Source organism: Methylobacterium sp. Leaf465 (assembly GCF_001424705.1).
Lineage (GTDB): Bacteria > Pseudomonadota > Alphaproteobacteria > Rhizobiales > Beijerinckiaceae > Methylobacterium.
In genome coordinates, this window is the sequence record NZ_LMRA01000023.1 from 1 (window position 1) to 56,562 (window position 56,562).

Annotated in this window: 49 protein-coding genes, 1 tRNA gene and 3 pseudogenes (1 of these 53 only partly in view); 34 read left to right on the forward strand and 19 right to left on the reverse strand. The window is 68.4% G+C overall.

Going from position 1 to position 56,562, the window contains the following annotated elements; all coding sequences use genetic code 11:
• From rfbC to rfbA, 4 genes and pseudogenes are all read left to right on the forward strand, one after another.
• Positions 1-469, forward strand: a 469-nt coding sequence (gene rfbC, locus ASG51_RS12230; protein ID WP_056381118.1) for a dTDP-4-dehydrorhamnose 3,5-epimerase, incomplete at its 5' end; no start/stop codon positions are given.
• A 99-nt stretch (positions 470-568) separates the two neighbouring features.
• A pseudogene (locus ASG51_RS12235) lies at positions 569-1,533 on the forward strand (dTDP-glucose 4,6-dehydratase).
• A 13-nt stretch (positions 1,534-1,546) separates the two neighbouring features.
• Positions 1,547-2,458, forward strand: coding sequence for a dTDP-4-dehydrorhamnose reductase (rfbD, locus tag ASG51_RS12240; protein WP_056381564.1), 912 nt, complete (start codon positions 1,547-1,549; stop codon positions 2,456-2,458).
• Positions 2,455-3,315 carry a glucose-1-phosphate thymidylyltransferase RfbA gene (rfbA, locus tag ASG51_RS12245; protein ID WP_056381120.1) on the forward strand — a complete coding sequence of 287 codons (861 nt, stop codon included), beginning with the start codon at positions 2,455-2,457 and terminating at the stop codon, positions 3,313-3,315. Before rfbD ends, rfbA begins: the two co-directional genes overlap by 4 nt.
• A gap of 488 nt (positions 3,316-3,803) precedes the next feature.
• On the opposite strand, the pseudogene ASG51_RS25065 reads toward rfbA, so the two are convergent.
• Positions 3,804-4,096, reverse strand: a pseudogene (locus tag ASG51_RS25065) (transposase); the annotation flags it as partial.
• A 302-nt stretch (positions 4,097-4,398) separates the two neighbouring features.
• Here ASG51_RS25065 and ASG51_RS23465 point away from each other — a divergent pair.
• Positions 4,399-5,691 (forward strand): polysaccharide biosynthesis/export family protein, encoded by a 1,293-nt coding sequence (locus tag ASG51_RS23465; protein WP_082501460.1) that lies wholly within the window; start codon positions 4,399-4,401, stop codon positions 5,689-5,691.
• Between the two features lie 696 nt (positions 5,692-6,387).
• Here the strand turns inward: ASG51_RS23465 and ASG51_RS12255 are convergent.
• The 3 genes from ASG51_RS12255 to htpG form a co-directional block, all read right to left on the reverse strand.
• Positions 6,388-6,463, reverse strand: a tRNA-Thr gene (locus tag ASG51_RS12255).
• Positions 6,464-6,539: 76 nt separating this feature from the next.
• Entirely contained in the window at positions 6,540-8,192 is a 1,653-nt protein-coding gene (locus tag ASG51_RS12260; protein WP_056381121.1) for a DEAD/DEAH box helicase, read from the reverse strand.
• 358 nt (positions 8,193-8,550) lie between these two features.
• Positions 8,551-10,410, reverse strand: a complete 1,860-nt coding sequence (gene htpG, locus ASG51_RS12265; RefSeq protein ID WP_056381123.1) for a molecular chaperone HtpG — start codon at positions 10,408-10,410, stop codon at positions 8,551-8,553.
• Positions 10,411-10,659: 249 nt separating this feature from the next.
• Between htpG and ASG51_RS12270 the strand changes: the two genes are divergently transcribed.
• Complete coding sequence (locus ASG51_RS12270; RefSeq protein WP_056381125.1) at positions 10,660-10,962, forward strand: hypothetical protein; 303 nt, start codon at positions 10,660-10,662, stop codon at positions 10,960-10,962.
• Positions 10,963-11,029: 67 nt separating this feature from the next.
• On the opposite strand, the gene ASG51_RS12275 is transcribed toward ASG51_RS12270, so the two are convergent.
• A complete protein-coding gene (locus tag ASG51_RS12275; RefSeq protein ID WP_056381127.1) occupies positions 11,030-13,918 on the reverse strand; it encodes an EAL domain-containing protein in 2,889 nt (962 codons plus the stop codon).
• 213 nt (positions 13,919-14,131) lie between these two features.
• Between ASG51_RS12275 and ASG51_RS12280 the strand changes: the two genes are divergently transcribed.
• On the forward strand, positions 14,132-14,479 hold the full coding sequence (locus ASG51_RS12280) for a cupredoxin domain-containing protein (protein WP_082513998.1): 348 nt from the start codon (positions 14,132-14,134) through the stop codon (positions 14,477-14,479).
• Positions 14,480-14,581: 102 nt separating this feature from the next.
• Here the strand turns inward: ASG51_RS12280 and ASG51_RS12285 are convergent, their stop codons facing one another.
• Positions 14,582-15,583, reverse strand: a complete 1,002-nt coding sequence (locus ASG51_RS12285) for a hypothetical protein (protein WP_056277148.1) — start codon at positions 15,581-15,583, stop codon at positions 14,582-14,584.
• Positions 15,584-15,902: 319 nt separating this feature from the next.
• Here ASG51_RS12285 and ASG51_RS24640 point away from each other — a divergent pair, with 319 nt between their 5' ends.
• Positions 15,903-16,064, forward strand: a complete 162-nt coding sequence (locus ASG51_RS24640) for a hypothetical protein (RefSeq protein WP_200927249.1) — start codon at positions 15,903-15,905, stop codon at positions 16,062-16,064.
• A 36-nt stretch (positions 16,065-16,100) separates the two neighbouring features.
• Here the strand turns inward: ASG51_RS24640 and ASG51_RS12290 are convergent, their stop codons facing one another.
• Positions 16,101-17,078, reverse strand: a complete 978-nt coding sequence (locus tag ASG51_RS12290; protein WP_156389718.1) for a cytochrome c peroxidase — start codon at positions 17,076-17,078, stop codon at positions 16,101-16,103.
• Positions 17,079-17,389: 311 nt separating this feature from the next.
• On the opposite strand from ASG51_RS12290, the gene ASG51_RS12295 reads away from it, so the two are divergent.
• On the forward strand, positions 17,390-18,430 hold the full coding sequence (locus ASG51_RS12295) for a glutamine synthetase beta-grasp domain-containing protein (protein WP_056216051.1): 1,041 nt from the start codon (positions 17,390-17,392) through the stop codon (positions 18,428-18,430).
• Between the two features lie 126 nt (positions 18,431-18,556).
• Here the strand turns inward: ASG51_RS12295 and ASG51_RS12300 are convergent, their stop codons facing one another.
• A complete protein-coding gene (locus ASG51_RS12300) occupies positions 18,557-19,498 on the reverse strand; it encodes a glutaminase (RefSeq protein ID WP_200927248.1) in 942 nt (313 codons plus the stop codon).
• A gap of 368 nt (positions 19,499-19,866) precedes the next feature.
• On the opposite strand from ASG51_RS12300, the gene ASG51_RS12305 reads away from it, so the two are divergent.
• Both ASG51_RS12305 and ASG51_RS12310 read left to right on the forward strand, forming a co-directional pair.
• Positions 19,867-20,214: a NepR family anti-sigma factor gene (locus tag ASG51_RS12305; RefSeq protein WP_056216049.1), complete on the forward strand. Its 348-nt coding sequence runs from the start codon at positions 19,867-19,869 to the stop codon at positions 20,212-20,214.
• Complete coding sequence (locus ASG51_RS12310; RefSeq protein ID WP_056216046.1) at positions 20,214-20,798, forward strand: sigma-70 family RNA polymerase sigma factor; 585 nt, start codon at positions 20,214-20,216, stop codon at positions 20,796-20,798. The genes ASG51_RS12305 and ASG51_RS12310 overlap by 1 nt, the downstream gene beginning before the upstream one ends.
• 60 nt (positions 20,799-20,858) lie before the next feature.
• Here the strand turns inward: ASG51_RS12310 and ASG51_RS12315 are convergent, their stop codons facing one another.
• Entirely contained in the window at positions 20,859-21,125 is a 267-nt protein-coding gene (locus ASG51_RS12315) for a hypothetical protein (protein WP_056216044.1), read from the reverse strand.
• 431 nt (positions 21,126-21,556) lie between these two features.
• On the opposite strand from ASG51_RS12315, the pseudogene ASG51_RS12320 reads away from it, so the two are divergent.
• Positions 21,557-22,098 (forward strand): annotated as a pseudogene (locus tag ASG51_RS12320) (DUF892 family protein).
• Positions 22,099-22,191: 93 nt separating this feature from the next.
• Entirely contained in the window at positions 22,192-24,336 is a 2,145-nt protein-coding gene (locus ASG51_RS12325; protein WP_056381132.1) for a helicase-related protein, read from the forward strand.
• 94 nt (positions 24,337-24,430) lie between these two features.
• Here the strand turns inward: ASG51_RS12325 and ASG51_RS12330 are convergent, their stop codons facing one another.
• Positions 24,431-24,796: an SWIB/MDM2 domain-containing protein gene (locus ASG51_RS12330; protein WP_055947098.1), complete on the reverse strand. Its 366-nt coding sequence runs from the start codon at positions 24,794-24,796 to the stop codon at positions 24,431-24,433.
• A 595-nt stretch (positions 24,797-25,391) separates the two neighbouring features.
• On the opposite strand from ASG51_RS12330, the gene ASG51_RS25360 reads away from it, so the two are divergent.
• The 3 genes from ASG51_RS25360 to ASG51_RS12340 all read left to right on the forward strand — a co-directional run bounded on the left by ASG51_RS25360 (position 25,392) and on the right by ASG51_RS12340 (position 26,623).
• Positions 25,392-25,517, forward strand: coding sequence for a hypothetical protein (locus ASG51_RS25360; RefSeq protein WP_277996211.1), 126 nt, complete (start codon positions 25,392-25,394; stop codon positions 25,515-25,517).
• Between the two features lie 72 nt (positions 25,518-25,589).
• Complete coding sequence (locus ASG51_RS12335; RefSeq protein WP_056381134.1) at positions 25,590-26,093, forward strand: DUF2721 domain-containing protein; 504 nt, start codon at positions 25,590-25,592, stop codon at positions 26,091-26,093.
• Positions 26,094-26,185: 92 nt separating this feature from the next.
• On the forward strand, positions 26,186-26,623 hold the full coding sequence (locus ASG51_RS12340; RefSeq protein WP_056277137.1) for a PRC-barrel domain-containing protein: 438 nt from the start codon (positions 26,186-26,188) through the stop codon (positions 26,621-26,623).
• Between the two features lie 31 nt (positions 26,624-26,654).
• On the opposite strand, the gene ASG51_RS12345 is transcribed toward ASG51_RS12340, so the two are convergent.
• The gene (locus ASG51_RS12345) at positions 26,655-27,314 is read right to left on the reverse strand and encodes a response regulator transcription factor (RefSeq protein ID WP_082487530.1); all 660 of its coding nucleotides are present in this window, start codon (positions 27,312-27,314) and stop codon (positions 26,655-26,657) included.
• 143 nt (positions 27,315-27,457) lie between these two features.
• On the opposite strand from ASG51_RS12345, the gene ASG51_RS12350 reads away from it, so the two are divergent.
• From ASG51_RS12350 to ASG51_RS12375, 6 genes are all read left to right on the forward strand, one after another.
• The gene (locus tag ASG51_RS12350; protein ID WP_056216030.1) at positions 27,458-28,645 is read left to right on the forward strand and encodes an FIST N-terminal domain-containing protein; all 1,188 of its coding nucleotides are present in this window, start codon (positions 27,458-27,460) and stop codon (positions 28,643-28,645) included.
• Positions 28,642-29,997: an ATP-binding protein gene (locus tag ASG51_RS12355; RefSeq protein WP_056381136.1), complete on the forward strand. Its 1,356-nt coding sequence runs from the start codon at positions 28,642-28,644 to the stop codon at positions 29,995-29,997. The genes ASG51_RS12350 and ASG51_RS12355 overlap by 4 nt, the downstream gene beginning before the upstream one ends.
• Positions 29,998-30,320: 323 nt before the next feature.
• Positions 30,321-32,294, forward strand: a complete 1,974-nt coding sequence (locus ASG51_RS12360) for a CoA-transferase (RefSeq protein WP_056381139.1) — start codon at positions 30,321-30,323, stop codon at positions 32,292-32,294.
• A gap of 97 nt (positions 32,295-32,391) precedes the next feature.
• On the forward strand, positions 32,392-33,300 hold the full coding sequence (locus ASG51_RS12365; RefSeq protein WP_056381566.1) for a LysR family transcriptional regulator: 909 nt from the start codon (positions 32,392-32,394) through the stop codon (positions 33,298-33,300).
• Between the two features lie 191 nt (positions 33,301-33,491).
• Positions 33,492-34,247, forward strand: coding sequence for a glucose 1-dehydrogenase (locus tag ASG51_RS12370; RefSeq protein ID WP_056381141.1), 756 nt, complete (start codon positions 33,492-33,494; stop codon positions 34,245-34,247).
• An 80-nt stretch (positions 34,248-34,327) separates the two neighbouring features.
• Complete coding sequence (locus ASG51_RS12375; protein ID WP_056216020.1) at positions 34,328-35,248, forward strand: bestrophin family protein; 921 nt, start codon at positions 34,328-34,330, stop codon at positions 35,246-35,248.
• A gap of 121 nt (positions 35,249-35,369) precedes the next feature.
• Here the strand turns inward: ASG51_RS12375 and ASG51_RS12380 are convergent, their stop codons facing one another.
• Together ASG51_RS12380 and ASG51_RS12385 are read right to left on the reverse strand one after the other, a co-directional pair.
• On the reverse strand, positions 35,370-36,251 hold the full coding sequence (locus tag ASG51_RS12380) for an AraC family transcriptional regulator (protein ID WP_056381569.1): 882 nt from the start codon (positions 36,249-36,251) through the stop codon (positions 35,370-35,372).
• Between the two features lie 187 nt (positions 36,252-36,438).
• Positions 36,439-37,551: an asparaginase gene (locus tag ASG51_RS12385; protein WP_056381143.1), complete on the reverse strand. Its 1,113-nt coding sequence runs from the start codon at positions 37,549-37,551 to the stop codon at positions 36,439-36,441.
• 253 nt (positions 37,552-37,804) lie between these two features.
• Between ASG51_RS12385 and ASG51_RS12390 the strand changes: the two genes are divergently transcribed.
• The 3 genes from ASG51_RS12390 to ASG51_RS12400 all read left to right on the forward strand — a co-directional run bounded on the left by ASG51_RS12390 (position 37,805) and on the right by ASG51_RS12400 (position 41,783).
• Complete coding sequence (locus ASG51_RS12390; RefSeq protein ID WP_056216016.1) at positions 37,805-38,737, forward strand: LysR family transcriptional regulator; 933 nt, start codon at positions 37,805-37,807, stop codon at positions 38,735-38,737.
• Positions 38,738-38,927: 190 nt separating this feature from the next.
• The gene (locus ASG51_RS12395; RefSeq protein WP_056216013.1) at positions 38,928-39,227 is read left to right on the forward strand and encodes a hypothetical protein; all 300 of its coding nucleotides are present in this window, start codon (positions 38,928-38,930) and stop codon (positions 39,225-39,227) included.
• A gap of 477 nt (positions 39,228-39,704) precedes the next feature.
• The gene (locus ASG51_RS12400) at positions 39,705-41,783 is read left to right on the forward strand and encodes a TonB-dependent siderophore receptor (RefSeq protein WP_200927247.1); all 2,079 of its coding nucleotides are present in this window, start codon (positions 39,705-39,707) and stop codon (positions 41,781-41,783) included.
• A gap of 43 nt (positions 41,784-41,826) precedes the next feature.
• On the opposite strand, the gene panB is transcribed toward ASG51_RS12400, so the two are convergent.
• The 4 genes from panB to ASG51_RS12420 form a co-directional block, all read right to left on the reverse strand.
• Positions 41,827-42,651, reverse strand: a complete 825-nt coding sequence (panB, locus tag ASG51_RS12405; RefSeq protein WP_056277125.1) for a 3-methyl-2-oxobutanoate hydroxymethyltransferase — start codon at positions 42,649-42,651, stop codon at positions 41,827-41,829.
• A 532-nt stretch (positions 42,652-43,183) separates the two neighbouring features.
• Entirely contained in the window at positions 43,184-43,771 is a 588-nt protein-coding gene (locus ASG51_RS12410) for a rhodanese-like domain-containing protein (protein WP_056381570.1), read from the reverse strand.
• A gap of 16 nt (positions 43,772-43,787) precedes the next feature.
• Positions 43,788-44,645: a quinoprotein dehydrogenase-associated SoxYZ-like carrier gene (locus ASG51_RS12415; RefSeq protein WP_056216007.1), complete on the reverse strand. Its 858-nt coding sequence runs from the start codon at positions 44,643-44,645 to the stop codon at positions 43,788-43,790.
• Between the two features lie 138 nt (positions 44,646-44,783).
• Entirely contained in the window at positions 44,784-45,737 is a 954-nt protein-coding gene (locus ASG51_RS12420) for a quinoprotein relay system zinc metallohydrolase 2 (protein ID WP_056381144.1), read from the reverse strand.
• A gap of 153 nt (positions 45,738-45,890) precedes the next feature.
• Between ASG51_RS12420 and ASG51_RS12425 the strand changes: the two genes are divergently transcribed.
• Positions 45,891-46,493 carry a TetR/AcrR family transcriptional regulator gene (locus tag ASG51_RS12425; protein WP_056277119.1) on the forward strand — a complete coding sequence of 201 codons (603 nt, stop codon included), beginning with the start codon at positions 45,891-45,893 and terminating at the stop codon, positions 46,491-46,493.
• A gap of 53 nt (positions 46,494-46,546) precedes the next feature.
• Positions 46,547-47,533, forward strand: coding sequence for a GTP-binding protein (locus ASG51_RS12430; protein WP_056216000.1), 987 nt, complete (start codon positions 46,547-46,549; stop codon positions 47,531-47,533).
• 39 nt (positions 47,534-47,572) lie between these two features.
• Here ASG51_RS12430 and ASG51_RS12435 read toward each other — a convergent pair whose 3' ends face one another.
• Entirely contained in the window at positions 47,573-49,264 is a 1,692-nt protein-coding gene (locus ASG51_RS12435; RefSeq protein ID WP_056381147.1) for a HAMP domain-containing methyl-accepting chemotaxis protein, read from the reverse strand.
• Positions 49,265-49,792: 528 nt separating this feature from the next.
• On the opposite strand from ASG51_RS12435, the gene ASG51_RS12440 reads away from it, so the two are divergent.
• The 3 genes from ASG51_RS12440 (at position 49,793) to murC (ending at position 53,553) form a co-directional block, all read left to right on the forward strand.
• Positions 49,793-50,959, forward strand: a complete 1,167-nt coding sequence (locus tag ASG51_RS12440; RefSeq protein WP_056215997.1) for a putative peptidoglycan glycosyltransferase FtsW — start codon at positions 49,793-49,795, stop codon at positions 50,957-50,959.
• Complete coding sequence (murG, locus tag ASG51_RS12445) at positions 50,956-52,065, forward strand: undecaprenyldiphospho-muramoylpentapeptide beta-N-acetylglucosaminyltransferase (protein ID WP_056381148.1); 1,110 nt, start codon at positions 50,956-50,958, stop codon at positions 52,063-52,065. The genes ASG51_RS12440 and murG overlap by 4 nt, the downstream gene beginning before the upstream one ends.
• A 72-nt stretch (positions 52,066-52,137) precedes the next feature.
• Positions 52,138-53,553 (forward strand): UDP-N-acetylmuramate--L-alanine ligase, encoded by a 1,416-nt coding sequence (gene murC / locus ASG51_RS12450; RefSeq protein ID WP_056215994.1) that lies wholly within the window; start codon positions 52,138-52,140, stop codon positions 53,551-53,553.
• Here the strand turns inward: murC and ASG51_RS25070 are convergent.
• Positions 53,505-54,161: a hypothetical protein gene (locus ASG51_RS25070; protein ID WP_244480144.1), complete on the reverse strand. Its 657-nt coding sequence runs from the start codon at positions 54,159-54,161 to the stop codon at positions 53,505-53,507. The genes murC and ASG51_RS25070 overlap by 49 nt on opposite strands.
• 112 nt (positions 54,162-54,273) lie before the next feature.
• On the opposite strand from ASG51_RS25070, the gene murB reads away from it, so the two are divergent.
• The 4 genes in view from murB to ASG51_RS12475 are tightly spaced (at most 38 nt apart) and all read left to right on the forward strand, a layout consistent with a single transcriptional unit that may run on beyond the window.
• Positions 54,274-55,206 (forward strand): UDP-N-acetylmuramate dehydrogenase, encoded by a 933-nt coding sequence (murB, locus tag ASG51_RS12460; RefSeq protein ID WP_056381150.1) that lies wholly within the window; start codon positions 54,274-54,276, stop codon positions 55,204-55,206.
• A gap of 37 nt (positions 55,207-55,243) precedes the next feature.
• Positions 55,244-55,477, forward strand: coding sequence for an AbrB/MazE/SpoVT family DNA-binding domain-containing protein (locus ASG51_RS12465; protein ID WP_056277103.1), 234 nt, complete (start codon positions 55,244-55,246; stop codon positions 55,475-55,477).
• A 37-nt stretch (positions 55,478-55,514) separates the two neighbouring features.
• Entirely contained in the window at positions 55,515-55,838 is a 324-nt protein-coding gene (locus ASG51_RS12470) for a type II toxin-antitoxin system PemK/MazF family toxin (protein WP_244479540.1), read from the forward strand.
• Positions 55,839-55,876: 38 nt separating this feature from the next.
• Positions 55,877-56,562 carry the 5' portion of a D-alanine--D-alanine ligase gene (locus ASG51_RS12475; protein ID WP_056215985.1) on the forward strand. 238 nt of this gene lie beyond the right edge of the window, so 686 of the gene's 924 nt are visible here — the first part of the coding sequence; it begins with the start codon at positions 55,877-55,879; the stop codon falls past the right edge of the window.

Below are 56,562 nucleotides of genomic sequence, written 5' to 3' on the forward strand. Positions count from 1 at the left end.
CGCCTGCGCGGAGGACTTCGCCGCGCGGGGCCTCATCGGCGCCTTCGCGCAGTCCAGCATCTCCTACACTGCCCCGCGCGGCACGGTGCGGGGCCTGCACTTCCAGCGCCCTCCCATGGCCCAGGCGAAGCTCATCCGGGTGCTCGCGGGTGCCATCCTGGATGTCGCCGTCGACCTGCGGCGCGCCTCGCCCACCTACGGCCGGCACGTGGCCGTACGCCTCGACGCGCAAGCCGGCGAGCAGCTCTACATCCCGGTCGGCTTCGGGCACGGCTTCTGCACCCTGGAACCCGACACGATGGTGGCCTACAAGGTCGCCGGCGGGGTCTACAGCCCCGAGCACGATGGCGGCCTGCTCTGGAACGATCCGGCGCTCGGCATCGCCTGGCCGGTGAGCGAGGCCGAGGCCCAGCTCTCGGCCAAGGACCGGATCGCCCCGCGCCTGGCCGATCTTCCGCCGCTTTTCTGAAGCTCTTGCGGCGGACGGCCCGGCCGGCGCCGGTCCCGCCGCATCACCCCATCGCCGGATCGTCCACCCGATCCAGCCTCACGAGAGACCTTTCATCCCATGCGCATCTTGGTGACGGGCGGCTGCGGCTTCATTGGATCGGCCCTGGTGCTGCACCTGGTGCAGGAGCTCGGGCACGACGTGGCGACGCTCGACGCGCTGACCTACGCGGCCAACCCGATCTCGCTCCAGCCGCTRGCGGGCAACCCGCGCCACCGGCTCGTCGAGGCCGACATCTGCGACCCGAAAGCCGTGCACGCCCTCTACGCCGACTTCCGGCCCRAGGCGGTGATGCACCTGGCCGCCGAGAGCCATGTCGACCGCTCGATCACCGATCCGGGTGCCTTCATCCGCACCAACGTGGTCGGCACCCAGGTCATGGCTTCTTCACGGAAGCGAGCCGCTACGACCCGCGCTCGCCCTACTCGGCCTCGAAGGCCGCTTCCGACCACCTGGCCCGCGCCTGGCACGAGACCTATGGCCTGCCCGTGCTGGTGACGAACTGCTCGAACAACTACGGCCCGCGCCACTTCCCCGAGAAGCTCATCCCGCTGATGATCCTCAACGCGCTGGAGGGCAGGCCGCTGCCCGTCTACGGCGACGGCCTGAACGAGCGCGACTGGATCCACGTAGAGGATCATGCCCGCGGCCTCGTGGCGGTGCTGGAGCGGGGGCGGGTCGGCGAGACCTACCTGCTGGGCGGGCGCGCGGTGCGCAACAACCTGGCCGTGGTCAGGGCGCTCTGCGCCGCCTTCGACCGCCTGCGCCCGGAGCAGGCCCCCCACGACCGGCTGATCACCTCCGTGGCCGACCGGCCCGGCCACGACCGGCGCTACGCCATCGACCCGTCCAAGGCCGAGGCCGAGCTCGGCTGGCATCCGACCCAGGACTTCGAGCGGGCCCTGGAGGAGACCGTGCGCTGGTACCTCGCCAACGAGGCCTGGTGGCGCCCGATCCGCGAGGGCCGCTACACCGGCGAGCGCCTCGGCCTCGGCCAGGGCGCCGCCCCCGCCCCGAGCGCCTGAGCCGATGCCCGAGATGCGCGACATCCTCATCCTCGGTGGTGCCGGCCAGGTCGGCACCGAGCTGCAGAACCCGGCGCTCTGGGAGGCGGGCACCCGCCTGCACGCCCCGACCCGCACGGCGCTCGACGTCACGGACGCCGCCGCGATCGACGCCGCCCTGAGCGCGCGCCCCTACGCGGCGGTGGTCAACGCGGCCGCCTACACCGCCGTGGACCGGGCCGAGAGCGAGATCGCCGCGGCCTGGGCCCTGAACGCGGTGGCGCCGGCGCTCCTGGCCGCCGCCACCGCCCGGGCCGGCATCCCCCTCGTCCACGTCTCCACCGACTACGTCTTCGACGGTCGCACAGAGGCCCCCTGCACCCCCGACACGCCGGTCGACCCGCGGAGCGTCTACGGCGCCAGCAAGGCGGCCGGCGAGATCGCGGTGCGCAGCGCCAACCCCCGCCACGCCATCCTCCGCACCGCCTGGGTGGTGAGCCCGCACCGGGGCAACTTCGTCAAGACGATGCTGCGCCTGTCGAACGAGCGCGAACGCCTCAGCGTGGTCGACGACCAGCACGGCAACCCGACCAGCGCGGGCGACCTCGCCGCGGGCCTGGCGGCGATCGCCCAGGCGCTGGCGCGCGATCCCACCGCCCCCACCGGCACGCACCACTTCGTCAATGCGGGCGCCACCACCTGGTGCGGCTTTGCCCGCGCCATCGTGGCAGGCGCGGCCCGGCGCGGCGGCCGTTCCGTGCCGGTGGACGCCATTCCCACCAGCGCCTTCCCGACCCCGGCGCGGCGCCCGGCCCATTCGGTGCTGTCGACCGCGAGCCTGACGGCCGCCTACGGCCTGAGGCCGCGCCCCTGGGCCGAGGCCCTCGACGACATCCTCGACCGGCTGGTCGGCCCTGAACGGACAACGACGGAGACACAGGCATGAAGGGGATCGTTCTGGCCGGCGGCACGGGCACGCGCCTGCACCCGGCCACGCTGTCGATCAACAAGCAGCTGCTGCCGGTCTACGACAAGCCGATGATCTACTACCCGGTCTCGGTGCTGATGCTGGCGGGCATCCGCGAGATCCTGATCATCTCCAGCCCCGAGCACCTGGACAACTACCAGCGCCTGTTCGGCACCGGCGAGCAGTTCGGGCTGTCCTTCAGCTACGCGATCCAGCCCCGGCCGGAAGGCCTGGCCCAGGCCTTCCTGATCGGGCGCGAGTTCGTGGGCGCGGACAGCGTGGCCCTGGTGCTGGGCGACAACCTGTTCTTCGGCTCGGGCATGAGCGAGATGCTGCGCAAGGCCCGGGCGCGCGCGAGCGGCGCCACGGTGTTYGCCTACCACGTCGACGATCCCTCGGCCTACGGCGTGGTCACCCTCGGCCCGGACGGGCGGCCCCTGCGCCTCGTCGAGAAGCCAGTCACGCCCGAGAGCCCCTGGGCGGTGACGGGGCTGTACTTCTACGACAACCAGGTCCTCGACATYGCCGCGGCGGTGACGCCCTCGGCCCGGGGCGAGCTCGAGATCACCAGCGTCAACGAGGCCTATCTCGAGCGCGGGCAGCTGCACGTGGAGCGCATGAGCCGGGGCTATGCCTGGCTCGACACGGGCACCCACGACAGCCTGCTGGAGGCGGCCGAGTTCGTGGTGGCCTGCCTGGAAGAGATCGCCTACCTGCAGGGCTTCATCGGCAAGGAGCAACTCATCGCCCGCGGCAAGCTCTTCGCCAAGACCGCCTACGGCCAGAACCTCCTCAAACTCGCACAGGAAGACCAGACCGGCCGCCTCGTACGATAGCCAAGGACAGGGACGGGCTGAATGACGGCCGGCAGGGGACCTCCTGGCAAAGGACCTCGCACGGCCCGAGGCGGTCGGCTATAATTGCGGATATGGAGACTCAATACATGATGTTCCCGAAGATGCTAAGAACGTCCAAGGTCGGGTTGGGTCGCTCGAGCGGGCAAACCGGACGGCTCTTTCGGTCTGCGTTCTGGTGCCGCGCAGTGATGAGGATCGTGCTCTTCCTGTCGATGCCATCGATAGTCCAAGGGGTTGCCAATGCTGAAGGGCGGCGCCCTTTGGGCGGCAGCTCTCCCTGTATCGCCGGAGATCCCGTGCGGGCAGGCTGTCAATCGAGCCCGATCTACAATGCCCCGCCAGGGGCACCAAATCTCATTCAACAGGCACCTGATACCTCGGCGCGCCGCACGTTCGGAACCTCTCAGCGTCCGAGGATCGAGACTCGCGAAGGTGTACCTCAACGATAGGAGGCTTGGAGCGCACAATCGTCGTGTGGGACTGACTTCCGAGGCGACGTCCGCCAGCACCTGCCTCTGCAATGATGAATCGGGCACCAGACGACGAAGCCGGGCGTCCTCGTGCTCCGGACCTTTCATCTTTCTGTCCTGATCGACCTTCGGACCGCCAGACTTCCTGCGCCAGCGGTCGAAGCTTCGCTCGGAGATGTCCGCCTCGTTGAACACGCGACGGCGACGCTCTTGCCTTGCGCCGTCTGAACCTCGATCTGGCGCAGCATCAGCAAGGCCTGCTCCGAGCGCGGCCTATGTCCTCGCTTCATTCCCGATTCCTCTGGTCCTGGCCGATCCTCTCCATCAGCCCGGTCCAAAGCCAGCCGAGCTGCGATGTGTTCCAAGTGTTTTCTTCATCAGTCTTGCGTTGGCGTGTGCGACGTCTATGTTTTTCTCAAAAATGCGATCGTTTGATGGAGCATCTTCGAAGGCTGCGGTCCCAACGCCATGATTGCGACGCAAAATTCGCTATCTTCGACTGCGCCGATGGGTAGCATAGGATTTGCCCTCGACAACTGTATGGTGCGGTGCGGTGCGAGATCAGGTATCAGCAAGCTTCGCAGGAGGGCGGATGTCGATGCGGTGGGCGTTGAAGGCAGCCAATTTCCGAGCCGCTTTGGCCGGACCAATTATTGCCATTGGAACCTTGGGCGGGACATCTACAGCGTTCGCCGACTATCGAATCGCCGCTGGAGATGTCCTCGAACTTAATGTCTATGGCATCAGCCTTCAGCGACGCGAGACCGTGGATCCCGACGGCAACATCTCGATGCCTCTCATCGGTCAGACTCACGCCGAGGGACTGACCCTCGTTGAGCTCCTTGACCGACTTCGTTCTCTGATTTCCGCTAAATCCTACAATCAGCGTCTGCCCGATGGGCGCGAGGCCGTGACCGTAATCGCGCCGGACGAAGTGTCGATCTCAATAGTCGAATACAGGCCGGTCTATCTGAAAGGTGATGTGGCTCAACCGAGCGAGCAGGCGTTTCGCCCAGGAATGACAGTTCGCCAAGCTGTGGCCCGTTCCGGCGGGTACGACATCGTGCGATCCAGAATTGAAAGCTCACCGCTGTCGTCCCTCGACTCGCTCGACGAGTATCGAAAACTTTGGCTGGACCGCGTGCGTCTGGGTGGTCGCATCGACTTTTATCGCGATGCTCTTGGGCGACCGAGAGAAGCGGAGCCGATACCAGTCGGCCGCAATCCGCTCGTTGAAGCTGTTGAGAAAGGAATTCGCAAGAGCGAGATCGACCGGCTCGCTGCCAAGCAGGCAGGTTATCGAGAGGTCTACAAAGGATTTGAGAAGAATATTGCGAATGCCATCGAGCGCATGCGTGTGTTGGAAAATCAGATCAAATCGGAGGAAGACGGGAGCAAGAGCGATGCGGAGGATGCTGAGCGTATCGCAGAGCTCTATCGGCGCGGTTCCGTTCCCTTGACGCGCGTTTCCGATGCTCGGCGCCTAGCCTTGCTCTCTGCATCCCGCATGCTGCAGGTCTCGGCAAACATCGAAGTCGCGAAGAAGGAACGTGTAACAGCCGAGACCGATCTTCAGCGTACCAAGAACGACCATCTGGCCGAGATGATGACCGATCTCTCGGACACAAGTTCGGACCTGAGAAAGACGAATTCGCGGATTGATGCCGTCTGGGATAAGATCAGCTACATCACGGCGCTACGCTCCCAGCTTGCTGGCGGCGGCGGCTCGCCGCAGAGCATCACGATTTTCCGCAAGGTCGGAGCTTCCACGTTCCCACAGCGTGCCAACGAAGATACACCTCTCGAGCCCGGCGATGTGATCGAGGTCCGGCTTCAAGTTGATTCGGCAAAACTGTTCAGCGGCCCGTCTACCGCCTCGAATTGAACGCGAGGCGGGCCTCTTGATCGTGCAGAGTGACCAGCCAAGGGCTGGTCGCGACCAAGCGGAAATCGGCGTGTTGCTCGCGGTCGATGTTAATGGTCCGCGTCGGCAGCGTACGGCCGATCGAACGCCTGGCGACGAAGCGGTTCTCCCTTTCACGTGAAGCCCGTCCGTACGATTCACCACAAATGTACACCCAGCCTTATGAATTGCATGCTCTAACCCAATCTCCTCGGTGGATGACTTGATTGGGACGCAAGCCATGGCGCAAATCTGGCTAACCTATGATGAAATGGCCTCCGTCTTCGGTGTCACCAGCGAAGATGCTCGAAGCGGCGCAATCGCGAACGGCTGGGTGCGTATGAAGGATAGGTCCGGTACGAAATACGTCCGGTTGTCGCCGAGTCTTGCTGACGAATATCTTTCTCGCATCGCGAAGCATCGCCAGTTTGTCTCACAGGGAGCCATTCAGATCGACGCTCAAGCGAATGCGAGGTGTGCGGTCCCGGGATGAGATCATGCCTCATCGCAGGATAACGCGGCGATGAGGCGATCTTTCTGTAGCCCAGTCAAAAATTCAGTCCGCGGCTGATCGCACACGGACCTGCCATGTACCCCCAAGGTGACCACGGCCTTGGAAAATCCGTGCGGACCGATCCGAAAATTTCATGATCGAGGCCCGCGCGGAGCGAGAACGTATGGTGCCGGTTGCGGGACTTGAACTCGCGACCTACCGCTTACAAGGCGGTTGCTCTACCAGCTGAGCTAAACCGGCGTGCGTTCTTGCGCTACCAGTGCCGTTGGCCCGGCGCAAGCCCGAGTGGGGGGGGACGGTGCCGGATCGGCGGATGTCAGGCGGCGCGATCGTCGAGGCGGCGGGTATCGGCGAAGATGCGGCCGTCCGGGAAACGGTAGCGGATGGTCTCCGTCAGGCGCCCCTGCGCGCGGATGTCGATGGCCTCCGGGCGGGTGAGACGGTCCTGCGCCGCCATGGCTTCGACGGCCGTCATCGGGACGTCGCGGCCGCCGCCGAGCTGGCGCCACCACTGGACCGCCTTCTCGCGCGGGTAACCGACCTGCGCGAGGCCGACCACGATCCGGTGGTGCCGGCCATCGCAGAGGTGAAACGTGATCGCGAGGTCTTCCGCCGAACCGGAACGGGCGCGGGTGGCGAAGGTCCAGCCGGCGACGCCCTGCCAAGCCGATCCTGCGCGGACGGGCATCGGCCGGGAGAGGATCAGATGGGCGTCGTCGGCGGAGGCCTCGTGGCCCGGGTCGTCCCGCTCCGCCTCGGGCTCGACCCAGCAGGCCTCACAGGTGCTGGCGTTGAGCGCGATCAGCGCGCCGCAGCCGGGGCAGGGCTTCGCCCGGATCTCGCCCTCGCGTCCCCGGATCGCGGCGGCGCTGCGCGCGGTGACGATGTCGACCGGACCGTGCATGCGGACGAGGCCGGCATAGTCGAGGATCAGGGCGTCCGCCTTGTCCGGGGCCCGGCGCAGGGCACGACCGACCTGCTGCACGTAGAGCCCGGTGCTCTGGGTCGGGCGCAGCAGGGCGACGAGGTCGACCTGGGGCACGTTGAAGCCGGTGGCGAGGACGCCGACCGAGGTCAGGCAGCGGATCCGGCCCTCGCGGAACGCCCGGACGATGCGGTCCCGCGCCCGCCTGGGCGTCTCGCCCGAGAGGGTCTCGCAGCTGTGGCCCTCGGCCCGGATCGCGTCGCGCACCGCCGTGGCGTGGGCGACGCCGGCGCAGAAGGCGAGCCAGGCCCGGCGGCCCTGCCCGTAGCCGACCATCTCCTCCACCGCCGCGCGGGTGATCCAGTCCTGGTTGACGGCGGCCTCGAGGGCGCTTGGGATGTAGTCGCCCCCGCGCCGCGGCACCCCCGTGACGTCGAGGGTCGTGGCGGTGGCCTTGGAGATGAGCGGCGCGAGGTAGCCCTGGTGGATCAGGTCGCCGACATTCGCCTCGTAGACGATGGCTTCGAACAACCGGCCGGGGCCCGCGTCGAGGCGCCCGCTGTCGAGGCGGTAGGGCGTGGCCGTCAGGCCGACGACGCGCAGGTCGCGGCGCTCGGCGCGCAGGGCGGCCAGGAAGCGGCCGTAGCGGGTCTCGGCGTCGCGGGGGATGAGATGGGCTTCGTCCACGACCACGAGGTCGAACGCGTCGAGGTCGCGGGTCCGGTTCCAGATCGACTGGATGCCGCAGAACAGCACCTGTGCGCCGGCCTCGCGGCGACCGAGGCCGGCGGAATAGATACCCGCCGGTGCCTCCGGCCAGAGCGCCAGGAGTTCGCGGTGGTTCTGTGCGATGAGTTCGCGGCTGTGGGTGACGACGACGATGCGATGGCGGGGATCGCGATCGAGCATCTCTCGCACCAGGGCGGCGATCACCAGCGACTTGCCGGCACCGGTCGGCAGGACGATGAGGCCCGGGCCCTCCTGTCGTGCCCAGGAAGCATAGAGGGCGTCGAGGCTGGCGCGCTGATAGGGGCGGAGATCCATCGGCGGCGTTTCTAGCGCCTGCCGCCTCCGGCGTCCGTGGCCAATCTGCCGCGCGTCCGCGCCGTCGCCGTCCGACGACCCACGGCCCCGGCACGCCAGGGGCCGTCCATCGGGCCGGTGGGCCGTTCCGGTCCAGACCGCAGAAGTCTCCGACGGTCGGATCGGCACGTGTCGGGGCTGTCGCTCGTCCCTGCACGAGTGCGGCGGCCTTCGTGTCTCCGGAGCGGCCCTTAGCGTCGGACACGGCCTGCGCCAAGCCCTTTCGGAACCCGTGCTCCCGAAGTCCGATCGCCCGTCAGGCCAGGCGGGTCCGGCGAAGACGGCCCGCCGGACCCGCCTCGTCGAGCGGAGGCCGGACTCAGGCCGCCGCCAGGGCTGCCGCCAGGGCTGCCGCCAGGGCTGCCGCCATCTTCTGCGCGAAGGCGACGGGATCCCGCGGCGTGTCGCCGTCCTGCACCCGGGCGAGGTCGAGGAGGGTCCCGGCCGCGTCGGTGATCGCCTCTTGCGCCTCGACCTTGGCGCTGAGTGCGCGGATCAGGGGATGGCGCGGATTGATCTCCAGGACCGGCATACCGCCGCCGCCCCGGCCGGCCCGGCGCAGGAGCCGCTGCATCTGCAGGTCCGGGCCATGGCCGGAGGCGGAGAGCACCACGGCGCTCTCGACCAGGCGGTCGGTGGCGCGCACGTCGGAGACGTCGGGGCCGAGCGCGTCCTTGAGCGCCGCGACCAGGGCCTCGACGGAGGCCGGAGCTTCTTCGCCCTCGGGCGTTTCGCCCGCGAACTTCGAGAGGTCGACGGCCCCTTGCGTAACCGAGCGCAGGGGCTTGTCGTCGAAGCGGGCCAGGGCCTCGGGCCAGAAGGCGTCGACGTGGTCGGAGAGCAGCAGCACCTCGATGCCGCGGGCGCGGAAACCCTCGAGCTGGGGCGAGCGCTTCAGGGCGTCGGCATCATCGGCGACGAGATAGTAGATCGCCTCCTGACCGTCCTTCATCCGCGAAACGTACTCGGGCAGGGAGGTCCAACCCTCGACGGCGGAGGAGTGGAAGCGCAAGAGCGGCGCGATCTCGGGCCGCCGCTCGTGATCCTCGTAGATGCCCTCCTTGAGGACGGGTCCGAAATTCTCCCAGAACGGGCGGTAGCCCTCGGCGTCCTTGGCCCGGGTGGTGAGCTCGGAGAGGACGCGGCCGGTGACAGCGCGGCGGATCTTGGTGAGCACCGGGGTCGCCTGCAGCATCTCGCGGGAGACGTTGAGGGGCAGGTCCTCGGTGTCGACCACGCCCTGCACGAAGCGCAGCCAGGAGGGGAGGAGCTCCGCCTCGTCGGTGATGAACATGCGACGGACGTGCAGGCGCACCTTGCTGGCGCGCTCGCCCTCCACCGCCTGGAACGGCTTCATGCCGGGCACGAACAGCAGCGCGGAGAATTCCAGCGCCCCTTCTGCGCGCCAGTGCAGGGTCGCCCAGGGCTCGTCGAAGTTCATGCCGACATGGCGGTAGAACTCGGTGTACTGCTCCGGCGTCACCTCGGACTTCGCCTTACGCCACAGGGCCGTGCCCTGGTTGGCGTTCTCCTCCTTGCCGTCCTCGCCGCGGATCGCGATCGGCACGGTGATGTGGTCGGCCCATTTGCGCACGACGTGGTCGAGCCGGTAGCTCTCCAGGTACTCGTCGGCATCCTCCTTGAGGTGCAGGACGATGTCGGTGCCGGGCTCCGCCCGGGTGGCGGGCTCCAGGGTGTAGCTGCCCTGGCCCTCGGACGCCCAGGTCCAGGCCTCCTCGGAGCCGGCCCGGCGCGAGGTGACGGTGACCCGGTCGGCGACCATGAAGGCCGAGTAGAAGCCGACGCCGAACTGGCCGATGAGGCTCGGCTTGTCCTCGGGCCTGGCGTCGCTGAGGGTCTGGCTGAAGGCGCGGGTGCCCGAGCGGGCGATGGTGCCGAGGTTCTGGGCCAGCTCCGACTTCGTCATGCCGATGCCGGCATCGGTGATGGTCAGGGTGCGGGCCGCCTTGTCCGGCGCGATGCGGACCTTGGCGTCGGCGGGCAGCGCGGAGGCCTGATCGGTCAGCGCCTCGAAGCGGCGCCGGTCCATGGCGTCGGCGGCGTTGGCCACCAACTCGCGCAGGAAGATCTCCCGGTCGGAATAGAGGGCATGGACCACGAGGTCCAACAGACGCCCGACCTCGGCACCGAATTCGTGCCGTTCCACGGTGTCGCTCAAGGGACCGCCTCCTGATGTCGAAGAAAGGATGAAGCGAGCGCGATATGCCGTCGCGCCCCGGCGAATTCAATGGCGGCCAAGGTCCGGAAGGGTCTGGGCGGGGAGGGGATAGGTCGGACGCGGACCGGCATGCGCGGCGCGCAAACCCGATTTCCCGCTGCCGGCGCGCAACCTTCGCGGGTCTCGGGCGTAGCCGTGCCTTCACGACACATGACGTCCCTTCCCCTCACGACAGCGAGACGGCCCGAGATGGAACCGATGAAGCCGATGAAGCCCATGGAACCCATGAAGCCCATGGAGCCGATGAAGGGATCCGACCCGTGGTGGCCGCAGGAACTGGGGCAGCCCTCCACCAGCGGCGGCCAGAACGACATGCGCTACGCGTTCTTTCCCGACAAGCACCGCCTGCTGATCGAGCGGGACGGCAAGCGGACGACCTATGACAGCGGCGATCACCGGATCAGCGGCGTCTCGCAGTCGAACGGACGCTCGCCGACCTTCACGAGCCAGAACGGCGACGTCGCCGTGGACGACCTCAAGGTCGTCGACTGATCCCGGACCGTCGCCGGGGCTCGGTCGCCGGGCGCGGGTCCTGGCGGCCGCGCCAAGCGGGGCGCCGTCAGGCCACCGCCCGGGCAGCGTCGCTGTTCCCGCGCGACCAGCGTTCGATCGCCCTGGGGACTTCGGAGGCCGGACTCGGCTTGGCGAAGAAGTAGCCCTGGCCCTCGTCGCAGCCCTCGCTGCGCAGGCGATCGAACTGCGCCTCCGTCTCGATCCCCTCGGCGGTGGTGCGCATCCCAAGGCTGAGACCGAGGCCGATCACGGCCCGGACGATGAGGCCGGAATCGGTCTTGTTGGTGATGTCGCGGACGAAGGACTGGTCGATCTTGATCTTGTCGAAGGGGAAACTTCGCAGGTAGCTCAAGGACGAGTAGCCGGTGCCGAAATCGTCCATGGCGATCCGGACTCCGAGGCGGCGCAGGGCGTAGAGCGTCGCCAGGGTGGCGAGGTTGTCCTTGAGGAGCACCGATTCGGTGATCTCGAGCTCGAGCCGCCCCGGCGGCAGCCGGCTCTGCGCTAGGGCTTGGCGGACGGCCTCGACGATGACCTCGTCGCGGAACTGCACCGCCGAGACGTTGACGGCGACCTTGATGCCGTCGGGCCAGCGCATCGCCTCTGTGCAGGCGGTGGTGAGGCACCAGGCGCCCAGCGGCACGATGAGACCGATCTCCTCGGCGACCGCGATGAAGTCGCCCGGCGGAACGAGGCCGCGCACGGGGTGGCGCCAGCGCACCAGGGCCTCGAAGCCGCCGATGCGCCGGGCGCGGAAGTCGTAGATCGGCTGGTAGTGCAGCTCGAACTCCTTGCGCGCCAGGGCCTCGCGCAGGTCGAGTTCGAGGGCCCGGCGGGCCTGGAGGCTGACATCCATCTCCGCCTCGAAGAAGCGCCAGGTCCCGCGCCCATCCGCCTTGGCGCGGTAGAGCGCGACGTCGGCATTCTTGAGGAGCTTGTCGCAGGTGGTGCCGTCGCCGGGCGCGAAGCAGATGCCGATGCTGACGCCGACGCTCGCACGGTGGCCGTCGAGGTCGTAGGGCGCGCTGACCACCTCGACGATCCGCCGGGCGAGCACGGCGGCGTCCCGGGGCTGCTCGGCCTGTGACAGGATGATCGCGAACTCGTCGCCCCCGAGGCGGGCCACGGTGTCGACCTCGCGCACGCAGGCACGCAGGCGGTCGGCGACCGCCCGCAGCAAGGCATCGCCCACCGGGTGGCCAAGCGTGTCGTTGACTTCCTTGAAGCGGTCGAGGTCGAGGCAGAGCACCGCGAACGGGCTGCCGCGTCCAAGGTGGGCGACCGCTTCCTCGATCCGCTCGCCGAACATCGCCCGGTTCGGCAGGCCCGTGAGCACGTCGTGCCGGGCCATGAAGGCGATGCGCGCATCCGCTTCGCGGCGCTCGGTGACGTCCTCGTAGGTCGCCACGAGGCCGCCCCCGCGCACCGCCTTGTGCGAGACCGCGACCACGCGCCCGTCGCCGAGGTGGAGGAAGTCGGAATCGACTGCGCCGCCGCTGGCGGTCTCGGCCTGGGCCAGGGCGAAGGCATCGGGCTCGGGCTGCGGGTAGTCCCCGCGCGCGGCGCTGAGCCCCGCGACGTCGCGATAGGGCAGACCGAGGGGAAGCTGCCCGGGCTCGAGGCTGAAGATCTCGCAGTAGCGCCGGTTCACGACGGTGAGGCGGCCGTCGGCGTCGAAGAGGCAGAGGCCCTGGGACATGTTGTCGAGGGCGGTGTCGAGGCGCAGGTTGGTGGCCTGGAGGATGGCTTCCTGCTCCTTCAGGAGCGTGATGTCGCTGCAGACCGCGATGAAGCCGCCCGTGCGCGTGGCGCTCCGGCTAATTCGAAGCCAACGGCCATCGCCGAGGCGCAGCTCGCTGCGCTCGTCGGTCGTGGCAAGGAGCGCCTGGGCGAGGCTACCCGGACCGGCTTCACCCGCCGTGAGGCCGGCGATCGTGCGGCCCGCGGGCCGGGTCCCGGCGGCGAAGCCGAGGTAGTCCTCCGCCTGGCTGTTGGTGAGGCTGATCCGCCCGGCCTCGTCGACGACCACGATCCCCTCCCGGGAGGTCTCCAGGGCATCGGCGAGGCGGTCCTCGGCGGAAATCCGCTGTGCGACCTCCTTCTCCATCGCACGGCGGATGTTGTCGCGCATGGTGCCCATGGCCGACAGAAGCGTACCGACCTCATCGGCCCCTCCGGCCGGCATCGTGCCGCTGAGGTCGCCGCCCGCGATGCGGGTGGCGACCTGCGAAGCATCGGCGAGCGGCCCCATGATGCGGCGCGCCAGGCAGAAGGCGACGGTCCCGGAAAGCAGCACGGCGATCAGGGTGCCCAGGAGGTTGAGCCGGGTCTCACGGGCCACGATGGCGCGGGCCTGCTGCCGATAGATGAAGCCGTCGCCGGCCGTATAGTTGATGAACAGGTCGAAGTTTTCCTCCGCCACCGCCGCGTGGCGGTCGAGCTCCGCATAGGCAGCCTCGCTCCGGCCGAAATCGGTGATCCTGGCGCGGGCCTCCGTCCACGCGGACACCGCGCGCTCGGCCGCCTGCGCCGCGCGGGTCGCACGCTCGGATTGGGCGCGCTCCACGGCGATCTCGAGGTCCTCGGCGAGGAGGCGCTGCAGGCTGGCGAAGCGCTCGTCGAGGCGGGTGCGGGCCGCCGGATCGGTGACCATCCAGCGCCGCGCCTCGGCCGTGCGCATCCCGGCGAAGTCGGTGGCGGCGGCCCGGGCATAATTGATGGACATCAGCGACCGGTCGAAGGTCTGGCTGACCAGTTCGTCGGCGCGGCGGATGCTCGACGCCGCCGACAACCCGAGCGCCCCCGTGATGGCGCTCATCACGAGGAACGCGATCACGATCCGTCCCCGGATCGTGCCGAGCATCGCGGCGACGGCCTCCGCGAGCCGCCGGCCGGGACGCGCCCGCGATGTCATCGGGTCTGCGGGCGATGTCATCCAGCCTTGTCCCGTCCCATCATCGCAGCAGGATGACCGAAAGACGTTAAGGCGATCTTGAGATCGGGTCGGCAGTTTATCCCCTTAACCGGACTTTCACTCAGGCGTTTTATGGTTGTGGAGGTCGAAAGGCTCTTGAGCATCGAGACTGCTCGTCGTGGTTCGGTCGCGGCTCGTTTCGATCCTGATCGTCGTTGAACGAACGGAAAACCGATGCGGCCCTCGACAATTGCTTGCCTGGCCTTCGGGCTTCTTGGTGCGATGAGTGGCGGGCTTGCCTGGGCCACCGTCGGTGCGCCCAGCCTGCACGTGTCCCAGAAGGGGCGCGCCTTTCAACCCAATGCCCTTACGGTTCCACGCGGTGCCAACGTGGAAATCGTCAACGACGACGGCGACCTGCTTCACCACGTCTACATCGATGCGCCGAACTTCACGTTCGATTCGGGAGACCTGAGGCCCGGGAGCCGGACCCAGGTCGTCTTCAACGTGGCTGGGACCTTCGCCGTCCTGTGCGGGATCCATCCGAAGATGAAGTTGACCGTACGGGTCGACGGCCGCTGACATCCGGGGCGATCGACCGTCTCCGAATCGAGCGCCGCCGGGGCTCCCGGCGGAGCCGCCCGCGGCGCTTCCCGTCGCGCCCGCCCGAGGCGCGAACGACCCTCAGAGCAGGGTCGACCCCTGCAGCACGGCGTGGGCGCCGTAGTAGAGGCCGAGAAAGGCCGCCAGCGCCGCCCCATAGCCCACGGGCGTGAGGGCAAGGTTACGCAGGCGATAGGGCGATGCGGCGTTGTCGGCCGCGAGGGCCACCATCGCGACGATGATCGGCGCGTGGCCGATGGCGTCGACCTTGCCGAACTCGAAGATCGCCGAGATGAAGGTGGCGGCCAGCAGGATCGCGGCGACCCGGCGGACCAGCGGGGTGCAGACCAGCGCGAAGGCCAGGGCGAATTCCACCGCGCCGGCTGCCTTCATGAAGTATTCGCCCGTGAACCCGAGCGTCATCGCCGGATGCTCGATGAAGAGCGGGAACGACCATTGCGGATAGGCCCACTTCTCGACGGAAGCCCACATCAGGGTGATGGCGGCGGTGTAGCGCACGATGTCGAGGGGACGGAGGCCGCCGGGTAGGGAGCGGCCGAGGCCGGTCAGCGCGCAGTAAGCGGCGACTCCGAGGAAGATCGGGTAGTCCGCGAGGTGGAAGGCGCCGTACTGGACCAGGGCGGTCGTGAACAGGACCACGATGCCGAGGGCCGAGAACGGCATGGTCCGCCGCCACAGGAAGCCGGCCGCGATGGCGAGCTGGAACCATGGGAGCGCGCTGCTGGTCGTCTTCAGCTCGGGCGTCAGAATGACGCCGCCGAGGGTCCAGAGCGCGACGAAGAAGCCGCCCAGAACCGCACGGAACAGGAGCTCGGTGTTCTCGCGTGCCCAGGCCGTGGTCCGGTCGAGGGATCGCGTGAGTGCTGCCCCCAGCACCGTACCTTCGAGAAGACCGCCCACCATTAGGGCGAGCACGGAGAGGCCGACCAGCTTCTCGAACTCCGAGCACAGGACCTCGCCGAGGTCACGAGGCGACCCGACCAGGTCGTAGGCGCAGAACCATTTCACGTGTGCCATCGCGGCGTCGGAGCCTGCGACCGTGAGGACAGCCGCCATCATCATGACTGCGGTGCGCGGCAGCCAACGTCTTCCGGGGTACATGGAGGGAAGCCCTATTCACGACACCGGCGCGGGGGCCTGCCGGCGCGATGAAAACTACGCGCCTTCGCCGGTTTGCGGAAGGAACTTGTTAATAGACCTTTCCAAATGGTTAACCTGTTGCTTGGCGGCATCGGCCGTGATCCGCGTCCGACCGGTCGGATGCACGGGGATCCCGTAACGCTTCGATGACGATGCTGTCGGAAAGCCTGCGCCCGGACATGGTCCGCTAACCCTCGCGGGGCTAAGCCGGGGATCGCCCCCCTCGACCCTGAAGAGCCCGATGATCGCGACCTTGAGCCTGTCGAGCCTGATGGTGGGGACCGGCCTGTCCTACGCGGCGACGCGCGCGCCGAGTCGGGCCGACGCTCTCGAACGCTGGTCCGGGCGCCTCCTCCTCGGCGGGCTCGGCCTCCTCGGGGCCGCTCTCCCGCTCTTCCGCTGACGGGACCCGACAGCGCCCCTGACGAAGGGCGATCCCTCAGTTGAGGCGGGGCGGGACCGCGAGGCTGGCCGTGCCGTCGGCGCTCAGGGTCTTCAGGAACGCGATCAGGTCGCGCTTCTCGGCGTCGGTCAGCCCCAGCGGCTTGATCGCGGGCGATCGGCTGGGCCGGTCGATCCCGCCGCGATCGTAGAGATCGATGACGTCGCGCAGGGAGGCCAGCGAACCGTCGTGCATGTAGGGGCCGCGCTCGGTGACGTCGCGCAAGGTGGGGGTCTTGAACGCGTAGCGGAGCTGAACCGAATCCGGAAAGAACGCGGCCCGTCCCACATCCGCCTCGGCGCCGACGCCGATGTCGTGGAAGGATCCGTCCGTGAAGGTCCAGCCCGAATGGCAGCCGGCGCATTGCGCCTTGCCGTTGAAGAGCGCGAACCCGGCCTTCGCACTCGGGCCGATGGCGCGGACGTCGCCCGCGACCCAGCGATCGAACGGCGCCTCGCCGGAGACGATGGAGCGCTGGAAGGTCGCCAGCGCCAGCTCGACGGTCCGCCGACTGATCGCCTCACGCGAGCCGTCCGCTGCGGCGCGTTCGGGGAACGCCGCCGCGAAGGCGCGGACGTAGCCGGGGTCCGCTCTCAGCCGTGCGAGCAAGGTCGCCTCGGGCAGGTTCATCGCGCTGGCGCTGGTGATCGGCGTGAAGGCGACGTTCTCGAGGTCGCGGAATTTGCCGTCCCAACCGAGGATCGGGATCTGGGCCACGTCGAGCAGGGTCGGCGTGCGCACTTTCATTGCCGCGCCGGTCTCGCCGATGCCGCGCGGGCGGCCGTCGCTCCACGATTGAGTCGGGACGTGGCAGCTGGCGCAGCTCATGGTGCGCTCGCCCGACAGGAGCGTATCGAAGAACAGGCGCTGGCCGAGTGCGGCCTTGGCCGGGCTGTAGGGATTGTCGGCCGGGTAGACCGCCTCGTCGACGCGCCGATAAGCCTCGCGCAGCGCCGACAGCTCGGCCTGCGTCATGCTGACATTCGCCTGTTCCGGCTCGCCGGCACCCGAGGTGCGTAATCCGAGCCCCGATGCCGCGAAGGCAATCAGGGCAACGCCGGCAAGCGCGGCGCTTACCCGTCTGCGCATCGCGATCTCCTGATCCTCTCAGCGCTAGTCCGGATCCGTTAACGAAGTCTCACGCCAAGCCTCACCCGCCCAAATGCCGCAGCACCGAACCGGTGCCGGTTGGCGCAAACATTGCTTAAGCCGCCTCAGTCAGCAATGGCTGCGAATCCCGTCAGGTGTCCTGGGATGTCGCATCGCTTCAGGACGAGAGGCTCGGAATGACGAAATACAAACTCGAGTATATATGGCTCGACGGCTACACTCCGGTGCCGAACCTTCGCGGTAAGACCCAGATCAAGGAATTCGACGCGTTCCCGACCCTTGAGCAGCTTCCGCTCTGGGGCTTCGACGGCAGCTCGACGATGCAGGCCGAAGGCGGCAGCTCCGATTGCATGTTGAAGCCCGTGCGCCACTTCCCGGATTCCACGCGCAAGAACGGCGTACTGGTGATGTGCGAAGTCATGATGCCGGATGGCGTCACCCCGCACGCCTCCAACAAGCGCGCCACCATCCTCGACGACGACGGCGCCTGGTTCGGCTTCGAGCAGGAGTACTTCTTCTACAAGGATGGCCGTCCGCTCGGCTTCCCTGCCTCCGGCTATCCGGCTCCGCAGGGGCCGTATTACTGCGGCGTCGGCTACAAGGAAGTCGGCAGCATCGCCCGCAAGATCGTCGAGCAGCACCTGGATCTCTGCCTCGATGCCGGCATCAACCACGAGGGCATCAACGCCGAGGTGGCCAAGGGCCAGTGGGAGTTCCAGATCTTCGGCAAGGGCTCCAAGAAGGCCGCCGACGAGATGTGGGTCGCCCGCTACCTGCTGCAGCGTCTGTGCGAGACCTACGAGATCGACGTCGAGTACCATTGCAAGCCGCTCGGCGCGACGGACTGGAACGGCTCGGGCATGCACGCCAACTTCTCGACCGAGCACATGCGCACGGTGGGCGGCAAGGCGTATTTCGAAGCCCTGATGGCAGCCTTCAAGGAGAACCTCGACGACCACATCGCCGTCTACGGCCCCGACAACCACATGCGCCTGACGGGCAAGCACGAGACGGCGGCGATCGACCAGTTCAGCTACGGCGTCGCCGACCGGGGCGCCTCGATCCGCGTGCCGCACAGCTTCGTGAACAACGAATACAAGGGCTACCTCGAAGATCGCCGTCCCAACAGCCAGGGGGACCCCTACCAGATCGCCTCGCAGATCCTGAAGACGATCTCCTCGGTTCCGACCGCGACGAGTCAGCAGGCGGCTGCCTAGGTTTTAGGCGTCAATTCGTCAATTTTGCTTCGAGCCTAGGCAGGGTCCGCCGCGTTCTGCGCGGCGGGCCCTTCTTTTTGCCTGTTCGGATGGCAAGTCGGTCGGAGCGAGCCGGTCCTCCCGCCTTCAAGCGCCGAAGATCGACCAGCCCAGCCGCCGGGTGAGCATCTCCAGGGCGATCCGTCCAAGATGGGAATTGCCGGAGGCGTCGAGGCCGGGCGACCAGACGGCGATCGAGGCCTTGCCCGGCGCGATCGCCAGGATGCCGCCGCCGACGCCGCTCTTCCCCGGAAGACCCACCCGATAGGCGAACTCCCCCGAGCCGTCGTAATGTCCGCAGGTGAGCATCACCGCGTTGATGCGCCGTGCCCGCTCGGGCGACACCACGGACAACCCCGTCAGGGGGTTGCGCCCCGAATGGGCGAGGAAGCGGCCCGCCTGGGCGAGCTGCCGGCAGGACATGCTGAGGGCGCAGTGGTGGAAGTAGACGCCGAGGGTGAAGTCGACTGGATTGTCGAGCACCCCGAAGGACTTCATGTAGTGGGCGAGCGCCATGTTGCGGAAGCCCGTCCGCAGCTCGGAGGCGGCCACCGCCTCGTCGATGGCGATGCTGGAATCCTGCGCCAGGAACTGCATGAAACGCAGGATCTCGCCGATGGCCTCACGGGGCTGGTGGCCGGACAGGATCAGGTCCGTGACCGCGATCGCCCCGGCATTGATGAACGGATTGCGCGGGATGCCGCGCTCGCGCTCCAGCTGGACGATGGAGTTGAAGGGGCTGCCCGAGGGTTCCCGCCCGACGCGGCGCCAGAGCCGGTCGCCGGCCATGCCGAGGGCGAGGGTCAGGGTGAAGACCTTGGAGATGCTCTGGATCGAGAAGGGTTCGTCGCTGTCGCCGCCGGCCGCGATCCGTCCCTCGGCATCGATCACCACGAGACCGAAGGCCTTGGCATCGACACCCGCCAGTTCGGGGATGTAGGTCGCCACCTCGCCCCGGTCCGGCCGCTCCCGCATCTCGTCGGCGATCTCGCGAACGACACGGTCGAGGTCGGGCACGTCGAGGCTCATGGCCGATTCCGGGGGAGGGTTGGAACGAGGGTTCGGCGACGGGCGCAAACCCCGGGCCATGCCGGTATCCGGCCCGGTCCGGGATGGCACGGTGAGCTTGGACGCCCAGGCTCAACACCGTCACCGTATTGTTCAGCTTGGCGACAGGATTGTGGGACTATAGAACCATAACGGCGACGCTTCGGTGATGTATCTCATTTGTTTCTAACTGTTTCTATTTAATGCTCGTGGTCTTTCGCCTGCATTCGGCGGCTTAAGATCAGATGAATGCTTTTTTCAGAGGTCGTTAAATCGCGCAGCCGTAGCACGGCCGCCGAAATGACGGCGCTCCGGACTCTCCGGCCCCGGCCGTCGAGCGACGAGCAGCAATGAGCATTGATTCGAGCGACCCGAACCGCAGCACAGATCCAGGCGATCTCTCCCTCGTCGCGCCGATGGCGGCGTCCCGCGGGGCCGCGGAAACAACGGCCACGATGGCGGTCGCCCGCTCCGAAGCGGGCGCGCCCGAGGCCGCGCGCGCCGGAACTTCCGGCGTCGCGCCGCCTCCATCACCCTGGGCCCGCCAAGGCGAAGCCGGCATGACGGTGGAGGCGCGCCGGCGCATCGGACGCAACCTGCGCCTCCTCTATGCCGAGGTGCTGAATCAGCCGCTCCCCGACCGCTTCGACGCCCTCCTCGCCGATCTGGCCGCCCGCAGCACCACGCGAGGATCCTGATGACCAACGCGATGCCCCAACGGGTCGGCACGCCGCAGGGCGCCGATGCCGAGATGCGTGAACTCCTGCTCGGTGCGATTCCGGCCCTGCGCGCCTTCGCGTTCTCGCTGACCTACGATCTCGACCGCAGCGACGACCTCGTCCAGGACACCCTGGTGCGGGCCTGGACCAAGGCCGACAGTTTCACCCGGGGCACCAACTTGACGGCGTGGCTGTTCACCATCCTGCGCAACCTGTTCTATTCCGAGCAGCGCAAGCGCAAGCGCGAGGTGGAGGACGCCGACGGTGCCCTGGCGGGGCGTCTGACCAGCCTGCCCGAGCAGGAGATCCGGGTGGAGATGCGCGAGTTCCAGGAGGCCTTGAACGCGTTGCCGTTCAGCCAGCGCGAGGCCCTGGTCCTCGTCGGTGCGCAGAGCTTCACCTACGAGGAGGCGGCGGAGATCTGCGGGGTCGCCGTGGGCACCATGAAGAGCCGTGTCAGCCGCGCCCGCGGCCGGCTCATCGAGAGCCTCGGGATGAACGGCACCGACGAGATCGGCGCCGATGCGTTCACGCGGGCGGCCCTGGGGTCGCCTCCCGGGTAAGGGACATCGCCGGTTGAGGGCATCAGCCCGAGCCGGACGCATTTCGCGTCCGGCTCGGGATCAGATCAAGGCTGTCCGCACCGCGCGGGCGATCTCGGCGGGCGGGGTATCGCTCCGGTCGCCGAGGAGGCGCCGGCCCGAAGCGATCACCTGCAAGGCTTCGCGGCTGCTGCCGTCGCGCAGGGCTACCGCTTCGAGGTCGCGCAGATACTCGATCACGCCCTCTCGGGCCTTGCCGTCCCGGGCCAGCACCGGCTCGACCCGCGACGTGACGTCGTTCGCCACCGAGGCCCAGAATGCGGCCGGTCCGGCGGAATTCTCGTGCATCGTATCGCTTTCCAGACGTGTGTGGACGCGCAAGGTCCGACGACCCGCCGAGCGTGCAAGGCGATCCGCCGCCCAAGCAGCCCTTTCGTGGTCAACCCGCATCCAAATTAGCAAGAGAGAAGCGGGGCCTTAAATAACCTGCATCAAGAACGAAGCAAAAACAAATGGTGGCTGTTGTTACAAAAAGGCCCAGACTGTTGTTCGGTTTTCAGCCCTAAGTTGTAGATCGGGCTGGTGCGAAGCTCTGCCTCGCGAGCACGAAGCACAAGCGACGTGTTTTCGAATCATGCGCGTTTCATCAAGGCACCCCGAGACTAGCCTCTCGATGCACGGGCCCTGGCCCTGGTGGCTCGGGGGTACGCCGACCGGCAGGAGGAGCCGAATTTCCCGTCGGTCCTCGATTCTGCACGACGACACCAGCGGAGGCATCCCTGGGGGTGGGCACCCGCGACATCAAACCCGCGACGACCTCATCGTCCCCACGCTCCACGAAATCTACGACGCGGAGCACCGGATCACGAAAGCGCTGCGCAAGATGAACGCGAGGAGGACGCATCCGGAACTGAAGCAGCGCTTCGCGATCCACCTGCGCCAGACCGAGGACCCGATCCAGCGACTGGCGAAAGTCTTCCAGATGCACGGCCCCAGCCCCAAGGCGGTGACCTGTCCGGCGATCAGCGGCCTCATTGAGAAGGCCGGCGCGGAGGACGGCGAGATCGTCGACACAAGGCTGTGCGGGACGCTGTCCTCGTGGCCTCGGCCCAGGCCGTGGAGCACGACGAGATCGCCCGCTACGGCACTCCTCCCGTCCCGGGCCAAGCGCCCGGGACGGGAGGAGTGTGCCAGCGCGCTCCAGCAGAACCTCAACGCGAAAAAGGCGACCGACCACCTGCTCGCCGCCAGGGCCGAACGTCAGGTCGGTCCGCGCGCGGCCGGAGTCCGACCGGGCGGTGCACGGAGGGCCTTGCGCTGATCGGAGCCGTTGCTTTTTGGGTTGCGTCCCGCGCACCCTGACGCCGCCCGGTCGTCCGTCCGCGGCGGATCGAGACTCCCCAACGAGAGGCCCATGGCCCGCAAGCGTGCGCGACCGACCAACGAGATCCTGCTGGAGGCGGCGGTCCGCCTCGGCCTGCCGCCCCGGAGCGTCGAGGTGGAGGCCCTCCGGCTGCATCTCGGCCTGCCGGACTATGGCGGTCTCGTCGACGACGCGGTGGTCGCCAAGGCCCTTCGGGAGCTGAAGGCGCGGCGCACCTTCGCGGAGGGCGGAGTTGCGGCCGTGAGGAAGGCGATCCCCAGCCTGCGCGCCGCGGTGATGCGGGACGGCAGCATCGCCTGGACCATCCGGACCTTGATCCCAGTCCTCGATGGCGGGCGCCTCGACCTGCGGATCGACGCGAAGCCGGAGACGGGTGTCGCCGGCATCCTCTCCGGCATGGCCCATCGCAACGATCCGAGCTGGCGCCTCGAGGAACTGCGTGCCGCCGTCGCCGAGGCCGGGCTGCGGACTGCGAAGTCCCTGCGCCGCGCCGTGGAGCGCCTGCGCGAGCAGGTCGCCGAGGACCTGCACGAGGTCGGCGCCGATGCCGCCACCTATATCGACCACCTCGACCGTTCGCTGCGTTCGCGCGCCTTCCTCCTCTCGCCGAACCTGAACCAATCGCTCACCGACACCCTGAAGGGCGTGCGCGCCCGCGCCCGCACCGTGGCACGGGAGGATTCCCGCCTGCGCCGCCTGCGCGACCAGGTCGGCTTCGGCGCCTATATCGAGAAGTTCACCGCGGCCCGGCGCCTCGGCCGGCGCATCATCTTCCACATGGGGCCGACCAATTCCGGCAAGACCTACGCGGCCCTGGAGATGCTGCGGGCGGCTGAGACCGGTACCTACCTCGCGCCCCTGCGTCTCCTCGCGCTGGAGAACTACGAGGCCCTGGCCGAGCGCGGCCTGCGTGCCGGCATGGTAACGGGCGAGGAGACGCTGGGCGACCTCAACCCGACTCACACCGCCCGCACCATCGAGACCGCCGACCTCACGCGGCCCGTCGACGTCGCGGTGATCGACGAGATCCAGATGATCGCCGATCCCGATCGGGGCTGGGCCTGGACCAACGCCCTGTTCGGGGTCGCCGCCCGCACCGTGGTGGTCTGCGGCTCCGACGATGCGCTGGCCGCCGTGCGCCGCGCCGCGGAGGCCGCCAACGAGTCCCTCGAAGTGATCGCCTTCGTCCGCAAGACGCCGCTGGTGCTGCAGGAGACGCCCGTTCCCCTGGAGAAGGTGATGCCGGGCGACGCGGTGGTGGCCTTCTCGCGCCGGGCCGTCCACGAGAACCGCGAGATCCTGGTGGCAGCGGGGCACCGGGTGGCGACGATCTACGGAGCACTCTCGCCCGAGGTGCGGCGCGCGGAGGCCGCGCGCTTCCGGACCGGCGAGGCCGACGTCCTCGTCACCACCGATGCCATCGGCATGGGCCTCAACCTCGGTCCGCTGAAGCGGATCGTCTTCTCGGCGGTGCGCAAGTGGGACGGGGTCGGCGAGCGGGGGTTGACCAATTCGGAGATTCGCCAGATCGCCGGCCGCGCGGGCCGGTTCGGGCATCAGGACGAGGGTTACGTCGCCGCCGTTGACGAGACCGGGCTGGAGCCGATCCGGGCGGCGCTGGCCGGGGCCCCCACGGCGCCGGCCGCCGACACGCGCTTCTACGTGCGCCCCGACCTCATCGCGATCAATTCCGTGGCCGAGGAGATGCACACCGACAGCCTGCGCGAGGTACTGGCGCATTTCGCCCGCGCCACCTTCTACGCGGGCTCGCCGTTCCAGCCTTCCGCCCTGGAGGAGATCCTGGAGATCGCCCGCGTGGTGGACAAGGCGCGGTTGCCCATCGCCGAGAAGTTCGCGTTCTCGGTCTGCCCGGTGGACCGGCGCGACCCGGTCTCCCTCGGCCTGCTGGAGCGCTGGACCCAAGCCCGCGCGGCGGGCACGACGGTGCCCGCTCTCCGGGCGAACCTCGCGGGCGAACTGGACTACCAGGAGCGGACGGTGAAGCTCGCCAGCGCCTATCTCTGGCTGTCCCGGCGCTTTCCCGAGACCTTCGACGATGCCGAGGCTATGCGCACGATGCGGGCACGCGCCAACGGGGCGATCGAGCACCATCTTCGGGAGACGGCAACCCGCAAGGTCGAGCGGCGGAGGCGCCGGGTGGGCACGCGGGGCTGATCAGGTCGCCCTCGGGCCACGAGAACCGGTCGGCCAGGGGAGGGGGCAGCCCCTCCCCGACGCCGATCCGGGGTGTTGCTTCAAACGGCTGGGCTCAGGCCGACTTGAGGTGCGCGGCCAAGTGCTTGTTCATCTCGAACATGGTGCACTTGTCCTTGCCGAAGACCTTCTTCAGCTTGTCGTCGGCGAGGATCTCGCGCTTGTTCTCGGGATTCTGCAGGTTGTGCTTCTTGATGTATTCCCAGACCTTGCTGACCACCTCGCCACGGGGCAGGGCGGCGTCGCCAACGACGGCGGCGAGCTCGGAGGACGGCTTCAGCGGCTGCTGCAGGGCGTTCGGCTTGGCGCCATCACCTTTCGGTGCGGCGACCTTCTTGCCCTTGGCGGCGGGCTTCTCGGCGTCCTTCGGGGCAGCCTTGGGGGCGGCCTTCTCGGCGGTCTTGGTGGTGCTCTTTGCCATGGGGTGTTCCTCCGGATGTCGACGGTGAGCGCCGGTACGCCCACGGCCGGTGGCCTCGCAGCGCATAGCTGCAACAACTAAGCGGTGCCGCGAGCGTTCCAAGGGAAAACCGCCCTTGGCGCGCTCGTCATCCACAGGCGCGGAGGCTCGTCTCCGGTCGAGGCCGCCCCAGGGCGAAGTGAGATGGCCTCGACTTGGACGAGAACTTCATCGTCATCGACCTGTACTTTGGCATGAAGGCGAAGGGAGCCACCGGCCTGGCGGCTCGTAGAGCTGCGCGGAAAGCTATAGAGTTACAGTTGGTTAGAGGATTTTTGGTGGCACGGTGCCAGCCCGTGCTCCGGCACCCACCCCCGGCCCAAACCCGGCTTAGACGTCGTGTGGGGGAGCGATTCCGGCCCACGCCCGCGCCTCGGCCCAGAGGTGCGGGCGTGGGCGCAAGAATTTCCGGCCGCCTTGAAGAATTGATCGGACTCCCGGGCGCGACGGGATCCTCGGAATCTGGACCCGGTGCGAGCCCGCTGCGCCCGATTTCGGGACGGAGCGGCGGCCGGGGCATCACCGAACCTTAAGGGCGATCGACGAAACCGGGGGCATGATCCTCCTTGCCTTCACGCTTTCGCTGGGTGCCGCCGTCGCACTCATCATCGGACTCGGCACGCTGGTCTCCATTGAGGCCCAGACCGGTCCCGACGGCCGTGCCGATGCCGGTCTGATCTGACTCGGCGGCCCCGAACCGCCCGCGTCCTCGAACGTTGCGCCAGGGTTCCGTCCCGGTCGCGATCACCCCTTCATGTTCGACAACTCCGTCGCCTCGTCCCTCGACAGCACGGCTCACATCATTCAAATCGCCCTGACGCCCGTCTTCCTCCTCTCGGGCATCGCGACGCTCCTCAACGTCTTCGGCACCCGCCTCGCCCGGGTGGCCGATCAGGCGGAGCGCCTCTCGCAGGCGATCGATGGCGCCTCCGGCCTCGACCAGGTCCGCCTGGCGCGGCGCATGAACGCGCTCCGCCGGCGCTCCCTCGCCCTCGACGCCGCCGTGATCCTCGGGGCGCTGGGCGGGGTCGCCACCTGCGGAGCGGTCCTCACGCTGTTCGTCGGGGCCCTGCGGGACGCCACCGTCGCCGACATCCTGTTCGTGCTGTTCGGCCTCGCCATCCTCTGCACCCTGAGCGCCCTGATGGTCTTCGGGTTCGAGATGCTGCTGGCGAGCCGTGGAATGCGTCAACGGGTGGCCGTGCGCCAGATCGAGGTAGCCGAGGAGACCGGCGTGCGGGTGGACGAGCGGGCCTGAATCCGGAACCCCCGCGCGGGTGGCGGCTTGTCCGGTCGAGCGCGGCATCCGGTGCCCCCGCCGCCCGAATCCACTCTGCAAGAGGAATGCGCATGCCGACGGACCTCCCGAACGAGCGCAGCATCCGCCCGACCGGCTCGATGGAGCTCGACCCCTCGGCCGAGGGCGTCGCAATCGACGAGACCCGGCGCCTGATCGCGTCGAACAAGGTCGAGGGCACCGCCGCCTACAGCCGTGAGGGCGAGTCGATCGGGACCGTCTACAACTTCATGGTCGACAAGGTCTCGGGCCAGGTCGCCTACGCCGTCATCTCCTTCGGCGGCTTCCTCGGGCTCGGCGAGAGCTACCATCCCGTGCCCTGGCGGGCGCTGACCTACAGCGTCGATCTCGGCGGCTACATCGTGGACATCGACCGCGACACCCTGGCGGGGGCGCCGACCCACGGCCCCGGCGAGGATCCCTTCGCCGACCCGGCCTTCGGCGGGCGCGTCGACGGCCATTACGGCGGCTCCAAGGTTCCCACGGCCTGAAGGGACCCGCCTCGAGGGCTCGCCGGGCCGGTCAGCTCTCGGGCGCCGCCAGGATCCGGTCGAAGTCGAGGAGCGCCGTCTCGATCACGATCTGCGTGCGGCTGATGACGTCGAGCTTGCGCAGGATCTCGGAGACATGGGCCTTCACGGTGGAATCCCCGACCTGGAGCTCGTGCGCGATCTGCTTGTTGAGCTTGCCCTGGCGGATCATCGCCAGCACCCGCACCTGCTGCGGCGTGAGGCTCGCGACCCGCTCGGCGATCGGCGCCTTGCGGGCGGACGACGGGGGCAGGGTCGCGTTTGGCAGGCTCGCCGGTACCCAGAGTCCTCCGGCAAGAACGTCGGCGATGGCCCGGGTCAGCGTCGCCTTGTCGACCGCCTTGGGCACGAAGCCGGCGGCGCCGTGATCCAGCGCCTCCCGGATGATCCGCGGATCCTCCAATCCGGAGACGACCAGGATCGGGACCCGCGGCGCCTGCGCCCGGATCGCCAGCAGGCCTTCGAAGCCGGTCACGCCCTGCATCGACAGGTCGAGGAGAATGATCTCGATGGCGGCCTGCGCCGCCAGTACGGCACAGGCGCTGGCGATGCCGTCGGCCTCGTGCAGCGTCGCGTCCGGGTAGGCGAGCCCCACCGCGCTGGCGAGCGCGTCGCGAAAGAGCGGGTGATCGTCGACGATGAGGAGATGCATGCCCGTTCCGCCCGGTGCGTGCGCCCCTGTTCCCGAGCTGTTCGGTGCCGCATTGCGCGGGAGCCGGCCGCCCGACATACTCGTGTCACCGCGGAGAACCGGGCGTCAAGTCCGGCACGCGACGCGCAGGCGGGGAATGGAACGTGGCACAGGGGACGCAGGTGCGCACGCATCTGTGCGGCATCACGACGGCGTGGACGGACGCCGCCGCGGCCGACGGGGCCATCGCGGAGATCGGCGCGGCCATCGGCCCGCGTCCCGTCGCCCAGATCGTGGCCTTCTTCTCGGCCGATTACGACGTCGAGATCCTGAATCGCGAACTCAGCGCGCGCTTTCCGGGCGCGGGCATCGCGGGCTGCACCATGTCGGGCGGCATCTCGCCGGCGGGCGGCCTCGATCGCGGCCTCGTCGTGATCGCCTTCCCGAAGGCGGGCTTCCGCATCGTTTCCACGCTCTTGGACGCCATCGACCACCTCGACGTGGAGCGGACCGCTTCCAGCGTACGGACCCTGCGCCGAAGCCTCGACGGCGCGGGCGCCGATCCGGCATCCGGCCGCTGCTTCGCCCTCTCGCTGATCGACGGGCTCACCAACGCCGAGGAGACGGTGGTCTCGGCCATCGCCTGGGCCCTGGACGGCATACCCCTCGTGGGCGGCTCGGCGGGCGACGACCTCACCTTCCGCGAGACGGTGCTGCTCCATGACGGCCGAATCCATCAGCGCGCCGCCGTGCTGCTCCTCGTGGATTCGGATTTCCCGATCCAGATCTTCAAGAGCGACAATTTCGAGCCGACCGCGACCAAGTTCGTCGTCACCGCCTCCGACGACGAGCAGCGTACCGTCCACGAGCTCAATGCGGAACCGGCGGCGCGCGAATACGCCATGGCGGTGGGGCTCGATCCGGAGCGCCTGTCGCCGATGAGCTTTGCCGCCTATCCGCTCGCGGTGAAGGTCGGTGGCGAGTATTTCTGCCGATCAATCCGGCGCATGAACGCGGACGGCTCGCTCAGCTTCTTCTGCGCCATCGACGAAGGCGTGGTGCTCACCCTGGCGCGCCCGCGCGATATCGTGGCGGCCACGGAAGCCGAACTCGCCCGCCTCGACGCGGCGCTGGGCGGCATCGATCTCGTCATCGGCTTCGAGTGCGTGCTGCGCCGCCTCGATGCCGAGAGCCGGCAGGTGCGGCACGGCATCGTCGACCTCTACCGGCGCTACGACATCGTGGGCTTCGACACCTACGGCGAGCAGTACCGGTCGATGCACCTCAACCAGACCTTCACGGGCATCGCCATCGGGCGGGGCGAGCCGGCCCGCGGCGAGGCCGAGCCATGATCCTGCCGCCCGAGGCCGCGTCCCCCGCCCCGGAGGAGGACGCGAACCTGCGGCGCATCGCCAAGCTGGAGCGCATCAACGCGGCCCTGATGGCCCATGTGGAGCGCAGCATGGACCAGCAGGGCGGGGCCTATTCCCTGTTTCAGACCGCCACCATGCTGGAGGGGCGCGTCCGCACCCGCACAGAGGAGCTGACCGGGCTGATGCACCGCCTGGAGCGCTCCAACGCCGCCCTGGTGGCGGCCAAGGAGGAGGCCGAGAACGCCAACCGCTCGAAGACCCGCTTCCTCGCGGCCGCGAGTCACGACCTCCTGCAGCCGCTCAATGCGGCCCGGCTCTCGGCCTCGGCCCTGGCCGACCTCGGCCTCGGTCCGGAGGCCGCGGCGATCTCGGGGCAGATCGAGCGCGGGCTCCAGATCATCGAGGACCTGATCAAGACCCTCCTCGACATCTCGAAGCTCGATGCCGGTGTGGTACGCCCGGCGATCAAGCCGGTGGCCCTCGGCGAGCTTCTCGCCGGCATCGCGGCGAGCTTCCGGCCCTTCGCCGAGCGCAAGGGGCTGCGCCTCACCGTGCGCGGGCCCGACCTCGCTGTGGCGAGCGATCCGATGCTGCTCCAGCGCATCCTGCAGAACCTCGTCTCGAACGCCATCCGCTACACCCGGCAGGGCGGCGTGCTGGTGGCGATCCGCCACCGCGGGGACGCCTGCCGCATCGAGGTGCTCGACACAGGCTGCGGCATCGCGCCGGCGGAGCAGGGCCTGGTCTTCGAGGAATTCTTCCGGGGGGGTGCCGAGGGGGAGGGGGGCGAGCCGGGCCTCGGCCTCGGCCTCTCCATCGTGCGCCGCATGGCGCAGGCCCTCGATCATCCCCTCGATCTCGCCTCCCGGGTCGGGCGCGGCACCCGCATGGCCCTGACCGTCCCGGTGAGCCTGACGCCGCCGGAGCGCGCGGTTCCGTCCGTCCCCGTGACGACCCGGCTCACCGGCGCGCGGGTGCTGGTGGTGGAGAACGATCCGCCCACCGCCGATGCCCTGGAGCGCCTCCTGCGCACCTGGGACGCCGAGGTCTGCGTGCATCGCGACCTGGCCGGGGTGGCGGCGTCGCTGGTGGCCGGGAAAAGCCTGCCGGATCTGCTCATCCTCGACTACCATCTCGACAACGGCGCCTGCGGCCTCGACGTGGCGATCCACCTTCAGGCCCGTGCCGAATCCCGTTTGCCGGTCATCGTCACCACCGCCAACCACTCCCCGGAGATCGAGGCGCAGGTCGCCGAATTTGGGGCGCAACTCGTCCATAAGCCGGTGCGGCCGGCCGAGTTGCGGGCGCTCCTGACCTATCTGCTGACGTAAGGGGGCTCCCGAAGGATACGCATCCCAAGAGTATTTTGAATAATCTTGGCCGGATCGGAGGCATCGTTCCGTCTTGGTGCATCCCGGCCGCAGGAACGCAAAATCTTTTGCGGCCGCACTGTTAGTTCAATTTGATGCGCGATTGAAAAATTTGCATTGCACCAAGATAAAATTGCGCTGCAACGAGAGTTGGGGTGCCCTTGCGAAGCTTCCTGCGGATCTTTACGCTGCCGCGCCAGAATAAGACTTCCCCATGTGCGACCCGCTCCAGGCTCTGACCTGCCGCCCGTCGCCGGCCTGGGGTACGGAGGACGGCCCGGTTCATGAAGAAAAACAAGGTCATCACGGCTGGCGAAGCGATCGCTCTGATCCGGCACAACGACGTGGTCACCACGACGGGCTTCGTCCAGAGCTGCATTCCGGAGGCGCTGCACGCTGCCCTGGAGAAGCGCTTCGTCGACACCGGCGCACCCCGTGACCTGACCCTGATCATGACGGCGGGGGCCGGCGACAGCAAAGGCCTCGGCACCGGGCGCCTGCACCACGAAGGCCTGCTGAAGCGCGTCATCGCCGCCAATTTCGGCCGCATGCCGAAGGTCGCCAAGGCCGCGCAGGAAGACAAGATTCTCGGCTACAACCTGCCCCAGGGCGTGATCTCACAGCTCTACCGGGCCTGCGCCGCCGGCCAGCCGGGACTGTTCTCCAAGGTGGGCCTGCACACCTACGTGGATCCGCGCCACGGCGGCGCCCGGGTCAACACCGTGACCCAGGACGAAATCGTCAAGCTGGTCGAGGTCGATGGCGAGGAGTGGCTGTTCTACACCGCCACCAAGATCGACGTCGCCTTCATCCGCGGCACCTCGGCCGATCCGTCGGGCAACATCTCCTTCGAGAAGGAGGCGCTGACCCTGGACTGTCTCGCCCAGGCCATGGCGGCGCGCAACAACGGCGGCATCGTCATCGCGCAGGTCGAGCGCATCGTCGATGACGGCTTCCTGCTGCCCAAGGACGTCCGCGTGCCCGGCATCCTGGTGGATTGCGTGGTTCTCGCCGAGCCCGAGATGCACCGCATGAACTACGGCGTGCAGCACGATGCGGCGCTGGCCGGCCAGATCCGCGTGCCCGTGAGCGGCATGAAGAAGATGCCCCTCGACGCCCGCAAGATCATCGCCCGGCGCGCGGCCTTCGAGCTGCCACCCAACGGCGTCGTCAACCTCGGCGTCGGCGCTCCCGAGGGCATCTCGGCGGTGGCCAACGAGGAGAAGGTCACCCCCTACATCACCCTGACCACCGAGGCCGGCGCGGTCGGCGGCGTGCTCGCGTCGGGGTCGAGCTTCGGCGCGGCGACGAACGCCGATTGCGTCATCGACCAGAACCAGATGTTCGACTTCTACGACGGCGGCGGCCTTGACATGACCTGCCTCGGCCTCGCCGAGTGCGACCAGTACGGCAACGTCAACACCAGCATGTTCGGTGGGCGCCTCAACGGCTGCGGCGGCTTCATCAACATCAGCCAGAACGCCCGCTCGGTGGTCTTCGCCGGCACCTTCACGGTGGGCGGCCTGGAGACCGTGATCGAGGACGGCAAGCTCCGGATCGTCACGGAAGGGCGCTCGCAGAAATTCCTGCCGCAGGTCGAGCAGATCACCTTCAGCGGGCACTACGCGCAGATGCGCTCGCAGCCGGTGATCTACGTCACCGAGCGCTGCGTCTTCCAGCTCACCGACGAGGGGCTGGAACTCATCGAGGTGGCCCCCGGCATCGACATCGAGCGGGACATCCTGCCCCATATGGGCTTCCGGCCGATCATCAAGCAGCCGATGCCGATGGATGCCCGCCTGTTCCGCGACGAGCCGATGGAACTGCTCGCCGACCTCTTGAACCTCAACCTGCCGGAGCGGGTGAGCTACGACACCGAGCGCAACATCCTGTTCGTGAACCTGGAGGGCTGGCACGCCCGCGCAAAGAGCGACCTCGACGACCTGCGCATGGTGCTGGTGGGGGCCTGCAAGAAGGCCGGCCAGCGGGTCAACACGGTGGTCAACCACGACGGGTTCCGCATCAACGAGAACCTCTACGACGACTACGCCCACATGATCCAATACCTGCAGGCGAATTACTATCTCACCACCACGCGCTACGCGACCAGCGCCTTCCTGCGCCTGAAGATGGAAGAGGCCCTCAACCGCCGCGGCCTCGCCCCCCACGTCTTCGAGCGCAAGGAGGACGCCCACGCCTTCCTCGAAGGCGCCGGCAAGGTGCGCCGCGCCTCCACGGCGATCGCCTCGGCGGCGTGAATCGAAGGGCGTCGTCGGCCCGGACGCCGGCGTCGCGCCACGTTGAGGCGCGCTCATGGTTCTTGCGTCGGCGCTTCCGCGCCGGCACAACCGGTCCGTGCCACCCCCTCGTCCCAGCCTGCCGGCCCTCGGGGCCTTCCTGGCGATCGCGAAGCATCGCAGTTTCCGGCGTGCGGGCCTCGAACTCGGCGTCAGCGCCTCGGCCCTGAGCCATGCCCTGAAGGGTCTCGAGACGCAGCTCGGCGTCCGCCTCCTCAACCGGACCAACCGGAGCGTCACCCTCACCGCCGCCGGCGAGGATTTTTTCGCGTCGCTCGATGGGCCCTTCCTGGCGATCGGGCAGGCCGTCGAGGCGCTGAACCGCCATCGCGGTGCGCCGGCTGGGCGCGTGCGTCTCAACGTGCTGGAGCACGCGAGCGCGCTCCTCCTCGCCCCGGTCCTTCCGGTCTTCCTCGCCCGCTACCCGGACATCGCGATCGATGTGCGCGTGGCGAATCGCCTGCTCGACGTGGTCGATGCGGGCGCCGATGCCGGGATCCGCTACGGCGACACGGTCCCGGAGGACATGGTCGCGCATCGCCTCTCCGCCGACATCCGCTGGGTCGTGGTGGGCGCGCCCGCCTATCTGGAGCGCTTCGGGGTGCCGGCGCATCCCCACGACCTTCTCGCCCATCGCGGCCTGCGCGTCCGGCTCGGCGACGACCGCATCTATCATTGGGAGTTCGAGCGGCACGGCGAGGCCATCGCCGTCGATGTGCCGGGGGCGCTGACCCTCGACAGTACCGGCCTCGCGGTGGCCCTCGCCCAGGCCGGAGCGGGCCTCGCCTACCTGCCCGAACCCTGCGTGACGCCGCTGATCCGGGCGGGCGCGCTCCGGTGCGTGCTCGGCGACTGGTCTGCGTCCGGCGCCGCCTTCCACCTCTACTATCCGGGGCGCCGTCAGCTGCCGACGGGCCTGCGTCTGCTCATTGCCCTCATCCGCGAGATGCGCCCGCTCGGCTTCTAGGTCGCGTCGGATCGGCCGGGCACGATGAACGGGACTCATCGCTCCGATGAGGCGATGCCGGCTCACGCCTCGTTTTCGCCCCGCCTACATCGCGGTGGGCGCTCCGGATCGAGGGGCCGATGGCGACGCGGTCATCGGGACATCCCGCGAATCCGGGACGTCCCGCTTCCCGAACCCGTGAGGTCCCGCCCATGTCCCGTCCCGATCGATTCACCGGCCGTGTCGCCCTCGTCACCGGAGCCGCGAGCGGCATCGGGCGCGCCACCGCCATCGCCTTCGCCCGGGAAGGGGCCCGCGTCGCCATCCTCGATCGGACCGAGGCCGCGCTGCAGCCAACCGCGGAGGCGATCCGGGAGGTCGGCGGCGAGGGGCTGGTCCTCGCCTGCGACATCGCGTGGCCGGAGCAGGTGGAGGCGGCGATCACTGAGACGGTCGCGACCTTCGGCCGGCTCGACATCGCCTTCAACAATGCCGGCGTCGAGAACGTCGCGGCACCGGCGGCGGAGATCGCCCTCGCGGACTGGGACCGTATCCTCGGCATCAACCTGCGCGGCACCTTCGTCTGCATGAAGCACGAGATCGCGCAGATGCTGCGCCAGGGCGGCGGCGTGATCGTGAACACCGCGTCGGGCGCCGGCATCCGGGGCGTCGCTGGCGGCGCCAGCTACGCCGCCTCGAAGCATGCCGTCATCGGTCTCACCAAGTCGGCCGCCCTCGACTACGCCACCGCCAACATCCGGGTGAACGCCGTCCTGCCGGGCAACATCGCGACGCCGATGATGGACCGCTTCACCGGGGGCGACATCCAGAAGGCGATCGACCTGGAGCCGGTCGGCCGCCTGGGCCGGCCCGAGGAGATCGCCGAGGCGGTCCTGTGGATGAGCGCCGAGCTGGGCGCCTTCGTCACCGGCGCCGCGATCTCGGTCGATGGCGGCTGGTCGCTCTGATCCTCCCGTCCGCGGTTCGGCTCGCCCCCGTCGAGGCGGGCGCGGTTGCGGGACGCGCCGCGGCCTGAGAAGACGGAGGGATGATCGTCCGTTCGCGCCCGAGCCTCCTCGACATCCTGTTCACCCTGCGCGGCTCGATCCTGCCGAAGGTCGCCCTCAAGGTCGGGGGCATTACCCTGGTGGCGGTGGTCGTGGTGGCGGTGGAGCGGCGCTGGCCCGAGGCGTTCCCGATCACCGCCGGCGTCGGGCCCTTCACCCTGATCGGGATCGCCCTGTCGATCTTCCTGAGCTTCCGAAACAGCGCCTGCTACGACCGTTGGTGGGAGGGCCGCCGCGCCTGGGGCAGCCTCGTGGTCGAGACCCGGGGGCTCGCCCGGCTCGTGACCGCCCTCCTGCCGGGGGAGCCCGTCGAGCCCCTGCGCGGACGTACCCTGCGGCGGCTCTCGGCCTTCGCCCACGCCCTGCACGCGCAGCTCCGCGGCGGCGATCCTCAGGCGGCGGCCGCGCCCTGGCTTCCGGAGGCGGAGGTCGCGCCGCTGGCCCGGCATCCGAGCGCGGCGGATGCGGTGCTGGCCGGGCTCACCGCCGATCTGGCCAGGGCCTATCGTCAGGGTGTCCTCACCGACGTGCTGTTGGCCGCCCTGGAGCACAAGATCGCCGCCCTGGCACAGGTCCAGGTGGTGTGCGAGCGCATCCAGAACACCCCGCTGCCCTTCGCCTACACCCTGCTCCTCTACCGCACGGCGTGGATCTACTGCCTGCTGCTGCCCTTCGGCCTCGCGGCCTCCCTCGGCTGGGCGACGCCGGTGGCGACGGCCCTGGTCGCCTACACCTTCTTCGGCCTCGATGCCCTGGGCGACGAGTTGGAGGAGCCCTTCGGCCTCGCGCCGAACGACCTGCCCCTCGACGCGCTGCTGCACACCGTCGATGGCATCGTCCTCGACGCCCTCGGAGAGACCGCGCCGCCGCCCCTGGTGCCGAAGCGCTACCTGCTGACGTGAGGGGGCCGCCCTGCGTGCATCCGACGGTGCCGACCCGGCGCCTCGGCTGAGGTCTGGGAGGGGTTGAGCGTGGCCTGTCGGCTTCAGGCGGGGAAGCGAGACACGTCGCCTTTGCGCAGGGTTATTTCAGCGGCAGGAACACCTCCGCGACCGCCTCGTGCTCCGGCATCTCCGGGAAGAACGAGAGGCGCTGGCAGTAAAGCGGGAAATCCCGCGCCTCCTCGCCGCTGGCCGGGAGCCACCCGCGATAGAGATAGAGTGCGGGAGGCTCCAGATTGTCGGTGTTGCCAACGACCCGCAGCACCGCGCAGCGTCCGCCGGGGATTTCGCCGACCTTGATTTGCTTCCCGTTCGCCGCGATCGGCTGGTCGGTTCCGACACAGAGGTCAACGCCATAGTCGGCGGGCGACACGGGACGCCGGTCGGACCGCCAGACGGTGAAGGTCGGGTTCGTGCTGGGGCGCAAGCCGGCGGCCTTCCGCCATTCGATGAACCGCCGAATGGTAGCCCCGAGCGTCGCCGGATCACCGCGGTGCTCCATGATCGCCACCCGCGTCGATGGCACATCGCGGATCGTCACGTCGTCGGGCGTGAATGTTCTCAGCATGAGCGTGTTCCTCGCGTTGTCGAGAGGCCCGAAGGCCGCGAGCCACGATCCCCAGTCGGGAGCCTTGCTGAAAGACGACGGCGACTGCCCAAACCGTTGCCGAAAGGCACGGGCGAAGGCATCTGGTGCGTCGTAGCCGGCATCCATCGCCACTTCCGTGACGCTTTGGGCATCCCTGTAGGCCAACCGGTATGAAGCGCGCTTCATGCGAGCAAGCTGAACGTAGCGATGCACGGACATCCCGAAGGTCGCTGTGAACTGCCGATGGAAGTGGAACTTCGAGAAAGCCGCGATGGCGCTGACCGTCTCCAGATCCAGATCGTCGTCCAGGTGCCGATCGATGTGATCCAGCACCCTCCGCATCCGGGCGTGGTAGTTTCGGAGCGCCGCACTCATCATCCCGACCTTCGTGGCGCGACCAGCTAGGCGCAGACGGGCATGACTTGCTCGACCGATCTTGCGGTTCGGCGCGGGCTGTATGCTGCTCCGAAGTCTGTTCGCGGGCGAGCCGTATCCTCGCGTGAAGGGCAGATTTGGGTCGACGGCGGATACGTCCCGAAGCGTCCGCCATCGATCCGAGGTGTCAGTATTCCCAGAAGATCCGCTGCAGCTCCTTCGAGTCCTGCGTCTTCGTCAGGGCGACGGCGGCGAGGATCTTGGCCTTCTGCGGGTTGAGGTCGTGGGCGACCACCCAATCGTACTTGTCGTCGGGCTGCTCGGCGTTGCGCAGGACGAAGCCGTCGCCGACGCGCGAGGAGCGGATGATCTGCACGCCCTTGGAACGGATGTCCTTCAGGGTGTCGACGAGGTAGCCCGCCACCGAGCCGTTGCCGGTGCCCGCATGGATGATCGCCTTGGCGCCGCCCGCCACCGCGCTGGTGTAGGCTTCGGGGTGCATGTTGCCCGAGCCGTACACGATGGCGACCTCGGGGAGGCTGTCGATGCCGTCGATATTGAATTCGGAGGTGGTGCCGTGGCGCTTCACCGGCGCGCGGAACCAGTAGGTCTTGCCCTCCACCACCATGCCGAGCGGACCCCACTGGCTGAAGAAGGCCGAGGGCTTGATGTTCACGCGCTTGGTGGTGTCGCGGCCGGCCTGGATTTCGTCGTTCATGGTAAGCAGCACGCCCTTGGCGCGGGCATCCTTGGCGCCGGCCACGGTGACGGCGTCGAGGAGGTTGAGGGCGCCATCCGCCGAGATCGCGGTCGAGGGCCGCATCGAGGCCACCATCACGATGGGCTTGTCGGTCTTCACCACGAGGTCGAGGAAATAGGCCGTCTCCTCCACGGTGTCGGTGCCGTGGGTGACGACGACGCCGTCGACGTCGTCGCACTTGACCAGGGCCGAGACCTTCTTGGCGAGCTCGATGAGCTGCGCGTTGGTGAAGCTCTCCGAGGCGATCTGGAACGCCTGCTCGCCGCGCACGTCCGCCACCCCGGCGATGGCCGGCACGGCGGCGATGAGCTTGTCCACCGGCACCTTGGCGGCCTGGTAGGTGGCGCTGTTGGCCGCATCCGCGCCGGCGCCCGCGATGGTGCCGCCCGTGGCGACGATGACGACGCGGGGCTTGGCCGCAGCGGCGGGGGCGGAGGCCGTCTCGCCGGGCTTGGCCGGAATCGGGCCCTCCAGCGCGATCGCGGGGAGGGCGGTTCCGACCATCAGGGCCATCAGGGCGATCGGCAGGGTACGGCGCATGGGAATACTCGGGTCGTTTCGGGAGCGGCATTGTGGCGCCGCGCACCGGCGAGGCCCAGCCGAAAAACGCGCCCGTGACGGGTCAATCCCGAGGCATCCGAAAAACCGTCATCGGGGAGGTTGGATCGCGCGAGCCACCGGGCTGTCTCGGGGGCCGTCCTGACCGGAAGATCCGGCGGGGGCCTTGCACACCCGCCCGTCCGGGGCGAGGAGGCTGTGCGGTACTGCGGGGATCGAGCGGAACGAACCGATCATGACCATCGATCACATCGATCTGTCCCGGGTCGACCTCAATCTGCTGGTCGCCCTCGACGCGCTCCTGGCCGAGCGCAGCGTGACCCGGGCGGCCGCCCGCATCGGCATCGGCCAGTCGGCGATGAGCAGCAGCCTGGCGCGCCTGCGCACCCTGTTCTCCGACGAGCTCCTGACGCGCGCGCCCGAGGGCATGCGTCCGACGCCCCGGGCCCTGGCGCTGGCCGAACCGGTGCGGACCCTGCTGCGGCAGGTCCAAGCGCTGGTGCGTCGCGATGCCGAGTTTGATCCGCGTACGGTCACCCGCACCTTCACCATCGGCCTACCCGACAGCGCCGAGGTGCTGATCGGCCCCCGCCTCCTCGCCCACCTGCGACGGGAGGCGCCGGGCATCAGCCTGCTGCTGCGGTCCATCGACCGCATCCGCATCCTGCAGGAGCTCGATGCGGACCGGGTCGACCTCGGCATCGGCTTCTTCTCTGAGGGGCAGACCCACCACAAGCAGCGCCTGCTCTACCGCGACAGCTATCTCTGCATGTTCAATGCCGACCTCGTCGGCCTGACGCCGCCGATCTCGCTCGACGACTACCTACGCTTTCCCCACGTGCTCACCAGCCTGAAGGAGACCGCCCACGGGGTCGTGGACGATGCCTTGGCGCGGCTCGGGCGCCGGCGCACCCTGGCGGTGACGACGCCGCGCTTCCTCGCGGTGCCGTTCCTGGTGCGCAGTGCGCCCGTCCTGACCACGATGCACGCCCGACTCGCGACCTTCTTCGCCGGGGCGCTGGGCCTCACCGTGAGCCCGGCCCCGGTTGCCCTGGAGGATGTCGCGATCTCGATGCTCTGGCACGCCTCCTACGACGACGATCCCGCCCATCGCTGGCTGCGCCGGACCCTCCTCGCCCTGGTGGAGCAGCCGACCGGAACGATCTGACCGTCGGGGGGCGGGGCGCAGCCACGGAAGCGGCACAATCCTGCGCGATTTCCGCGGCGCGTGAGGATTCGCACGGATGTGATTCACGGGAGGGCGGGGTTCGTTACCGTTCATCAACCGTTCGGTGATTCCCTCCCACAGTGACGCTTCTGGATTTGCACAGGCTCTTCGGGATCAAAGGAACGGAGCTATGAAGAACTCGCTGGTCGCGGCCCTCGTGGCTGCCTCGTTCGCCGTCGCCGCAACCCCGAGCGCCCAGGCGCGCGATGGCATCGGAGCCGGTGGGGCCGCCGCCCTCGGCGTGCTCGGCGGCCTCGCCATCGGCGGTGCGATCGCCTCGTCCCAGAACGATGGCTACTATCCCGGCCGCCCGGTCTACCGCGCCCCGCGCCCGGTCTACGTCGAGGAAGAGGTCTGCCACATGGAGCGCCGCGGGTACGTCGACGCCTACGGCTACGAGCACATCCGCCGCGTCCGCGTCTGCGAGTAAGGCAGACCGAGGGGCGAGCGGCCACTCCACGATCCGTTTCGATGTCAGGCCAGACGGCCCCGCCTCCACGGCGGGGCCGTTCTCGTTCCGGCGGCCCCCTGGCTGCGCCGCCACGCCGGAACCGTTCACCAGGGTCGTCTCCGTTTCGCCGCTTCCTCGGGAGCAACGCGCCAGCGTCCAGCCCGCAAGCATATAATTGTATTAGTTCTAAAATGTTGCTCCGCGATCACGTCGCGAAGTTGTTTAGATCTGCGCCCTAACCGGCTCGTTGACCATCTGAAATTTTTGTTTCAATTGGCCACAATACATTTGGTCGTAGGTCGAACCGTGCCGTTTTTCTTTGTGATCCCCTCCGCACAACCGAGGCGCGGTATCTTCAGCTTGAGGATGGCCCTGGCCAGTTCAGTGGCTGCCATGGTTGCGAGTGCGGTGACTCCGGCGAAGGCCCAGCAATCCAGCCCGCCGAGCGCGTCGGCCGTGACCCTGGATACCCTTGAGGTCGTCGGCGATCGTCGGGGCGGCGCCGCGATCGGCGCGGCCGAGGATCCGCGCGGACCCGTTGCCGGATACGTCGCGACCCGCTCCGTTTCCAGCACCAAGACCGACACCGCGATCATCCGGACGCCCCAGGCGATCTCCGTGGTGGGGCGCCAGCAGATCGACGACCAGAAGCCGGCCTCGCTCGCCGAGGCGACCCGCTACGCGCCGGGCGTCCGCGGCGAGACCTTCGGTGCCGACCCGCGCAACGACTGGTTCCTGATCCGCGGCTTCACCGCCCAGGAATCCGGCTACTTTCTCGACGGGCTGCAGCTGTTCACCTCGGCCTTCGCCACCTGGAAGTTGGAACCCTTCGGCCTGGAGCGGCTCGAGATCCTGCGCGGGCCAAATTCCGGCCTGTACGGCGGCGCCAGCCCCGGCGGCATCATCAATGCGGTGAGCAAACGACCCCCCATCGTGCCGATCCGCTACGTCGAGACCGGCGTCGACAACTACGGCAACGCCTATGCGGGCTTCGACATCGGCGGTCCGGTGGATGCGCCGGGCACCGAGGGCAAGCTGTTCTACCGGCTCGTCGGCCTCGGCCGGGCGGGCGGCACGCAGGTCGACTACGTCAACAACGACCGCTTCTTCTTCGCGCCCTCGATCACTTGGAAGCCGGACGCTGACACCTCGCTCACCGTCCTCGCCCAGGTGCAGCGCGACCGCGCCGGCACCCAGAACTTCCTGCCCTACGAGGGCACGGTCACGCCCGCGCCCTTCGGCTTCATCAAGACGAGCCGCTTCACCGGCGATCCGGCGACCGACCGCCTGACCCGGTCCCAGGACATGATCGGCTACGAGTTCGAGCACCGTTTCGACAACGACATCAAGTTCCGGCAGAACGCGCGCCACGGCACCGTCACCGTCAATCTCTTCAACCGGTACGGCGGCGGCTACGCCACCACGCCGGCCGCGGGCGACCTCAGCCGGTTCGACTTTTTCACCCGCGGCGCCGCAGTGCAGAGCGACATCGACAACCAGTTGGTCATTCCGTTCCGCACGGGAGATTTCGGGCACACGGTGCTGGCTGGCTTCGAGTACCGCCGCTACCAGATCGACGATTACCAGGCCTTCGGCTTCGGTCCGTCGCTGAACCTGATCCGGCCAATCTACCCCAACACACCGCTCAACCTGGGCGCGCCCTACCAGAACGCACTGATTACCCAGAACCAGTTCGCGGCCTACCTGCAGGACGAGATCACGTTCGGGAATTTCTCGATGGTGCTCAGCGGTCGCCACGACTGGGTCGCGACCGACAACGACAATCGCATCGGCGCCAGCGCCAGCCGCGATACCAGCGCCTTCAGCGGCCGCGTCGCCTTGATCTACAACGACGAGTCCGGGCTTGCCCCCTACGTGTCCTATGCGCAGGGCTTCAACCCGACCGTCGGCCTCAACGGCGTGACCGGCCAGCTCCTGCTGCCTGAGAGAAGCGAGCAGACCGAGGTCGGCCTGAAGTACAAGCCCCCGGGCTTCGACGGCTATTTCGCCGCCGCCCTGTTCGACTTGACCCGCTCGAACGTCGTGACCACCAATCCGCTCAACATTCAGCAGGTGGTGCAGACCGGCGCGGTGAACTCGCGCGGTGCCGAGATCGAGATGGTGGCCAACCTCGCGCCCGGCCTGCGGGCCGTCGCGTCCTACACCGCCTACGATCTCTCGGTGACCCGCGACCTGAACACGGCCCTCCTCGGCCGGACGCCGACCAACACCCCGGAGCAGTACGGCTCGCTGTTCCTGGACTACACGTTCCAGAGCGGCGTCTTGCGCGGCTTCGGTCTCGGCGGCGGCGTGCGTGGCGTCGGACGCTCCTTCGCGGACCAGGCCAACGAATTCCGCGTGCCGGGCTACGTCGTCGGCGACCTCGTGGCCCACTACGATTGGGAAGGCTGGCGCTTCGCCCTCAACGTGTCGAACGTCTCGGACGAGCGGATCGTCAACAGCTGCAGCACCGTCACGGCCTGCTACTACGGCGAGCGCCGCCGGGTGCTCGGCAGTATCGGCTACCGCTGGTAGCCACCCGGGGTCGGTCTCGGCGGGATGACCCTGCGGAGACCGGTCACAGCGGCTGGTAGGTGTGCTCCTCGGCCGGGAAGGTGCCGGAGCGGACCTCCTCGGCATAGTCCTTCACGGCGGCCTCGATCTGGCCCCGCAGGGTGCCGAAGCGCTTCACGAATTTCGGCACCCGGTCGCTCAGGCCGAGCATGTCCTCAAGGACGAGGATCTGACCGTCGCAGGCCATGGTGGCGCCGATGCCGATGGTGGGCGTGGTGATGTCGGGGGAGGTGGCGATGGCCCGGGCCACCGGCTCGACGATGCCCTCCATCACGATGGCGAAGGCGCCGGCGTCATTGATGGCGCGGGCATCGGCCATCAGGCGGCGCTCGCCGTCGGCCTCGCGGCCCTGCACCTTGAAGCCGCCCATGGTGTTCACCGACTGGGGGGTCAGGCCGATATGGCCCATCACCGGCACGCCGCGCTCCACCAGGAAGGCCACCGTCTCGGCAAAGCGCGCGCCGCCCTCCATCTTGATCGCCCCGGCGCCCGTCTCCTTGAGCACGCGGGCAGCATTGAGGAAGGCCTGTTGGGGGCTCGCCTCGTAGGAGCCGAAGGGCATGTCCACGACCACCAGGGCCCGCGAGGTCCCTCGGATTACGGCCTGCGCCTGGACGATCATCATCTCCAGGGTCACCGGCAGGGTCGATTCCATGCCGTGCATCAGCATGCCGAGGGAGTCGCCCACGAGGATGAAGTCGCAATACGGGTCGAGGATGCCGGCGGTATGGGCGTGGTAGGCGGTCAGCGCGATGATCTTGCGCCCCTCGGCCTTGCGCTTCGCCAGGTCGATCGCGCGGATGCGGCGGGACTGAACGGCTTGCGACATGGGACTCCACCCGGCTGGTGCGGATCGCCGGAATGCCGGCGGACCGTCTGCTGGTGGCGTCTCTATACACGGCCTCGCTCGCACGCGCGCGGGCCGAAGTAACGGTCCCCCGGCATTGTCGCCGAATCTTCGCTCCGTAAAAATCTTATTTTGTCGGTGGCATACCAAATATCGCCCCCGCTGGCGACAGGTCATCTCAGCGAGGATCTGAGCGTCGTAAGTCCTGCCCGGGGGCGTCGGTAGCAGCGATGGCGTCGCTGCTCCGTGCTCTCTCCGGGCGTTGCCTCCCTAGACTTGCGGGCGCCTGCGGGTGCCTTTATTCTGCCACAACGGAACCGCTGTCAACTGCGCAAGCGTCGGTGTGTCTGCAGATATCTGCAGATCATTTCAGCGTCGTCGCAACATGGGAAAACATCGTGCCCGATCAAGGGGTTCGTATTGCGATGTCCCGGTTCGACTGATCGTCCGCTCCGGCAGGTTTTCGGGCGCGGCTGGGCTTGCGGACCAAGAGGCCCTTGGCCGGGTTCCTGACCTAGCGCTGCGCTGCGCCTCCGGCTCGGGCACTCCACGCGGAATCCTCGGGGATCACCGTGGTGGGGTGGCGCTCCTGCCAGCCCTCGATGCCCTCGGGGAACCAGTGCACGCGGGTATAGCCCTGCAGCACCAGCCGCTTGGCCGCATTCCAGCTGCCCCAGCATTCGGGATGGCAGAAGGCGACGATGGCCCGGCCCCTGTCGCCCCCGGTCAACTCCCCGACGCGCTGGAGGAAGAGCGTCTCGCGAGCCGGATCGAGGGGCGCGGCACCGGCATTGGCCATCCAGACCGCGCCGGGGATCGAGCGGTGGGCGGGCAGCCAGGGCCGGTCGTCCGGAAAGCCCGCCGGGCGCCGGTCGGCCAGGGACACGTCGAGAAGGATCGGCTTGTCGCGGGCGATCAGGGCATCAAGGGCGTCGATGTCGATGACCGTGGCGCCCGACAGAGTGGCTGGGGTGTAGCCCCGTTGCGGCCCTGTCCAGATCCCGTCCGGTTCCGGCACGTTCAGAGGGGAATCCGCTGGGCCGGCCGCCGCCAGGACGAGCATGGCGGTTCCCGCGACCGCGAGCCGGACGAGCCGCCGCATCATGGTGCGGACCCGCTCAGTTCGTGGCGCTCGGCGCCGTGAAGCTGTGCTCCCAGCGGCCGTTCTGGTTGTCGGTGGCCACGACCTTGATCGGCCCCTGGCCCTCCGGCTGCAGGCCGAAGTTGATCACCGGGTTCGACGCGATCGAGATGTCGCCGTCGAGGGTCAGGACGGCCTGATCGCCGCGGGTGATCGCGACTTTGTTGATGTAACGGGCCGGCGTGTAGTCGCGGGTGATCTGGTTCATCTGCATGCCGCTGAAGTTCGGGTGACGGATCATCAGCGTCGCCTCCACGGGGCGCCCGGGCTGGGCCTCCGCGAATTTCAGCTTCATGTCGCCCATCCCCTTCATCGCCTCCTCGTCGCTCATCCCCATGGGCGCCGAGCAGCCGCCGGAAGCCTTCACGAACTTCGTGGTCTCGAAGAGCCGGCCGTCCTTGGTCTCCACCACGGCGTGGATGTTGGTGTAGTTGTTCACCCGCACCCGGAGCTTAATCTCGCCGGCATCCGCCCCCGGGCCGAAGGCGATGTGGGCGGCGTAGGGCGACGGGTTGTCGTCGATGACGAGGTGGATGCCCGCGATCTTGTCCTTCTCCGGCATGGTCAGGGTGATCGGGACCAGCGAGGCATCGAGCGCCCGCACCGGCGCGTCGATCTTCACGAGGCTGTCGGTCGGTGCGATCGTCTTGTCACCGAAGATCGACGTCCGGATCTCCTTCCAGCGGGCGAGGCGTTCCGACTCGTCGTCCGAAGCCCCGGCGGCAAGGCTCGGGCTGGTCCGCAGCGCGGTGCCAGCGCCGACCAGCGGCAGGGCGAGCGACAGGGCTGCCAGGACGGAGCGGACGAGAACAGGTTTAGCAATGGAGCGGGTCATGGCGTTTCTCCTGCTGGATGATCGTTTTTCTTGCGACATCTCTAACATCACGTGGCACCGGGCGGGATCGGCCTCAAGCCACGCTCGCAAATTGAGGTCTCGGGTCATGATCTCGAGTGATGGTCTCCTGCCACGCTCTCATTCCCATTCCAGCTCCTTGAAGGCCTGGGTGACGTTGCGGCCGTTATAGGTGTCGAACAGGACCCACCGGTCGCGCTCGGACTGGGCGACGGTCCGCACCGCCTTCTCGATCGGCACGTCCGCCACGATGGCCTTCCGCGTCTCGTCCCGGAGGATCGTGAGATAGCGGGTGAGGTCGTCGAGGGCGGGCGCGACATCGACCAGCCGCGGTCCGTGCCCCGGAACGGCCTTGGTCGCCCTCATCGCGCGCAGGCGGTCCGCCTCCTTGAGCCAGCCCACGAGGCTGCCGTCGAGGGAGGGGATGCGGGTGACGAACAGGAGGTCGGCGGGAAACAGGATGCCGCTCGCCGAATCGCGCATCGAGAGGTCGCAGTTCGTGTGCGCCGCGCCGTGCGCGGCGAAGCGCACGGCGCGGCCGCCGAGATCCACCTCGGCGCCGTCCGTCACCTCCAGGGTGGGATAGACCACGCTGCCGGCCCGGTCCGCGCCCAGAATCTCGACGAGGCGCCCGCGATAGTATTCGCCCCGGGCATCCAGGGCGGCGCGCAGGGCATGGTGGCCCACGTAGACCGGCTTGTCTTCGGCGAAGGCCGCCGCCCCGAAGCAATGGTCCGGGTGGACGTGGGTCAGCACCACGTGGCTGATTGGCTTGTCCGTGCGCTTGCGGATCTCCGCGCGCAGCCAGGCGCCATCGGCGAGGCTGCCGCCGGATTCGGTGACGAGCACGGACCGGTCGCCGACGATGAAGCCGATATTGGCGATGGCGTCGTCGTTCTCGGGGGTCGCCTCGGCGTCGGGGCCGCGCCGGATGAAGATGCCGGGGCCGACCTCCTGCAGGTCGAAGCCCTCGGCCGACCGTCCGAGGGTCGGCAGGCAGCACAGGCACAGGCCGCCGAACAGGGCGCTGCGGCGCGTGGTGCTCCAGCGTGATCGGCCGGCGTCCGCCCGCATGAACTTCCTCCGTCTTCTTGTTCTACCAATTAGTAGGTAGATTTTTTCCCGCGTCAACGGCATAAGCCGGAAGGCCGGCGGCCGGGCGATCACGGACTCGCGCGCGGGCGCCGAGGGACGAGGGCCGTCGTCCGTCAAGGAGACCACGGGACGATGAGGGACACCCGCGCCGCGCTGCTGCTGCAGGCCGAGACCCTGGTGCGGCGCCGGGGCTATGCCGGCTTCAGCTATGCCGACCTCGCCGAGACGGTCGGGATCCGCAAGGCGAGCATCCATCATCACTTCGCCACCAAGTCCGACCTCGCCCATGCCCTGGTGGCCGCCTACGACGCGCGCTACGACGCCGCCCTGGCCGAGATTCGAACCGATGAGCCGGACGCGATCCGTCGGATCGCCGCCTACGGGACGCTCTATCTCGGGGGCGTCGAGGCCGGGCTGGGCTGCCTCTGCGCCGCCCTGGCGATCGAGGGTGAGGCTTTGCCGGATTCCCTGCGCGTCGACATCGCCCGCTTCTTCGACAAGCACATCGCCTGGTTGGAGGGTGTGCTCGCCGAGGGGATCGCGGCCGGGAGCGTCCGGGGCTCCGTCGCGCCCGGGGCAACCGCCCGCATGGTGATCGCCGCCCTCGAAGGCGCTCTGCTCATGGAGCGCCTGCTGGCGGGGCCGGCGGGATTCCGCGGCACACTCACGGCGCTCTGCGACGGGCTGCGGGCCGGCGGGGTTTCATCCGATCGGGGTTTCATCCCGCCGGACTGATACAATATAACAGGGTGCAGCGACGCCTCCCGCGCCATCGACGAAGAGTCTCCATGTCCGACAGCCCGAACACCGCCTCCGCGAAGATTCCCGTCACCGTGCTCACCGGTTACCTGGGCGCGGGCAAGACCACGCTCCTCAACCGCATCCTCACCGAGAACCACGGCAAGCGCTACGCCGTGATCGTCAACGAATTCGGGGAGATCGGCATCGACAACGACCTCATCATCGGCGCCGACGAGGAGGTGTTCGAGATGAACAACGGCTGCGTCTGCTGCACGGTGCGCGGTGACCTCATCCGCATCATGGACGGCCTGGTGAAGCGGCGCGGCAAGTTTGACGCGATCATCGTCGAGACCACCGGCCTCGCCGATCCCGCCCCCGTGGCCCAGACCTTCTTCATCGACGAGGATGTCGGCGCGGCCGCCCGCCTCGACGCGGTGGTGACGGTGGCCGATGCCAAGTGGCTCTCGGACCGCCTCAAGGACGCGCCGGAAGCCAAGAACCAGATCGCCTTCGCCGACGTGATCCTGCTCAACAAGGCCGATCTTGTGGCGGAGGCGGACCTCGCCCGGGTCGAGGCCCAGATCCGCGCGATCAACCCCTACGCCAAGGTCCACCGCACCGAGCGCTGCGCGGTGCCGCTGGAGGCGGTGCTGGAGCGCAACGCCTTCGATCTCGGCCGCATCCTCGACATCGAGCCCGACTTCCTCGAGGAGGGCCATCATCATCACCACGACGACGACATGCAGTCGGTCTCGGCGAAGATCGACGGACCGGTCGACCCCGAGAAGTTCATGCCCTGGATCTCGACCCTGACCCAGGTCCAGGGCCCCGACATCCTGCGCTGCAAGGGCATCGTCGCCTTCCCGGACGAGCCGCAGCGCTTCGTCTTCCAGGGCGTCCACCAGATCCTCGACGGCGACCTTCAGGGGCCGTGGAAGGACGACGAGCCGCGCGTCTCCCGCGTGGTCTTCATCGGCCGCAAGCTCGATCCAGAGGCGATCCGCGCCGGCTTCGAGGATTGCAAGGCCGGGTGACGAGCGATCGTCGCGGGACAGCGCTCGTCCCCCGGGCCGTCATGCGGCCTTCACGCCGGCCAGGAACTGCGACACCTCCTGGCCGAGGTTTTCGGAGTAGCGCGACAGCTCCCGAGCGGCACTTAGGACCTGGCTGGCGGCGGCGCCCGTCGATCCGGCGCCGGCGCGGACATGCTCGATGTTGGTCGTCACCTCCTGGGTGCCCTGCGCGGCCTCCTGGACGTTCCGGGCGATCTCCCGGGTGGCGGCGCCCTGCTGCTCCATCGCGGCGGCGATGCCGTTCGCGTAGGTCGACATGTCGGCGATGGTCCGGCCGATCCGCGTGATGTCGGACACGACCTCGCCGGTGGCACCCTGGATCTCGCCGATCTTGGTGCGGATCTCCTCGGTGGCGCGCGCGGTCTGCCCGGCCAGTTCCTTCACCTCGGAGGCGACGACGGCGAAGCCCCGGCCGGCCTCGCCGGCCCGGGCCGCCTCGATGGTGGCGTTGAGCGCCAGCAGGTTGGTCTGGCCCGCGATGTTCGTGATCATGGCGACAACGTCGGTGATGCTGGACGCAACCTCGGTCAGCCGCTTCACGGTCGCCTCGGTGCGCTGCGTGTCCTCCACGGCCTGGTTGGCCATGCCGGAGGATTGGCTGACCTGGGTCACGATCTCCTGGATCGAGGCGGACATCTCCTCGCTGGCGGCCGCGACCGTGTGGACGTTGGCCGAGGTCTCTTCCGCCGCGCTCGCCACCGTCGTCGCCTGCCGGATCGACTGATCCGCCGTGGAGGCCATCGACTGGGCGGTGGCCTCCATCTCGGTGGCCGCCCCCGCCAGACCCTGCGTGAGGTGCGAGACGTTGGCCTCGAAACGCTTCGTCAGCCCGTCGAGCACTTCGGCCCGGCGGATCTTCGCCTGGTTCTCGGCGTCCTGCTCGGCCGCCAGCTGACGCGCGTCGATCGCGTTGCGCTTGAAGACTTCCAGGGAGCGCGCCAGCAGGCCGATCTCATCCTTGCGCGCCATGCCCTCGACGGTGACGGTCAGGTCGCCGCTCGCGAGACGGCCCATCGCGGCGCCCATGATGGTGGCCGGACGGGTGATCGCGAAGATCACGATCAGGCCGGCGCTGCCCAGGGCGGCCAGCAGCCCGACGACGGCCGACGCCACCAGCGTGGTCGTGGTGCTTCTGACGATCTCGTCGGCGTTGACGGCGCTTGCCTTCAACTCCGCGTCGATGAGGGCGATCCGCTGATTCGCCTCCTCGCGCAGCTTGGCCCGCAACGGTGTCGCTTCTGTCTGGGCGATCCTGTTTCCGGTCGCGGGATCGTTGTTCAGGGCGGCCTCGGAGGAGCGGTTCAGAACGGCGAAGTAGACCTCCAACCCCCGTCGAAGCTCGGCGTTCGCCGCGACGCGATCGGACGTATCCGCCAGGGCGGCAAGGCTGGCCTGTGCCGCGTAGGTCGCCTTGATGGCGATGGCCTGCCGGGACTTGAAGTCGTGGCTTCTCGGACCGGTCGGATCGATCAGGATGTTGCGATTCTGGAGTGCGGCTTCCGTCAAGGTGATCTGCAGGCCGAGTGCGTAGCTCTGCCGCGCCATCTGCACCTGGACGATCTCCCGTGTCTGGTCCGCAATCCGGGACAGCGCATGACGGGCGTAGATCACAAGACCTACGGCGACCAGTGCCGTCATGGCGAACGGAATGATGATCTTTACCAGGAGGCTTAGATTATTGAACGTCCTCATCACGCATCCCGCCTCTGCAAATGGAAGATCATATTTGTTTCTTCACGAATCTCATTTGACGGTTAAATAACATTTAACATTCGCAATTTATCTGCTTAAATTAGGTCTTATTGTTGAAAGATCGATAATAGCGTTGTCGCGTTACAAATCCGAGAAGGATGAGTTTAGAAAGATTATTATTCACCGCAGGATAAGTTCAGATGTTCTGATTTGGAGATAGGGTCATGGAACGGAAGGATTCCCAAACGCTGCCTTCTGCGAGATCTCGGGTTCGGTGGGTGTTCCTGGCTTGGCAAGAAGGACATTGCGGAAGAGGGTTTTTTGAATGCGCTGGAGCCGTCGTCAGATCATCTCGAACGGCCGGGTATCCTAACGACGTGACCCTCGGGACACGCGAGGCTTCGACGGCGCATCGCAACACTTGGTTTACCATTCCGGCACAGGATCGGTCCCGTGCCGGCCTGCCGCCGCCGGCCGCGATCGGCTGCCCTGCCCGGGCGCCGTGAGGCCCCGGAGAGCGCTGATCCCATGATGTCCCGCGCCGAACGCACGCCCCTGACGGACTGGTGGTGGACCGTCGACCGCGGCCTGCTGGCCGGCCTCGGCGCGCTCATGGTGGCGGGCCTGGTCTTCCTCATGGGCGGCGGGCCGCCCGTGGCCGAGAAGATCGGCCTGCCGACCTTCCACTTCCTCAACCGGCAGGCGCTCTACCTCGCGCCCACGATCCTCATCATCGTCGGCGTCTCGTTCCTGTCCCTGCGCCACATCCGCCGCGTCGCGCTCTTCACCTGGATGATGGGCGTCGCGCTCTGCATCCTGGCGAGCAAGTTCGGGCCGGAGATCAAGGGCGCGCACCGCTGGATCCAGTTCGGCGCCATCGGCATCCAGCCCTCGGAATTCGTCAAGCCCGCCTTCGTGGTGGTGGCGGCCTGGGCCTTCTCGGAGGGCGCGCAGCGCCGCGACATGCCGGGCGGCCTGCTGGCGATCCTGCTCCTGCCGGTCACCATCGTGCCCCTCGTGCTGCAGCCCGATTTCGGCCAGACCATGCTCATCACCATCGTGTGGTGCGCGCTGTTCTTCGTGGCCGGCCTGCACTGGTTCTGGGTGGCGGGCCTCGGCGCCGGCGGCCTCATCGGCGTGGCCGCCGCCTACCGCTTCCTGCACCACGTGCGCGAGCGCATCGATCGCTTCCTCGACAGCGATTCCGGTGACAACTTCCAGGGCTTCTGGGCCCGGCAATCGTTCAATTCGGGTGGCTGGTTCGGCACCGGTCCGGGGGAGGGCGTCGCCAAGCGCCACCTGCCCGACGCCCACACCGACTTCATCTTCTCGGTGACGGGCGAGGAGTTCGGCACCGTTGTGTGCCTCGGCCTCGTCCTCCTGTTCGCCTACATCGTCATGCGCGGCCTGAAGCTGGCCCGGCGCACCGACGACACCTTTTCGCGGCTGGCGATCACGGGCCTCACCACCCTGTTCGGTCTCCAGGCCTGCATCAACATGGCGGTGAACGTCCGCCTGATGCCCGCCAAGGGCATGACGCTGCCCTTCGTCTCCTACGGCGGCTCGTCGCTGATCTCGCTCGCCCTCGGCATGGGCTTCCTCGTGGCCTTGACCCGCAAGCGCCCCCGGACCACCACCCTGAGCCAGAAGCCGCCGGGCACCGCCCCGGCGACGATCGCCGGAGTGATGCGTTGACCGTTGCCACCGCCACGATCCTGCTCTGTGCCGGGGGCACGGGCGGGCACCTGTTTCCCGCCGAGAGCCTGGCCTACGCCCTGCGCGCCCGAGGCGTGCGGGTCGTGCTCGCCACCGATGCCCGGGTGGACTCCATCGCCACCGGCTTCCCGGCCTCCGAGATCGTCACCATCGCGTCCGCGACGCCCTCGGGACGCTCCCCGATCAGGCGCGCCGGCGCGCTCCTCACCCTCGGCCGGGGCTTCGGTGTCGCCGCGCGGGAGATCCGGCGCATCGATCCGGCCGCCATCGTGGGTTTCGGCGGCTATCCCACGGTGCCGCCGATGCTGGCGGGGCAGATCCTGCGCGTCCCCAGCATCCTGCACGAGCAGAACGCCGTGATGGGTCGGGCCAACGCCTTCCTGGCGCGGGGCGCCCGCGCCATCGCCACGGGCTTCCGCGAGGTCCGGGGCGTGCCGGTCAAGGCGCTGGCACCCCGGACCCACACCGGCAACCCGCTGCGCCCGGCGGTGCTCGCGGCCGCGAAGGTCGCCTATCCGCCGGCCGGTGCCGGCGATCCCCTGCACCTCCTCGTCTTCGGCGGCAGCCAGGGCGCCCGGGTGATGGGCGAAGTCGTTCCGGCCGCCATCGCCAACCTGCCCGCCGATCTGCGCGCCCGGCTCCACCTCGTGCAGCAGGTGCGGGCCGAGGACCTGACGCAGGTCCAGAATCTCTATCTCGGCCTCGGGCTCGCGGGCTTCGAGGCCGCGCCCTTCTTCAAGGACCTGCCGGCCCGCATGGCGGCGGCGCACCTCGTCATCGGCCGGTCCGGCGCGTCCACGGTCTCGGAACTCGCCGCCATCGGACGGCCCGCCATCCTGGTGCCGCTCCCCGGCGCCCTCGACCAGGATCAGGCGGCCAACGCCGCGACGCTGGCCGCCATCGGCGCCGCGCAGGCGATTCCGCAATCCGCCTTCACGCCGGACCGGCTCACGGCGGAGCTGGTCGACCTCTTCACCAATCCCGGAAAATTGACCGCGGCGGCCTCAGCCGCCAAAAGCGCTGGAATTCACGACGCGGCCGAGCGGCTCGCCGACATCGTCCTCGCGACGGCGGCCCGCACCTGACGGCGTCCGCCGATTGATCCCCTTCGGGCCGGTTCGTCCGGACCCCCGACGCCCCTGAGACTGGTCCTTCCCATGAAGCTGCCCGACAAGCTCGGCCCCATCCACTTCATCGGCATCGGCGGCATCGGCATGTCCGGCATCGCCGAGGTGATGCACAACCTCGGCTACACCGTGCAGGGGTCGGACGCCAACGACAACGCCAATGTCCGGCGCCTCTCCGAGAAGGGCATGCGCACCTTCATCGGCCACGAGGCCGGCAACGTCGAGGAGGCCGCCCTGGTGGTGGTCTCCACCGCGATCCGCCGCGACAATCCCGAGCTCGTCGCCGCCCGCGAGCGCCGCCTGCCGGTGGTGCGCCGGGCCGAGATGCTGGCCGAGTTGATGCGCTTCAAGTCCTGCGTCGCCATCGCGGGCACCCACGGCAAGACGACGACGACCTCCCTCGTCGCCACCCTGCTGGATGCCGGCAACCTTGACCCCACCGTGATCAACGGCGGCATCATCAACGCCTACGGCACCAACGCCCGCATGGGCGAGGGCGAGTGGATGGTGGTGGAGGCCGACGAATCCGACGGGACCTTCCTGAAGCTCCCGGCCGATGTCGCCATCGTCACCAACATCGACCCCGAACACCTCGACCATTTCGGCTCGTTCGAGGCGGTCAAGGACGCCTTCCGGCGCTTCATCGACAACATCCCGTTCTACGGCTTCGCGGTGATGTGCATCGACCACCCGATCGTGCAGGACCTCGTCGGGCACATCGAGGACCGCCGCATCATCACCTACGGCGAGAACCCGCAGGCCGATGTCCGGCTCATCGATGTGGACCTGCGCGGCGGCCAGAGCCGCTTCCGCGTGATGATCCGCGACCGCCGCCCCGGCTTCCGTCTCGAGATGGAGGATCTCGTCCTGCCGATGCCGGGCAAGCACAACGCCCTGAACGCCACCGCGGCGCTCGCCGTGGCGCACGAGCTCGGGGTCGAGCCGGAGGCGATCCGCAAGGCGCTGGCCGGCTTCGGCGGGGTGAAGCGCCGCTTCACCCGGACCGGCGTGTGGAACGGCGCCCTGATCTTCGACGATTACGGACACCATCCGGTGGAGATCAAGGCGGTGCTCAAGGCCGCCCGCGCCTCCACCGAGGGCAACGTCATCGCCATCGTGCAGCCGCACCGCTACACGCGCCTCGCCTCGCTGTTCGACGATTTCTGCACCTGCTTCAACGATGCCGACACGGTCATCGTCGCCCCCGTCTACGCGGCGGGCGAGGCGCCGATCGAGGGCATGGACCGCGACGGGCTGGTCTCGGGTCTGAAGTCGCGCGGCCACCGCGACGCCATCGCGCTGCAGCGCTCCGAGGACCTCGCCGGCATCGTCGCCGGCCGCGCCAAGCCCGGCGACTACGTCGTCTGCCTTGGCGCCGGCAACATCACGCAATGGGCCTACGCCCTGCCGGGCGAACTCGCGGCCCTGGACGGCGTGACGGCGTGAAACCGGCCTACGGGTCGGCACCGTCCGGAAGCAGATCCTCCGGGTCGACGTCCAGCGCGCGCGAGGGTGCGATAAACAATGAGGTCGGCCGTGCGCTCACCCCGTTCCATCGCCGACAGGAGGGACTCGGTGATCCCGCCGAGGCTGGCCAGGGCGGCCATCGTCATGTCCGGGCGCTTTCGCCAGAAGGGGAGGGGGCGCGGAGCCCGGCGCACGGCATCGAGGTCAGACTTACTCGGGATCTCGTCCGCGCCGCTCGCCAGTCGCGCCTGCGAGGCCTGCAGCGTACGCGCGCCCGTCGCATCTTCGGCCAGAGCGACGAGCCGCTGGAAATCGGCCTCCGGCAGGATCACGATGGCTTCGCCCGAGGGCGTCTTGGTGCGCACGATGGTCATGCCGATCTTCCTAGCCGTAGATCGAGCCGCGCGGGCCGATGTCGGGCACCATGATCCGACCGGCGCGATCGTGAAGATCACCCGCCAATCGCCGATCCGAAGGTGATATCCCTGCGTACCCCTCAGAGCCTTGATGTTGTTGGCGAGCGCATCCGGTCTCTCAGCGAGGAGGCGCAGCTTCTCGCGGATGAGCGCCTCTGTCCTGGGCGGCATCCGGATCAGAGCGCGCGCCGCCGGGCGTATGGAACCGATCGTCCGGCCTAGCGCACGCTCCCGCTCGTCGTCCTGCAACCGATAGTCGTTTCAACTGAAAAGCACCTGCCCAATGACCGCCTTCCCGGACATCACGCCCGACATCCACGCCCGGGCGCCGGCCCTGCGCGGGCGGCTCATCGCCAACCAGCCGCTCTCGGACCTGACCTGGTTCCGGGTCGGCGGCCCGGCGCAGGTGCTGTTCACCCCGGCCGACGCGGAGGACCTCGGCCTTCTGCTCTCGGCCCTCGAGCCGGAAATACCCGTGACGGTGATCGGCCTCGGCTCGAACCTCATCGTCCGTGACGGCGGCGTGCCCGGCGTCGTGGTGCGCCTCGGCGGCCGGGCTTTTGGCATGGTGGCGATCGACGGCGAGACCCTGCGGGTCGGCACCGCCGTGCCGGACATGCGCCTCGCCAAGGCGGCGGCGGAGGCCGGGCTCGACGGGCTGGCGTTCTTCCGCGGCATTCCCGGTTCGGTCGGCGGCGCCCTGCGCATGAATGCCGGTGCCCACGGGGGCGAGACCACCGACGTGCTGGTGGAGGCCCACGGCATCGACCGCCGGGGCGAGGCGCGTCGCTTCACCCATGCGGAGATGGGCTTCACCTACCGGCACAGCGGCGCCCCGGACGACGTGATCTTCACGCATGCGGTGTTCCGCGGGAGCCCCGGCGAGCGGGCGGCCATCGAGGCCGAGATGGAGCGGGTGACGGCGGCGCGCGAGGCGGCCCAGCCGATCCGCGAGCGCACCGGCGGCTCCACCTTCAAGAACCCGCCCGGGGGCAAGGCTTGGCAACTCGTCGACGCGGCCGGCTGCCGCGGCCTGACGGTCGGCGGCGCACAGGTCTCGGAGATGCACTGCAATTTCCTGATCAATCGCGACAACGCCACGGCGGCCGACATCGAGGGGCTCGGCGAGGAGGTACGCCGGCGCGTGCGCGAGACCTCCGGCGTCGAACTCCACTGGGAGATCAAGCGCATCGGATTATCGACACGGACGGCGTAAGACGGTAAGACGTAAGCTGGGCGACAGGAAGGATTCGATGACCGGACGGGACGTTCTGACGGCCTATTCGAAGGTCTCCGTGAAGAGCCAGACCGTACTCCCGGCCGAAGTCCGCGAACGCCTCGGCATCGGCCCGGGCGATCGCCTTCGCTACGTGATCACCCGGGACGGCATTCGTATCGAGAAGGCGCGGCCCGAGGGTGAAGATCCCTTCGTGACATTCACGGAATGGGCCAGTGCCGCCGACGAAGAAGCCTATGGCAATCTCTAGGGACCCAGGCGGACGCACGTTCCCCGCAGGGACCGTGGTGGTCGTACCGTTTCCCTATTCAAACCGTTTGGCTGAGAAGCGTCGCCCGGCCGTCGTGGTCTCGGGGGAGGCCGTTGCCGAGGCGGGATTCGTCTGGATCGCCATGATCACCAGCGCGAACAACCCCGCCATGGGGGGCGATCAAGCGATCGACGATCTTGCTGCTGCCGGGCTTGATGCTCCTTCGGTCATCAGACCCATCAAGCTGGCCTGCATCGAACCGGCTCGCATCCTCAAGCGGATCGGGACATTGCCGCCGGTCGCGGCCGGCGCGGTTTTCGATGCGATCAACGACCGGATCGGCCCACGAAGGCCGGCGTGACGACGCAACCCATGTCCGCGCAATTCCCAGGAGTTCCCATGTCCAAGCACGTCGCCGTCCTCATGGGCGGGTGGTCCTCCGAGCGGCCGGTCTCGCTGAATTCGGGCCATGCCTGCGCCGATGCCCTGGAGGGGCAGGGCTTCCGCGTCACGCGGGTCGACGTCCAGCCGGACATCGCGACGGTGCTCACCGACCTGCGGCCCGACGTGGCGTTCAATGCGCTGCACGGGCCCGCGGGCGAGGACGGCACGATCCAGGGCCTGCTGGAGCTGCTGCGCATCCCCTACACCCATTCCGGCGTGCTGGCCTCGGCTCTGGCGATGCACAAGGAGCGTGCCAAAGTGGTCATGCGGGCGGCCGGCGTCAGCGTCCCGGAGGGCCGCGTCGTTAACCGTCATGAGGCCGCAAAGTCACACGTGCTGACGCCGCCCTACGTGCTCAAGCCGGTGGCCGAGGGCTCCTCCATGGGGGTCATCATCGTGCGCGACGGACGCTCCCATCCGCCCCAGGAAGTGGGCCGGGCGGATTGGGGCTATGGCGATGAAATCCTTGCGGAAACCTACGTCGCCGGGCGCGAGCTGACCTGCGCCGTGATGGGCGACCGGGCCCTCGGGGTGATCGAGATCAAGCCCGCTTCGGGGGAGTGGTACGACTTCGACGCGAAGTACGCCGAGGGGGGGTCGATCCACGTCCTCCCGGCAGAAATTAAACCAAATCTTTACCA

Excerpts from the sequence above, each read along its gene's own strand:
- ASG51_RS12305 (WP_056216049.1), top strand. The coding sequence starts at position 19,867 with ATGAGCATTGATTCGAGCGACCCGAACCGCAGCACAGATCCAGGCGAT.
- ASG51_RS12290 (WP_156389718.1), bottom strand. The coding sequence starts at position 17,078 with ATGACGCAGGCCGAGCTGTCGGCGCTGCGCGAGGCTTATCGGCGCGTC.
- ASG51_RS12440 (WP_056215997.1), top strand. The coding sequence starts at position 49,793 with ATGATGTCCCGCGCCGAACGCACGCCCCTGACGGACTGGTGGTGGACC.
- ASG51_RS12390 (WP_056216016.1), top strand. The coding sequence starts at position 37,805 with ATGACCATCGATCACATCGATCTGTCCCGGGTCGACCTCAATCTGCTG.
- ASG51_RS12315 (WP_056216044.1), bottom strand. The coding sequence starts at position 21,125 with ATGCACGAGAATTCCGCCGGACCGGCCGCATTCTGGGCCTCGGTGGCG.
- ASG51_RS12345 (WP_082487530.1), bottom strand. The coding sequence starts at position 27,314 with ATGCATCTCCTCATCGTCGACGATCACCCGCTCTTTCGCGACGCGCTC.
- ASG51_RS12360 (WP_056381139.1), top strand. The coding sequence starts at position 30,321 with ATGAAGAAAAACAAGGTCATCACGGCTGGCGAAGCGATCGCTCTGATC.
- ASG51_RS24640 (WP_200927249.1), top strand. The coding sequence starts at position 15,903 with ATGATCGCGACCTTGAGCCTGTCGAGCCTGATGGTGGGGACCGGCCTG.
- ASG51_RS12410 (WP_056381570.1), bottom strand. The coding sequence starts at position 43,771 with ATGCGGCGGCTCGTCCGGCTCGCGGTCGCGGGAACCGCCATGCTCGTC.
- ASG51_RS12425 (WP_056277119.1), top strand. The coding sequence starts at position 45,891 with ATGAGGGACACCCGCGCCGCGCTGCTGCTGCAGGCCGAGACCCTGGTG.
- ASG51_RS12270 (WP_056381125.1), top strand. The coding sequence starts at position 10,660 with ATGGAACCGATGAAGCCGATGAAGCCCATGGAACCCATGAAGCCCATG.
- murC (WP_056215994.1), top strand. The coding sequence starts at position 52,138 with ATGAAGCTGCCCGACAAGCTCGGCCCCATCCACTTCATCGGCATCGGC.
- ASG51_RS12370 (WP_056381141.1), top strand. The coding sequence starts at position 33,492 with ATGTCCCGTCCCGATCGATTCACCGGCCGTGTCGCCCTCGTCACCGGA.
- ASG51_RS12395 (WP_056216013.1), top strand. The coding sequence starts at position 38,928 with ATGAAGAACTCGCTGGTCGCGGCCCTCGTGGCTGCCTCGTTCGCCGTC.
- ASG51_RS12260 (WP_056381121.1), bottom strand. The coding sequence starts at position 8,192 with ATGGATCTCCGCCCCTATCAGCGCGCCAGCCTCGACGCCCTCTATGCT.
- ASG51_RS23465 (WP_082501460.1), top strand. The coding sequence starts at position 4,399 with ATGTCGATGCGGTGGGCGTTGAAGGCAGCCAATTTCCGAGCCGCTTTG.
- ASG51_RS12340 (WP_056277137.1), top strand. The coding sequence starts at position 26,186 with ATGCCGACGGACCTCCCGAACGAGCGCAGCATCCGCCCGACCGGCTCG.
- ASG51_RS25070 (WP_244480144.1), bottom strand. The coding sequence starts at position 54,161 with ATGCCGCCCAGGACAGAGGCGCTCATCCGCGAGAAGCTGCGCCTCCTC.
- ASG51_RS12335 (WP_056381134.1), top strand. The coding sequence starts at position 25,590 with ATGTTCGACAACTCCGTCGCCTCGTCCCTCGACAGCACGGCTCACATC.
- ASG51_RS12330 (WP_055947098.1), bottom strand. The coding sequence starts at position 24,796 with ATGGCAAAGAGCACCACCAAGACCGCCGAGAAGGCCGCCCCCAAGGCT.
- ASG51_RS12325 (WP_056381132.1), top strand. The coding sequence starts at position 22,192 with ATGGCCCGCAAGCGTGCGCGACCGACCAACGAGATCCTGCTGGAGGCG.
- ASG51_RS12300 (WP_200927248.1), bottom strand. The coding sequence starts at position 19,498 with ATGAGCCTCGACGTGCCCGACCTCGACCGTGTCGTTCGCGAGATCGCC.
- murB (WP_056381150.1), top strand. The coding sequence starts at position 54,274 with ATGACCGCCTTCCCGGACATCACGCCCGACATCCACGCCCGGGCGCCG.
- rfbD (WP_056381564.1), top strand. The coding sequence starts at position 1,547 with ATGCGCGACATCCTCATCCTCGGTGGTGCCGGCCAGGTCGGCACCGAG.
- ASG51_RS12285 (WP_056277148.1), bottom strand. The coding sequence starts at position 15,583 with ATGATGATGGCGGCTGTCCTCACGGTCGCAGGCTCCGACGCCGCGATG.
- ASG51_RS12435 (WP_056381147.1), bottom strand. The coding sequence starts at position 49,264 with ATGAGGACGTTCAATAATCTAAGCCTCCTGGTAAAGATCATCATTCCG.
- ASG51_RS12430 (WP_056216000.1), top strand. The coding sequence starts at position 46,547 with ATGTCCGACAGCCCGAACACCGCCTCCGCGAAGATTCCCGTCACCGTG.
- ASG51_RS12385 (WP_056381143.1), bottom strand. The coding sequence starts at position 37,551 with ATGCGCCGTACCCTGCCGATCGCCCTGATGGCCCTGATGGTCGGAACC.
- ASG51_RS12295 (WP_056216051.1), top strand. The coding sequence starts at position 17,390 with ATGACGAAATACAAACTCGAGTATATATGGCTCGACGGCTACACTCCG.
- ASG51_RS12310 (WP_056216046.1), top strand. The coding sequence starts at position 20,214 with ATGACCAACGCGATGCCCCAACGGGTCGGCACGCCGCAGGGCGCCGAT.
- ASG51_RS12415 (WP_056216007.1), bottom strand. The coding sequence starts at position 44,645 with ATGACCCGCTCCATTGCTAAACCTGTTCTCGTCCGCTCCGTCCTGGCA.
- ASG51_RS25360 (WP_277996211.1), top strand. The coding sequence starts at position 25,392 with ATGATCCTCCTTGCCTTCACGCTTTCGCTGGGTGCCGCCGTCGCACTC.
- ASG51_RS12420 (WP_056381144.1), bottom strand. The coding sequence starts at position 45,737 with ATGCGGGCGGACGCCGGCCGATCACGCTGGAGCACCACGCGCCGCAGC.
- ASG51_RS12275 (WP_056381127.1), bottom strand. The coding sequence starts at position 13,918 with ATGACATCGCCCGCAGACCCGATGACATCGCGGGCGCGTCCCGGCCGG.
- ASG51_RS12375 (WP_056216020.1), top strand. The coding sequence starts at position 34,328 with ATGATCGTCCGTTCGCGCCCGAGCCTCCTCGACATCCTGTTCACCCTG.
- panB (WP_056277125.1), bottom strand. The coding sequence starts at position 42,651 with ATGTCGCAAGCCGTTCAGTCCCGCCGCATCCGCGCGATCGACCTGGCG.
- ASG51_RS12465 (WP_056277103.1), top strand. The coding sequence starts at position 55,244 with ATGACCGGACGGGACGTTCTGACGGCCTATTCGAAGGTCTCCGTGAAG.
- ASG51_RS12280 (WP_082513998.1), top strand. The coding sequence starts at position 14,132 with ATGCGGCCCTCGACAATTGCTTGCCTGGCCTTCGGGCTTCTTGGTGCG.
- ASG51_RS12380 (WP_056381569.1), bottom strand. The coding sequence starts at position 36,251 with ATGAGTGCGGCGCTCCGAAACTACCACGCCCGGATGCGGAGGGTGCTG.
- ASG51_RS12355 (WP_056381136.1), top strand. The coding sequence starts at position 28,642 with ATGATCCTGCCGCCCGAGGCCGCGTCCCCCGCCCCGGAGGAGGACGCG.